Genomic DNA, 57,671 nt, shown 5'->3' with positions numbered 1-57,671 from the left:
CGCCGCCCACCACAACCACCCGCGGCCTGGCCTGGCCGGTGAAGGAGGCGCAGCCGCCGAGCGAGGCGAGCGCGATGCCGCCGCCGGCCGTTTGCAGGAACTGGCGGCGCTTCATGGCTGGCTCCCTGCGCTGACCAAAACCAGAGGCGTACCCCTGGGGACAGACCCAACGGGTCTGTCCCCGGCATCTGCCGTTGGTTTGATGGATGGGACCGGTTGTCCGGCGAAGAAGGCCGCCAGCTGCGCCAGCTGCTCGTCCGTGTACCCCTTGGCGATCTGCGTCATGATGGTCGCGCTGCGGGTGCCGGCCTTGTAGGCCAGCAGCGACGCGAGCAGCGTCTCCTTCGGCTGCCCCGCCAGCGGCGGCAGCGCGTTGCCCAGCGTGGCGCCGTTGGTGCCGTGGCACGCCGCGCAATTGGCCGCGAGCCGCGCGCCCGGCGGCGGGGTCTCGGCGGCGCCAACCTGCGCGGCGCACGCCAGCGCCAGCAACGAAATCAACAATCTTGCTTGCATATCGCCTCCCTCAAGGACGGACGCCCGGCGTTTCCAGCGGCATGCCGTGGGCGCGCAGGGCGAGATAAGCTTCCAGGTCCACCAGTTCCTGCGCGCCGAAAGCCGGCACCTCCGCGCGCACGCCGCTCATGCAGTTGCGCAGGCGCCGCTGCAGCGATCCCATGGCCTGCCATTCCAGGCGGTAGATCGGATAGGCGTTCGCATGCCCCTGGGGGATGGTGGCGCCGGCCAGCTTGCGGCCCCAGTTGTCGTCGTGGCACTGGGCGCAGGACAAATTCAGCTGGCCTATTCGCCGCGTGTACAGCTGGCGGCCCCGCTCGGCGGCCGCCCTGGTGCCGGGGTCGCGGGGCGGCGCCATGGGCATGCCGCGCGACTGCATGGCCACGTGGCTTTCGAGGCTGAGCAGGTCGTCGCTCTCGGGTTTGAGCGCGGGCGCCTGCTGCGCGCCCTGGCGGCACATGTCGATGCGCTGGCCCAGCGTGATGGCCTTGCCGGCGGCGCGGTCGAAGGCGGGATAGCGCGCCGCCACGCCGCGCATGCTGGTCCTGGCGTCGCCGTGGCAGCTGGCGCAGGAGCGGTCGGCCTTGCCGGCCTTGGCGTTCCACAGGGCCTCGCCGCCCTGTATCCACAGCATGGCGGGGTTTTGCGTGTCGTCGCGCTGCATGGCCTGGGTGGAGGGGCTCATGAAGTCCGCGCCGGATTTGCGGGGTGATGGTTCCGCGCCGTGGACGGCGCCGGCAAGGACGCCTATCAGCGCGGCGGCCGAGAGGCGCCTCATGGCGCGTCCACCGCGATCGGCATCTTCTCCGTCTGCGCGAAGCCGCTGTCGCCCTGCCAGCTGAATTCCAGCGTGCCGCTCTCCGTGGCCACGGTGTGGAACGCGATGTAGGGGTTGGCGGAAACCGCCGGATGCAATTCGGCGCTGAACACCACCTCGCCGTTGTAGCGGCAGGTGAACCGCGTGAGGATGTCGCGCGGCAGCAGCTTGCCGTCCGCGCCGGGGCGGTAGCCGGTTTCCATCGGATGCCCGATCAGCGCGCGGATCTCGATCACCTCGCCCTTGCGCGCCGTGGCCGGCATGTGTATCAGCGCCCGCGCCATCACATGGCCTCCCCTTCGATGCAGGCCGCCAGCGCGACGATCACGTCCGCCGTCTGCTGCCAGTGGCTGCCGTCGCTCAGGCGCGCGATGGCGACCAGCTTCTGCGACGTGGCGAGCCGGATGCGGGTGGACACTTCCGCCTTGCCGCTGCGCGCCGTCAGCGTGAAGCGCGCGATGTCGGTTTCCGGGTTGCGCTCGTTGAAGATGGCGATGGCCGTCACGTGGTCGGCGGCGGTCATCGGGCTCTCGACGCGGATGGTGACGGGGACGGCGTTGCCGTTGTCGATCAGTTTGGCGATGTCGAAGGTGACTTTGCCGGTTTTCGGCGAGTCGCCGCCGGTGAAGGCGGCGATGGCGGCGCGCAGCTCCTCCGGCGTGGCGGAGGCGGGGCGGACCAGCGCCAGCAACGGCAGCGCCGCCGCCGCGCGCAGCAGGCCACGCCGCTTGGCCGCGCCGCCGCCGCCATCAGCGCCATCCACGCCGCGCCTGCGGGCCGCTCGCGGGGCCGGACTATCATCCACACTGGTTTTCATGGCGCCGCTCCCGGTTGTGCGCGCAGGGTTTGCAGATAGGCGACCACGTCCTCGATCTGCTGCGCGGTGAGGATGGTCTTGCCTTTAAAGTTGGCGCCCACTTTTTCCAGGCCGTCGGTCTTGTAGTAGGACGGCATGATGGTGGCGGGGTTCATGCTGCCGGCGTCCACCAGGCGCTGGCGCAACTGCGCGGCGGTGGAGCGGTCACCCGCCCCGGCCAAGTCCGGCGCCAGGTCGCCCTGGAAGCGCTCCTCCGGAATCGGGCCGGTGTGGCACAGCAGGCACAGGCCCACCTGCCGGTTCGCGACGATGGCGCGTCCCCGCGCCGCGTCGCCCGCCGCCGCGCCGGGCAGCGGCACCGACATCGCCCCGCCATCGGCCGCCCGGACCTGCGCCGCCTGCGCTACCAACGTCATTCCCGCGCTGGCGGGAATCCAAGTCAGCCAGACCAGCCACTTGCGCATGACGGTCTCCCGCTCTACGCCTTCTTCAGGCTCTGATCCTTCAACGGCAAGTTCCGTATGCGCTTGCCGGTGGCGGCGAAGATCGCGTTCAGCACCGCCGGCGCGGCCACCGCGATGGTCGGCTCGCCCACCCCGCCCCAGAAGCCGCCGGACGCCACGACGATGGTCTCCACCTTCGGCATCTCGTCCATCTTCAGCGGCACATAGGTGTCGAAGTTGGTCTGCTCGACGCGGCCGTCCTTGAGCGTGCACTCGCCGTGCAGCGCGGCGGACAGGCCATAAACAAACGACCCCTCCACCTGCGCCTCGATCTGCTGCGGATTCACCGCATGTCCCGGGTCCGTGGCCGCGACAATGCGGTGGATCTTCAGCTTGCCCGTCTTGCTGACGGAAACCTCCGCGCAAGCCGCCACATAGCTGCCGAAGCCCATGGTCTGCGCCAGCCCGCGGAACACGCCCTTGGGCGCCGGCTTGCCCCATCCCGCCTTCGCGGCCACCGCGTTCAGCACGGCCAGGTGCTTGGGATGATTGACCATCAGCTTGCGGCGCAGGGCCAGCGGGTCCTGCTTGGTGGCGTGCGCCACCTCGTCCAGGAAGCACTCCAGGTAGATCGTGTTCTGGTTCAGGTTCACGCCGCGCCAGAAGCCCGCCGGCACCGGCGGATTGCGCATGGCGTGGTCGATCAGCAGGTTGGGGAAGCTGTAGCCTATCGACGCCTCCGGTCCCGGCGCGTTCAGGCCCTGGAACACGGCCGGGTCCTTGCCGTCCTTGAGCGTCTGCCCCAGCGACGCCAGGATGGACTGCCCCGAGATGCGCATGTGCAGGCCGGTGATTTCGCCCTTCTCGTCCAGCCCCGCCGTCAGCTTGCACTGCGTGACGGGATGGTAGCGGCCATGCTGCATGTCCTCCTCCCGGGTCCACAGCAGCTTGACCGGGACGCCCGGCATCTCCTTGGCGATGGCCACCGCCTGGCGCACCCAATCGTGCGTGGCGCCGCGCCGGCCGAAGCCGCCGCCCAGGTGCATCTTGTACACCTCGCACTTGGCCGGCGGCAGGCCGGCCGCCTCGGACGCGGCGGCCAGCGCCGCCTCGCCGTTCTGCGTCGGCGTCCAGACTTCACAGCGCTCCGGCGTCCACTTCACGGTGGCGTTGCAGACCTCCATGGTCGCGTGGTTCTGGTAGGGATAGGAATACACCGCCTCCACCTTGCGCCTGGACGAGGCGATGGCCGCCCTGGCGTCGCCGTTGCTGTTGCCCACCACGCCCTCGGGCGCGTCCAGCCCCTCCTTCAGCATGGCCGCGATGTCCGCGCTGGAGAGCTTGGCGTTCGGGCCCTCGTCCCACACGATGGGCAACGCGTCGAGCGCGGTGCGCGCGCGCCACCAGGTGTCCGCCACCACGGCCACGGCGCTGTCGCCCACCTGCACCACCTTTTTCACGCCCGGCTTGCCGGCGATGGCGGCGGCGTCGAAGCTCTTCACCTTGCCGCCGAAGACCGGGCAATCCTTGATCGCCGCGTTCAGCATGCCGGGCATCTTGATGTCCATGCCGTACACCTGCGCGCCGGTGGTCTTGTCCACCGTGTCCAGGCGCGCCAGGCGCTTGCCGGCCAGCTTCCAGTCCTTCGGGTCCTTCAGCGCCACCTCGGCGGGCGGCGTCAGCTTGCCGGCGGCGGCGGCCACCTTGCCATAGGTGACCGTGCGGCCGGACGGCGTGTGCGTGATCACGCTGTTCGCGGCGCGGCACTCGGCGGCGGGCACCTTCCATTCATCGGCGGCGGCCTGCACCAGCATCATGCGCGCGGTGGCGCCGCCCTTGCGCACGTATTCGTTGGACTCGCGTATGCCCCGGCTGCCGCCGGTGGAGAAGCTGCCCCACACGCGCTTGCGCGCCAGGTTCTGGCCGGGCGACGGGTACTCGGTCTTCACTTTGGCCCAATCCGCATCCAGCTCCTCGGCCACCAGCTGCGCCAGGCCGGTCAGCGTGCCCTGCCCCATCTCGGAGCGGGCGATGCGAATCACGACGGTGTCGTCCGGCTTCACCACCACCCAGGCGTTGACCTCGGGCGGGATGCCGTCCTGCGCCAGCGCCTCGAAGGGAATCGCGAACGGCACCACCAGGCCGCCCAACGCCAGCGTGGAACCCTTGAGGAAGGAGCGGCGCGAGGCCGAGGTCTCTACGCGGCTCATGCCTTGCTCCCGGTCTGCGGGTTCACGTGCTGGATGGCCAGGCCGGCCGATTTCGGATCGCCGCCCTTGGCCACCACCTTGATGGCGGCGCGCACGCGGTTGTAGGTGCCGCATCGGCAGATGTTGGTCATGGCCGCGTCGATGTCGGCATCGGTGGCCTTCGGCTTCCGCTTGAGCAGCGCGGCGGCCGCCATGATCATGCCGGACTGGCAAAAGCCGCACTGCGGCACGTCCAGCGCCGCCCAGGCCTTCTGCACCGGGTGCGAGCCGTCCTTGGACAGGCCCTCGATGGTGGTGATCTTCTGCTTGGCGGTGAGCGCCGAGATGGGCATCACGCAGCTGCGCGTGGCCTCGCCGTCGATGTGCACCGTGCAGGCGCCGCATTGCGCGACGCCGCAGCCGTACTTGGTGCCCGTCAGTCCCAGCTGCTCGCGCAGCACCCATAGCAGCGGCGTGTCGCCCTCCGCCTCGAATTCCAAAACCGAACCATTGACGTGAAGCTGAGCCATGCTGTCTCCTGAGAGTGGGATTTACCGGGGTCAAGCGCGGATCATGTTACACCTCTTGTGGTCATTCTGAAACTTTTGACTTGTATCAAAGTTTTTCTTGATCCCCCTCAATACACTGCCCTCATTCGACAACGACAAGCAAAGAGGAAGTGTATGAAGCATCCAATCGCCGCCGCCATCCTGGCCACCGCCGGTCTGTTCTCCACCATCGCGTACGCGCAGTCCACGCCCTGGCTGCTGCGGGTGCGCGCGGTGCACATCGACCCGGCCGACAAGTCCGATCCGGTGGGCGGCGCTGGCGCGGCGGACCGCATCGCCGTCAGCGACAAGGTCATCCCCGAGGTGGACGTCTCCTACTTCCTCACGCCGTCCCTGGCGGCCGAACTGGTGCTGACCTATCCGCAGCGGCACACGGTCTATCTGGATGGCAAATCGATCGGCACCTTCCGCCACCTGCCGCCCACGCTGCTGGCGCAATACCATTTCGCGCCCGGCGCGGCGTTCAGCCCTTACCTGGGCGCGGGCGTGAACTGGACCACGTTCTCCAGCAACCGCCTGCTGAACGGCGGCGCCAGCCTGGAGCATGACAGCCTCGGCCTGGCGCTGCAGGCGGGCGCGGACTACAAGCTGGACGGGAACTGGTCGCTGAACTTCGACGTGAAGAAACTGCGGCTCCGCAGCGACGTGCTGATCGGCGGCGCAAAGGCCAGCCGCGCCAGGGTCGATCCGGTGCTGATCGCGCTGGGCGCGGGCTACCGCTTCTGAATCAACTGAACATGCCGCCGCGCAGCTCGCCCTGCAGCTCGCGGGCGAACTGGCGGCGCTGGGCCTCCATCGCGTAGCAGCCGATTTCCAGCTTCACGCCCCTGGCCTCCAGGCCGATCAATTCCCCGCCCCGCCGCGGCACCGCCACGCGGGTGAAGTAGGGATCGAGCTCGGTCTGGACCACCTTGCCGGCGCAAACCCGCTCCACCAGCAGGCAGCCGCGCGTCAGCACCACGTGTTCGTAGTCGGTGGCGTGGCGCGCGTAGTAGAGGAAGGCGAAGGTGACGGCCGCCATCTCGACGGCGGTGAAGAACAGCACCTGCCACACGCCCTGCAGCAGGAACACGGCGGCGACCGTGAAGGACAGCGCGCACAGCAGCGCGTACGCCACCGCCGTCTGGCGTGGCGACAGTGAACAGTTACGCCGTAATATCCACTCGCGTTTATCGATATCGCGCTGCACGCCGTGTCCTCCCTTCAAACCATTTTACAGCCGCCCCGGCCCGCCGCGTTGCTACACCGCGACAATGCGCATATCCCCAATAGCCGGCGCGACCAAATGCGCCGACCATGTTGGGTTTTGCGGAACAATGGCCACCAATAAAACACCATCGATGGGGAAAACATGGCACTTGCGAATATAAGAATAGGCGCCCGGCTGGGACTGGGCTTCGGAATCGTGCTGACGCTGCTGACGGCGATGATGTTGCTGGGCCTGGGCTCCATGGCGCGCATCGGCAACCGCGCGCAGGACGTCATCGGGGACAAGAACGTCAAGATCGCGGCGGCCAACACCATGGTGGACAACGTGAGCGCCATCTCGCTGGCGCTCACCACCATGGTGGTGGTGCCAAGCACGCCGCAGGTGAACGCGGAACTGGCGAAGATCGCCGAGGCCCGCAAGCGCTATGGCGCGGCCAAGGAGCTGTTGACGAAGAAGCTCTCCGACGACAGGGAAAAACAGCTGCTGGCGGCGGTGGACGCGGCGCTGAAGGCCGGCGCGGCCAAGAACGACGCGCTGGTCAAGCTGCGCCAGGACGGCGAGGTGCAGGACGCGACCGAGTACCTGCTGAAGGAAAGCGGCCCGGCGCTGGCGGCGGTGCTGAAGGCGCTGGAGGACTTCGTCGCCTACGAGAACAAGCTGGCCACGGACGCGGGCCGCGACGTGGACGAGGTGTACGACCACGCGCTGTGGATGCAGCTGACCCTGGGCACCATCGCCATGGGCATGGGCATCGGCGTGGCGTGGTTCATCACGCGCTCCATCACCACCCCGCTGAACCGCGCGGTGGCGGTGGCCGAGACGGTGGCCTCCGGCGACCTCACTTCCCATATCGACACCGGCGGCACGGATGAAACGGCCCGCCTGCTGCAGGCGCTGAAACGGATGAACGACAGCCTGCTCGACGTGGTCGGCCAGGTGCGCACGGGTTCGGACGCGATCACCACCTCGTCCGGCGAGATCGCCGCCGGCAACATGGACCTGTCCTCGCGCACCGAGCAGCAGGCCGGCTCGCTGGAGGAGACCGTGTCGTCGATGGAGGAACTCACGGCCACCGTCAAGCAAAACGCGGACAACGCGCGCCAGGCCAACACGCTGGCCGTGTCGGCGTCCGAGGTGGCGGGCAAGGGCGGCGCGCTGGTGGCGCGGGTGGTGGACACCATGGGCGCCATCAACCATTCGTCCGGCAGGATATCGGACATCATCGGCGTCATCGACGGCATCGCCTTCCAGACCAATATCCTGGCGCTGAACGCGGCGGTGGAGGCGGCGCGCGCCGGCGAGCAGGGCCGCGGCTTCGCCGTGGTGGCCTCCGAGGTGCGCAACCTGGCGCAGCGCTCGGCCTCGGCCGCCAAGGAGATCAAGACGCTGATCGACGCCTCCGTGGCCAATGTGGACGCGGGCTCCAAGCTGGTGAACGACGCCGGACAGACCATGGGCGACATCGTGGACAGCATCCGCCGCGTGACCGACATCATGGGCGAGATCACTTCGGCCAGCCAGGAACAGACGGAGGGCATCGGGCGGATCAACACGGCTATCTCGCAGATGGACGCGGTGACGCAGCAGAACGCGACGCTGGTGGAACAGGCGGCGGCCGCGTCGCAGAGCATGCAGGAGCAGGCGGCGAACCTGGAGAAGGTGGTGGGCTTCTTCAAGACGGGCGGGTGGACGCCGGCGCAAGCGCCCGCGCCGGCGCGGCGCCCCGTGGCCGCAGCCAGGCCGGCGCGCACGGTGGTGGCGGTGGCGCCCAGGACGCAGGCCGTCGAGGAGGAGTGGGAAGAGTTTTAACCCTGCCGAACCACGGTTTTACGACGTCACACGGGCGCGGGAAGGCGCGGCAGGGCCAGGGTGAACACCGCGCCGCCGTCCGGCGCGCCGGCCACCGTCAGCGTCCCCTGGTGCGCCTCGGCCAGCTGGCGCGAGATGTACAGGCCCAGGCCCAGGCCCTGCGGCATGTGCTTGTCCACGCCGCGCTCGAAGGGCTCGAAGATGCGCTCGGCCAGTTCGGCGCTCACGCCGTCGCCATGGTCGCGCACCGTGATCCGCGCCTCGCGCTGGTCCGCCTCCATCGCCACCGCCACCGGCTTGCCGGCCCCGTAGCGCAGCGCGTTGGTCAGCAGGTTGACGATCACCTGCTCGATGCGGAACTCGTCCCACCAGCCGCCGGCCGCCCCCGCCACCTCCAGCGATATCCGGCAGCCCGCGTCGTCCGCCTGCCGCGACAGGTCGCCCACCACGCGCCGCAGCAGCTCGCCCAGCTCCGTCCACCCCAGCCGTATCGACAGCTTGCCGCTGCGGATGCGCGAGACGTCGAGCATGTCGTCGATCAGCCTGATCATGCTCTGGATCTGGCGGTCGTCGCGCGCCACCATTTTCTTCCACACCTCGGGCGGGAACACGCCCTGCTGGCCGCGCTCGATCTGCATCTTGCGCATCTGCGTTTCCAGGAACAGCGTGTTGAGCGGCGTGCGCAGCTCGTGCGCCACCATGGACATGAACTCGTCCCGCATGCGCAGCGCGCGGCGCAAATCCTCCTGCGCCTCGTTCAGCGCGCGCAGCGTGGCCTCCTGCTCCCGGCGCGCCTGTTCCAGCGCCTCCACCTGGCGCTGCGTCTCCTGCCGCTGCCGGTGCAGCGCCACGAACACGTTGACCTTGCTCTTGACCATGTCCGTGTCCAGCGGCTTGTAGAGGAAGTCCACCGCGCCCGCCTCGTAGCCCTTGAAGGCGTAATTGAGCTCCTTGCCCGCCGCGCTGACGAAGACGATGGGGATGTGCCGCGTCTTCTCCGTGCCGCGCATCAGCTCCGCCAGCTCGAATCCGTCCATGCCGGGCATCTGCACGTCCAGGATGGCCAGTGCGAAGTCGTGCTCGAGCAGCAGCGCCAGCGCCTCCTCGCCGGAGGCGGCCTGGTACACCACCCGCTCGTCGTCGCGGATGACGGCGTTCAGCGCCCGCAGGTTTTCCGGCAGGTCGTCCACGATCAGCAGCTTGCTACGGTCCGGCATCAGCGCGTCTCCAGCATCGTCAATAAACCGCGTATCTCGCGCAGCGGCAGGATCAGGTCCGGCGCGCGCAGCTTGATGGCCTCCCTCGGCATCACCGGCACCTGCGCCTCGTGCGGGTCCTGCACCACCGTCAGCCCGCCGGCCGCGCCGATCGCCGCCAGGCCGGCCGCGCCGTCGTGGTTGGCGCCCGTGAGCAGGATGCCGACCAGCGCGTCGCCGTACACGTCGGCGGCCGACTGCATCGCGTAGTCGATGGCGGGCCGGGTGAAGATGTGCAGCGGCTCGCAGCTCAGCGAGAACGTCGCGTCGGCCTCCAGCGACAGGTGGTAGTCGGCCGGCGCGAAGTACACGCTGCCCGGCGCCACCTCGTCCTTGTCCATGGCCTCGCGCACCGGCGCGTCCAGGCGCGCGGCGAACAGCTCGGCCAGCTGGCTGGGCCGCCCGCGCAGCATGTGCACCACCACCACCACGGGCACCGGCACGTCCCGGGGCAGGCCGGGCAGGATTTCCAGCAGCGCCGACACGCCGCCGGCCGAGGCGCCGATCACCACCGCCTCGAAGGTGCGTCCATCCAGCACATCGCCCAGGGAGGTGAGCACGCTCATGACAGTTTCCTGAACAGGCGCTCGCGCTTGACCACCGGCTCGAAGCGCGGACCGTAGGCGGAGAAGTCGATGCTCTCCTTGCTGCCCAGGCCCAGGAAGCCGCGGTGGCACAGGGACTCGTGGAACAGGCCGAAGGCGCGCTCCTGCAGCTTCTTCTTAAAGTAGATCATCACGTTGCGGCAGCTGATCAGCTGCGTCTCGGCGAACACGCTGTCGGTGGCCAGGCTGTGGTCCGCGAACGTGACGTTCTCGCTCAGCGAGCGGTCGAACAGCGCCGCGTTGTAGGCGGCCGTGTAGTAGTCCGAGAACGCGCGCTTGCCGCCGGCGGCCTGGTAATTGGCCGTGTACTCGCGCATGCTCTCCAGCGGGTACACGCCCTTCTTCGCCTTTTCCAGCGATGCCGGGTTGATGTCGGTGGCGTAGATGATGCTGCGCTCCAGCAGCCCCTCCTCCTTCAGCAGGATGGCCAGCGAATACACCTCCTCGCCGGTGCTGCAGCCCGCCACCCAGATCTTCAGCGACGGGTAGGTGGACAGCACCGGCATCACGTGCTCGCGCAGCGCGGCGTAGTAGCCCGGGTCGCGGAACATCTCGGTGACGGGGATGGTGAGGTATTGCAGCAGTTGCGAGAACGCGGCCGGCTCGTGCAGCACCCGCGATTGCAGCGTCGAGATGGTGTCGCAGCCCATTTCGCGCATGGCGTGCAGTACGCGGCGCTTCTGCGAGGCGCCGGTGTAGTCGCGGAAGTCGTAGCTGTATTTGAGGTAGATGGCCTCCACCAGCATGGACAGTTCGATGTCGGCGCTGCTATGGAGGGTGCGCGGTTTGCCGGGGGCTTGCATATCGCGTCGTCCTCACATGCGCTCGGCGTTCGGCATCCACACCCGCAGCAGCGAGTACAGGCGCGACAGGTCGATGGGCTTGGCCAGGTAGTCGTTGGCGCCGGCCGCAAGGCACTGTTCCTGGTCGTCCCTCATGGCCTTGGCGGTGATGGTGATGATGGGCAGGCGGTTGTGGCGGCCGTCGGCGCGGATGCGGCGCGTCGCCTCCAGGCCGTCCATCACCGGCATCATCACGTCCATCAGCACCAGGTCCACCTCCGGCACGGCGTTCAGCTTGTCGATGGCCTCCACGCCGTTGCGGGCGATCTCCACGATGGCGCCCTTCTGCTCCAGCGCGCTGGTGAGGGCGAAGATGTTGCGCACGTCGTCGTCCACCAGCAGGATGCGGCGGCTCTCGAACACGCGGTCGCGGCTGCGCACCGTCTTCAGCATGCTCTGGCGCTCGCTGGACAGCTGCGACTCCACCTTGTGCAGGAACAGCGTGACCTCGTCCAGCAGGCGCTCGGGCGAACGGGCGCCCTTGATGATGATGGAGCGCGAGTACTTGTGCAGGTCCGCCTCCTCGGCGCGGGTGAGGTTGCGGCCGGTGTAGACGATCACCGGCGGGAAGGAGGCGATTTCCTCGCTGGACATGCGCTTGAGCAGCTCGCCGCCCTCCATGTCCGGCAGCTTGAGGTCGATGATCATGCAGTCGAAGATGGTGGCGCGCAGCAGCGCCAGGGCCTCCTCGCCCGATTCCACGGCGGTGATCTCGATGTCCTCGTCAGAGATCAGCCGCACCACGCTCTCGCGCTGGCGGGCGTCGTCCTCCACCAGCAGCAGGCGCTTGATCTTCTGGGTGAACTTGTCCTCCAGCTTGCGGAACACCTGCTCCAGCTGCTCGCGCGTGGCCGGCTTGAGCGCGAAGCCGATCGCCCCCATGTGCAGCGCCGCCTCGCCGGAGTCGGACGCGGACACCACGTGCACCGGGATGTGGCGGGTATTTGGATTGTCCTTCAGCAGCTGCAGCACGGACAGGCCGGAGCGGTCCGGCAGGCGGATGTCGAGCAGGATGGCGTCCGGACGGTATTGCTCGGCCAGCTGCAGGCCCTCGTCGGCCGCGAAGGCCACCAGGCAGCGGTAGCCCATCTCGCGCGCCAGGTCGTACAGGATGCGGGCGAAGGCAGGTTCGTCCTCGACCACCAGTACCAGGCGGTCCGGCGGCGGCGCGGCGTCGCGGTCGTCGTCGAAGGCGCGCGGGAAGGCGGATGCGTCGGGCGGGCCGTCGGTGGCGCCCGTGGCGCCTGTGGCGCCGGTCGCGCCGGTGACGACTCCACCGGCGTTCGCGGCGGGCATGGAGGACCGGGCCCCGTGGCTGGCCGCGTGGCTGCCCGCGTGACTGGCCGCGTGGCCGTCCCCCGCCGAACCCGCGCCGGCGCGCTGGCCGGTGGCATGCCCTCCCACGGCGCCCGCCTCCACGCCATGGGCCGGCGTGGCCCACTGCACCGGCAGCGTCAAGGTGAAGGTGCTGCCCTTGCCCAGCTCACTGCGCAGGCCAATGGCGCCGCCCAGCAGCCGCGCCAGGTCGCGCGAGATCGACAGGCCCAAGCCCGTGCCGCCATAACGGCGGCTGGTGGTGCCGTCGGCCTGCTGGAAGGCGCCGAAGATGGTCTCGTGCTGGTCGCCCCGCACGCCGATGCCGGTGTCGCTCACATCGAAACGCAGTTCGCCCGCGCCGCCGCTGGACACCGCCAGCGCGACCTGGCCGGCGTCCGTGAACTTGATGGCGTTCGACAGCAGGTTTTTCAGGACCTGCTCCAGGCGCTGGCGGTCGGTGTAGATGGTGTCCGGCAGGTCCGGCGCCAGCTCCAGCCGGAAATCGAGATGCTTGTGCCTGGCCATGGGCTCGAAGGTGTGCGCCAGGCTGGTCATCACGGACTGCAGGTTCAGCTCCTCGGGCGACAGTTCCAGCTTGCCCGCCTCCACCTTGGAGATGTCCAGGATGTCGTTGATCAGGTTGAGCAGGTCGTTGCCGGCCGAGTAGATGGTCTGCGCGAAGCGCACCTGCTCCTCGTTCAGGTTGCCCTGCGCGTTCTCGGACAGCAGCTTGGCCAGGATCAGCGAGCTGTTGAGCGGAGTGCGCAGCTCGTGCGACATATTGGCCAGGAACTGCGACTTGTACTGACTGGCCCGTTCCAGGTCCACCGCGCGCTCCTCCAGCTGCTGCTGCACCTCGCCCAGTTCCGCGTTGCGCTGGTCCAGCACCACCGCCTGTTCCGACAGCTGCTCGTTGGTCTGCTCCAGTTCCGCCTTCTGGTTCTCCAGGCTGGCCTGCGACTCCTCCAGCACGCGCGACTGCTCCTCCAGCTCCTCGTTGGCGGTGCGCAGTTCCTCCTGCTGCACCTGCAATTCCTCGTTCAACTGCTGCGTCTCGGCCAGCACCTCGGCGATGCGCTGGCGCGCCAGCGTGGCCTCGATGGCGGTGCCGATATTGCTGGCCACCAGCGCCAGGAATTCGTACTCGCGCTGGCCGAGCGGGCGCAGGAAGCCCAGCTCCACCACGCCGTTCACCACGCCGTCGCTCTCCACTGGCAGCAGCGTCACGTGGCGCGGCTTGGCCGCGCCGATGCCGGAGCTGACCTTCACGTAGTCCTCCGGCACCTCCTCCAGGCGCAGCAGGCGGCGCTGCTCGGCGGCCTGCCACACCAGGCCCTCGCCGGCGCGCACCACCTCGTCGCGCTGCTGGTCCAGGCTGCTGTAGCCGTAGGAGGCGGCGCGGCGCAGGGTGCCGTCCGGCTCGCGCACGTACAGCGCGCCGACCACCGCGTCCACATAACGCGACATGAAGCGCAGCAGCACGTCCGACAGCTGCGGCAAGGCCATCTGGCCCATGCCCTGCTCGGCCAGCTGCGTCTGGCCGGCGCGCAGCCAAGCCTGGGCCTGCAGGCGCTCGGCGTGTTCGGTCTGTTCGCGCAGCGCCGCGTCGTAGGTGTCGGACAGGCGCCGCATGTCGCGCCGTCCCGAATACGCCAGCGCCCCGCCCACCAGCAGGCTGATGAGCAGGAAACCGGCCACCGACCAAGTGGTGATCGAGCGCGCCTCGGCGCTGCGCTGCGCCAGCAAGGCGTGCTCGGTGGCGAGGAAGGCCTGGAACAGCGCGCGCACCTCGTCGAACTCCAGCTTGCCGCGGCCGCTCTTGACCAGGGACATGTAGTCGCCGCCGTTTCGGCGCAGGTCGATCACGCTCTGCGCATAGCGGTCCCACTGCTCCTGCTGGGCGGCGATGTTGCGCAGGCGCTCGAGCTGGCCCGCGTTGTCGGCCACCATCTCCCGCAGCAGGGCCAGGCTGGTCTGTATCCGCGGCTTGGCCAGCTGGTAGGACGCCAGGTAGGTCTCGTCGCCGGTCAGCGCGAAACCGCGCATGCCCGATTCCATGTCCACCGTCAGCTTGGACACCTGGTTGGCCTGGCCGATGACGCGCTCGGTGTGCTCCACCCAGTTCAGCATGTTGAGCAAATACAGCAGGATGGCGATGAACACGACCACGTTGATCACGCCGGCCGCCAGCGGCAGCGTCACATTGCGGTTGAGGATGCGGCGGAAATCGAGGTCGTCCTGCTTGTTGAGGCCGTTCATGTGATAGGCGGGGCAAGATGGCTAAGAGAATGCAAGTTTAGCCCAAATGCAAGCGCGTAAAGATGAGCTGCGGGCAATCGTGCGCCGCGCGTGCCGCGGGCCATGGGCGCCGCTATAATGGGCCGAATATCCACGGACCCGACCCGCCATGCGCCGACTCCTGCTCGCCACGCTTCCCCTGCTGCTGACCGCCTGCGTCAACGACAGCGCCACCTATTATGTGGACGGCACCAACCAGCACACCCTGTCGCTGCGGCGCCAGCAGGACTACTTCTGGAACGACAACAGCCGCATCACGCTGGTGGCGACGCGGCTGCCGGAATGCCAGCGCCAGATACCGCTGGGCGAAATGCTGCGGGACGAGGTCGACATCGAAGTGTTCTCCGGCGGCGAATTCCAGTGGAGCCTGCGCTCCGGCGACCAGGTGTGGCAAGTGCAGACGCAAAGCTGCGCGCTGGTGGGCGAGAGCGGCCCGGTGGCCGGCGCCAAGGTCGGCACCTTCAAGGTGAACGCCGACAACAAGCTGTTATTCGAAGAGGCGCCCAAGGCGCCCGGCGCCGGCCCTGCCGCCGCGGGCGCCGAGCCCGCGCCGCCGGTGGAGCCCGCCCCCGCCCCGACCGCCCCTCCCGCCAACTAAAAGTTTCCCCATTCACATCGGTGTCAGGCGCGACATTCGGACATTTCCTATCGGAAATGTCCGAATGTCGCGCCTGACACCGATGTTGTTTTGACAACTTCGGGTTAGTGGCGGGGTTGGGTTTGGGCGGAGGCCGTCACCGTGGCGGGGGCGCGCTGGGCGCGGGTGTCCGTGTACGTGGGGTAGTTGGTTTCGTTCACGTCGAGCGCGCCGGATGCGCGCGCGGCGATCACTTCGGCTTTGACTTGCTCGCGCGTCAGCGTCGATTTGGCCAGCTGGGGCGGCAGGTAGTTCGCTTCGCTGAAGTCGAGCTCGCCGGCGGCGCGGGCGCGCAGGACTTCGGCTTTCACCTGTTCCCGCGTCACGCCCGATTTTTGCTGGCCGCTGTATTGCGGGTAGTTGAGGTCGGCCGGCTGGGCAAGCGCGGCGCCGGCGGCGAGGACCAGCGAAACAGTGGCGATGAGGTGTTTGGCGTTCATGATGTGGCTCCTGTCAGATGTTGGGATGCGAGGTTTTGATGGATTCATCTTATGATTTAATTTGGCGATAGAAAAGCGCAATATTCCGTTCAAACTCATCGGATAATCGGATTGCATCCGCCTGTGTCTCTTCGCGGCACAGGCATGGGGAACATTGTGCTATTGTTGAATCCGGCAATAAATCACTGAATCACCACATATTTATTCGTCTAGGACGAACAATGGACCAGTTCCGCACCATGCAGATCTTCAAGGCCGTGGCCGAGGCGAAAAGCTTCACCCTGGCCGCCGAGCAGCTGGACTTGCCGCGCTCCACCGTCACCAACGCGGTGCAGGCCATCGAGCAGCAACTGGGCGTGCGCCTGCTGCAACGCACCACGCGCAAGGTCAGCCTGACGGTGGAGGGCATGGTCTACCTGGACCGCTGCGCGGCGCTGCTGAACGACCTGGAGGACCTGAACGGCCTGTTCCACGGCAGCGGCCGGCCGCCGGGCGGGACGGTGCGGGTGGACTTGCCGGAGCGCCTGGCGCACCGCGTGGTGATCCCGGCGCTGCCCGATTTCCTGCGCCGCTATCCGGACATCGACGTGCGGCTGGGCGCGAACGACCGCTTCGCCGACCTGGTGGGCGAAGGCATCGATTGCGCGGTGCGCGTGGGGGCGCTGCGCGACTCGTCGCTGATCGCGCGCCGCATGGGCGACATGGAGCAGGCGAACCTGGCTTCGCGCGCCTACCTGGAGCGGCACGGCCGGCCCCGGACGCTGGAGGATCTGCAGCGCCACGTGGCCGTCAGTTACTTTTCCAGCCAGGCCGGGCGCGACCTGCCGTGGGAGTACCTGGACGAGGACGGCGCGCCGCGCACGCTGGCCATGCCCAGCCGCGTCTCGGTCACCAGCACCGAGGCCTACCTGGCCTCCTGCCGCGCGGGGCTGGGCCTGATCCAGGCGCCGCGCGCCGGCCTGGAGGAGCTACTGGCCAGCGGCGAGCTGGAAGAGGTGCTGCCGCGGTGGCGGCCGGCGCCGCTGCCGGTGTCCATCATCTACTCGCACAACCGCCACCTGTCGCCGCGGGTGCGCGTCTTCGTCGATTGGCTGGCCGAGGTGATGCGGCTGGCGTGAATGTGACACAATGCACCCTCCAAGTTCCCCGCATCACCAAACATGAAAATCCTCCTCAGCCTGGCGCTGGCGGCGAGCGCCGCGACGGCCTCGGCGGCCCCCCACCAGATCGACGGCGCGAACGTGCTCAAGCACATCACCGCGCTGGCCTCCGATGAATTCGAGGGCCGCGCGCCCGGCACCCGCGGCGAGACCCTCACCATCGCCTACCTGCAGGACGAGTTCAGGAAGCTGGGCCTGCTGCCCGGCAATCCGGACGGCACCTTCCTGCAAACCGTGCCGCTGCTGCATCTGCAATCGGTGCCGGCCGTGGGCTACACGGTGGCGGGCAAGGCCACGCCGCTGGCCTTCCCGGACGACGTGGTGGCCTGGTCCATGCGCGCCGACAAAAGAGTGGCGGTCGCCAATTCCGAGCTGGTGTTCGTCGGCTACGGCGTGGCCGCGCCCGAATTCAAATGGGACGACTACAAGGGCGTGGACCTGCGCGGCAAGACGCTGGTGATGCTGATCAACGACCCGCCGCTGCCGGACCCGAAGCGGCGCGGCCAGCTGGACGCGGCCGCGTTCGGCGGCGCGGCCATGACGTGGTACGGCCGCTGGGCCTACAAGTTCGACATCGCCGCCAGGCTGGGCGCGGCCGGCGCGCTGATCGTGCACGAGACCAAGCCGGCCGGCTATCCCTGGGACGTGGTGCGCAACAGCTGGGCGCGCAGCAACTACGGCGTCAAGCACAAGGGCGACACGCCGGGCTATCCGGCCGTCAACGGCTGGCTGCGGCTGGAGAGCGCGAAGGCGCTGTTCAAGGCGGGCGGACACGACTTCGACGCGCTGAAGAAGGCGGCCCTGTCGCGCGACTTCAAACCGGTGCCGCTGGGCGCGCTGGCCAACATCACGGTCGCCAACGGCTGGAACGAGACGGCCTCGCACAACGTGGTGGCGAAAATCGAGGGCTCCGATCCCGGGCTCAAGGACGAGTACGTGGTCTACACCGCGCACTGGGACCATTTCGGCATCGACGAATCGCTGCCGGGTCCGCGCGGCCGCCAGATCTTCCACGGCGCGGTGGACAACGCCTCGGGCGTCGCGGCGCTGCTGGAGATCGCCAGGGCCTACAAGGCGCTGCCCAAGGCGCCGCGGCGCAGCGTGCTGTTCCTGCTGACGACGGCCGAGGAGCGCGGCCTGCTGGGCGCGCAGTACTACGTCCGCCATCCGCTGTATCCGCTGGCCAAGACCGTGCTCAACATCAACGTGGACGGCCTGAACCTGTGGGGCAGGACGCGCGACGTGGAGCTGGCCGGCCACGGCAAGTCGACGGCGGACGCGCTGGTGGAGGCGGCGGCGAAGCGGCAGGGCCGCGTCGCGCGGCCGGAGGGCAATCCCGAGGCCGGCGCGTTCTACCGCAGCGACCAGTTCGAGTTCGCGCGGGCCGGCGTGCCGGTGGTGTACATGCTGGCCGGGCGCGACTACATCGGCAAGCCGCAGGGCTATGGCGCGGGCAGGCAGGACCAGTACACGGCGCAGCACTACCACACGGTCAACGACGTGGTGCAGCCGGGCTGGGACATGGCCGGGGCGGCGCAGGACATCGCGCTGCTGTACCAGGCGGGCTACCAGGCGGCGCAGGACGCCGCCGCGCCGCGCTGGCTGCCGGGGGCGGAGTTCAAGGGCGTGCGCGAGGCGCCGCCCGCGAAATAAAACGACGCCTCACAGATTGGCGTTGAGGCCGCGCAGCAGCGCGCCGGCGTGGGGGCCGGGCACGGTCAGCATGGCCAGCTTGCCGGCCAGGCGCTGCAACTGGTTGCGGTTGCGCTGCTGGTAGGCGTCCGCCGTGGCGGCGATTTCCTGCGCCATGGCTTGCGCCGCCGCCTCGATGCGGGGCTGGTCCTCCGGCGTCAGGTCGATCACGCTGACCAGGTAGGTCGTGCCCCATTGGAGCCGCGTGGCGCTGCCCGCCGACGCCTGCCAGGCCTTCTCGTACCAGCCCAGCGTGCCGGGAATGTCGCCGCGGCGGCGCGCGGCGGCGGCCAGGCTCAGCATGAAGTAATACGGCGCGTGCGACGCACCCAGCTCGGCCAGCAGCAGCGCGTCGGCCTCGTCCGCCAGCCCGGCCTCGTTCAGCGCGCTGGCGGCGGTGTTGACCAGCGCGTGGCGCGCGGACGGTTCCTGCACCTCGGCCAGCGCCACCGCCACGGTTTCCCGCACCAGCTCGGCGATGCCGGCGGCCGGCGCGCCGATGCGCGTCAACCGCATGCGCAGGCGCACGGCGATCAGGCGGTCGGCCAGCGGCAGCCAGGTGTCGGTGGCGAAACGGCGCGCGGCCTGGTCCAGCGCCTGCACCAGCTCGGTCTGCCGGGCGCCCGACCATTTCACCAGGTTGAAGCCGTTGTTGACCAGGATGTCCATGTTGGCGCGCGCCAGCTTGGCGTCGCCGAACACCGCCAGCAGGCGGTCGGCGGCGGCGGCGATGGCGGCGGCGGCCTGCGCCGCGCTGGCGGCGGCGTTGCCGCCGGCCGCGCCGGTGTCGATGCGGCCGGCGGCGGCCACCTGCGCGTGCAGGTGCAGCCGCGCGCAGGCGTCGCCCGCCGGGCAGGCTTGCGCCAGCCGCGCCAGCACGGCCGGCAGCTCGGCGGCGGGCAGCAATTTACCCTCGTCGGTGTCCCAGGAATACAGGCTCAGCAGCGACCACTCGGCCGGCTCCAACGGGCGGGCGCCGGCCTGCCCCGCCTGCAGCGCGGCCTGCAGCGATTCGGCGGCGGTATGGGTTGCGGCCAGCGCCAGGTCCAACGCTTCTATGAACAATTCACCGTCCAGCTCGCTCGGCAAGCGGGTCAGCTCGCGGCCGTCCGGCGCGTACAGCACCAGCGTCGGATAGGCGCGCAGCTTGTATTGCGCGGCCAGCGCCTGCGCGCCCTCGGCGTCGCCGTCCAGCCAGAACGGCAGCAGGCTGCGCATGCGCTGCGCGAACACGGGCTGGCCGAAAATGTCCGCCTTGACGCGGTTGCACGGCGGGCACCAGCCGGCGCCCCAGTACAGGAACAAGGGCCGCCCGGACGAAGCGGCCAGCTTGAAGGCGGCGCCCAGATCGCCGCTTTGCCATTCGATCGTCGCGCCCATGATGCTTAACTCCCCCTGGCCAGCGCCAGGAATTCGGTTCGCAGCGCCAGGTTGGGCTGCAGTTCGCCCAGCATGGCCGAGGTGATGGTTTCCTCGCCCGGCGTGCGGATGCCGCGGCTTTCCATGCACAGGTGGCGGCACTTGACGACCACGCCGACCGCCTTCGGATCGAGCGCGTCCATCAGCGCGTTGGCGACCTGCTGCGTCAGCCGCTCCTGCACCTGCAGGCGCTTGGCGAAGCAATCGACCAGGCGGGTCAGTTTCGACAGGCCGACGATTTTGCCGTTGGGCACGTAGCCCACCGTGGCCGTGCCGAAGAACGGCGCCAGGTGGTGCTCGCAATGGCTGTAGACGGGAATGCCCTTCACAACGATCAGCTCGTTGTACTGCTCGGCGCCGTCCTCGAACACTTTCAGCAACTCGACCGGGTCCTGCTCGTAGCCCGAGGTCCAGTGCTTCCAGGCCTTGGACACGCGGTGCGGCGTCTCCAGCAGGCCCGGACGATTGGGATCCTCGCCCAGGCTGCTCAGCAGGCGGCGCCAGTCGTGTTCGGAAAATGCCTCTTCTTTGCTCATAATCTTCGTGCCATAAAAAATGCGATTGCCGTCAGTATATAGAAAACGGCGGCGCGGCACCGGACACCACACCATATCAGGGCTATTTGCCCGGGGGCCTGTGGGCGTTCACCAACTCGGCCGCGATCGACACCGACACCGGCCGCTCCGGCCACTCGTCGTCCGGCCCGAACCAGCGCGCCTCGGCGATCTCGGCCTGGTCGACGCGGATCTCGCCGTCCAGGTAGTCGGCCGTGAAGGCCAGCATCAGCGAATGGGGGAAGGGCCAGGACTGGCTGCCGAAATAGCGGATGTTGTGCACGCGCAAGCCCACCTCCTCGTGCACCTCGCGGTGGATGGCCTCCTCCACCGACTCGCCCGCCTCCAGGAAACCGGCCAGCGCCGTGTGGCGCTTGTAGGGCGACTGGGTGTGCATGGCCAGCAGCACGGCGTCGCCCTTGCGTATCAACACCATCATGGCCGGGGAAATACGCGGATAGGCGGTGTGGCCGCAGGCCGCGCATTTGAAACTGCGGTCGCCCTTTCCCAATTCCATGGGCGTGGCGCAGGCGCCGCAATAACGGTGGGTCCGCGCCCATTCGGCCAATTGGCAGGCGCGGCCGGCCAATCCCACGAATTCATCGTCCAGCACGCCGAACAGCGCGCGCAGGCCGTGCCAGCCGTAATCCGGGTGGGGCACGGCCTCGCTGTCGGTCCACGCCACCTGGCAATAGCGGCCGTTCCACTCGCCCAACGGATGGACGCGATGTTGCTCAAACGCAACCATTGCCTCCTTTTCGGGCAGCGCCAGATCCGACAGACGTAATAATACGCGGCCGCCATGGAATAAGAAGGTGAGCGGATCGACATCGTCGCGGGGAGTTAATAGCGGATTAAAAGCGGCTGGAGTTTTAAGCATTTTTATATCTTCGTTAAAAAGTAAAACGACAATTTTTAAAACAAATTCTAAACATTATTGCAATGAGTGACGCAAATTCGCCGCTAAGTCTTTGTTTTGCTACCAAGATTTAAGGGGTTTTTACCGCCCTGCTCTCAACTTCCAGGAAATTGCATGTAAGATATATTGCTGCCAGGAGATTCTAAAAATGCCCTCTATACTACCAAGCCTTTCGACCACTCAAATCGCCTCGCTCTCGACGGCGCAAATTGCTTCGCTGACAACAGCGGAGATCGCGTCCATCACCAGCGAACAGTTGAGGGCATTCACGGCCTCGCAGATCGCCGCGCTCGGCACCCAGCATATCCGCGCGCTGAGCACGGCGATGGTGCCCGTCATGACCACCAACCAGGTGGCGGGCCTGACCACGCGCCAGGTGCAGGCGCTCAACAGCGGGCAAATCCCGTCGCTGACGACGGCGCAGATCGACCTGGGCCTGGGCTCGGCGCAGATCGCCGCGCTGACCACCGCGCAATTGGGCTACCTGAGCACCAGCCAGCTGGCCTCGCTGCAGACCAACGACCTGGCCGCGCTGACCACGCTGCAGGTGTCCACGCTGAGCACGGCGCTGCTGACCAGCCTGGGCGCCGCCCAGCTGGCCGCGCTGACCACCCAGCAGGCCGCCGCGCTGAGCTCGCGCCAACTGAACGCCATGGGCAGCGAGCAGCTCAACGCGCTGGAAACGGCCGACGTGGCCGCGCTGCGCACCGCGCAGATCGCCCAGCTCGCCACCGCCCAGCTGAGCCGGCTGTCGACCGCCCAGATCGCCGCGCTGACCACCGCGCAAACCCAGGCCCTGACCAGCGCCCAGATGGCCGCGCTGGGCAGCGACCAGATCGCCGCGCTGGACACCGCCCATTTCGTGGCGCTGAAAACCAACCAGATCGCCGCCATCGCGACCGCCCAGGTGGCCCTGCTGGGCACCGCCCAGATCGCCGCGCTGACGGCCGCCCAGGCCGCCAACATGACGAGCAACCAGGTGGCCGCGCTGAACTCGGCGCAGCTGGCCGCGCTGGACACGGCCGACCTGGCCGCGATGAAGACCAGCCAGGTGGCCGCCATCGGCACCGCCGCCCTGGCCACGCTGGACGCCGCCCACGTGGCCGCGCTGACCACCTTGCACATCGCCAACCTGGCCACGCGCCAGCTGGCCGCGCTGAGCACCACCCAGATCGCCAACCTGAGCAGCGCGCAAGTGATGGCGCTGACCTCGCGCCAGATCTCGCTGCTGAGCAGCAGCCAGCTGGACGGCCTGGAAACGGCCGACTTCGCCGCGCTGAAATCGAACCAGGTGGCCGCGCTGGGCACCGCCCAGGTCGCCACGTTGGGCACCGCCCAGCTGGCCGCGCTGAAGAGCGCCCAGGCCGTGGGCCTGGGCACCGCGCAGATCGCCGCGCTCACCTCGGCCCAGCTGGCCGCGCTGTCGGCCGCCACGCAGGCCACGCTGAAGACGCACCAGATCGCCGCGCTGGCGACCGCCAACATCGCCTCGCTGGGCACCACCCAGCTGGCCCTGCTGACCACGCTGCAAGTGGGCGCGCTGACCACCGCCCAGCTGGGCGCGCTGGACAGCACCCAGATCGCCGCGCTGAGCACGCTGCAAGCCTACAGCCTGTCCACGCGCCAGCTCGCCTCGCTCTCCACCGCCCAGATCGCCGCGCTGGAGACCGAGGACCTGGCCGCGCTGAAATCGACCCAGGTCGGCGCCCTCGGCACGGCCCAGCTGCTGGCGCTGTCCACCACGCAGATCGCCGCGCTGAAATCCAGCCAGACCATCGCGCTGAGCAGCGCGCAGATCGCCGCGCTGGGCAGCGCCCAGCTGAACGCGCTGTCCACCGGCACCGTCGGCGGACTGAAGACCCAGCAAATCGGCAACCTCACCAGCGCCGCCATCGCCGCCATGAGCACCGACCAGCTCGCGCTGCTGAGCACGCTGCAAATGACCGCGCTGAACTCGGCGCAGCTGAACGCCCTCACCAGCGACCAGCTGGTGTCGCTCAGCACGCTGCAACTGGCCGCGCTGAAAACCAACCAGATCAACGCCCTGCTCACCGAGCAGGTCAACGCGCTGGAAACGCTGGACTTCGCCTCGCTGCGCACCGCGCAGATCGCCGCGCTGTCCACCACCCAGATCGCCAACCTGAGCACCGACCAGATCGTCGCGTTGACCACCGCCCAGACCGGCGCGCTGACCACGCTGCAACTGGGCGCGTTCAGCATCCAGCAGCTGGCCGCGATGGAAAGCGTGGACTTCGCCGCGCTGAAGAGCCATCAAATCAACGCGCTGGGCAGCAACGTCATCGCCACGCTGAGCTCCAGCCAGTTGACGGCGCTGTCGTCCGGCCAGCTGAACCAGCTGGCCACGCTGCAGATCGCCGCGCTCACCACGGACCAGATCGTGGCGCTGACGACGCAGCAGATCATCGGCTTGAACACGCGCCAGGTTTCCTCGCTGACCACCAGCCAGCTGGTCGTGCTGGAGACGGACGACTTCGCCGTGCTGCGCACCCACCAGTTGAACGCGCTGGCCAGCGAGCAGGTGGCCGTGCTGACCACCGACCAGATCGTCGCGCTGACCACCTCCCAGGCCTCGCAACTGGCCACGCGCCACATCGCCGCCCTGGGCAGCGACCAGGCGCGCGCGCTGGAGACGGCCGACCTGGCCGCGCTGCGCACCCACCACGTCACCGCCTTCACCACCGCCAACCTGGCCGCCCTGAACACCGACCAGCTGCAGGCGTTCACCACCCAGCAGGTCGGCGCCCTGCTGACCGACCAGCTGCGCGCGCTCACCACCGACCAGGTCGCCGCGCTGACCACGCTGCAGATCGGCGGCCTGCGCAGCCACCAGATCGCCGCCCTGCTGACCGGCCAGGTGGCCGCGCTGGAAACCGACGACTTCGCCGCGCTGCGCTCCAACCAGCTGGCCGCGCTGACCAACGAGCAGATCGCCGCCGTCACCACCGACCAGATCGTGGCGCTGACCACGTCCCAGGCCTCGCTGCTGGGCACGCGCCACGTGGCCGCCCTGACCAGCACCCAGGTGCTGGCGCTGGAAACGGCCGACCTGGCCGCCATGCGCACCCAGCACTTCGCGGCGCTGGCCAGCGACAACGTGGCCGCCCTGAACACCGACCAGCTGCAGGCGCTGAGCACGCTGCAACTGGGCGCCTTGAACAGCGCCCAGGTGCGCGCGCTGACCACCGACCAGATCGTCGCGCTGGGCACGCTGCAAGCGAGCAACCTGCGCAGCCAGCAGATCGCCGCGCTGACGAGCGCGCAGCTGGCCGCGCTCGAGACGGGCGACTTCGCCAGCCTCAAAACCCAGCAGATCACCGCGCTCACCACCGAGCAGGTGTCGCAGCTGAGCACCGACCACATCGCCGCGCTGACCAGCGCCCAGGCGATGGCGCTGACCACCCGCCAGCTGGTGGCGCTGACCACCGACCAGGTGCTGGCGCTGGAGACGGCCGACGTGGCCGCGCTGAAAACCAACCAGATCGCCGCGCTGACCACCGCGCAGCTGGCCGCCGTCAACACCGACCAGCTGCAGGCGCTGACCTCGGTGCAGTTCGCCGCCCTGAACAGCGACCATCTGGCCGCGCTGGGCTCGGACCAGGTGGTCGCCATCACGTCGCGCCAGCTGAACGGCCTGACGCTGGCGCAAATCCCCTACCTGGGCACGGCGCAGCTGGCGGCGATGGACACCGCCCAGTTCGCCACGCTGCAGACCCGCCACATCACCGCGCTGACCACGCTGCAGATCGCCAACCTGGACACGGCCCACCTGGTGGCGCTGACCACCACCCAGATCGCCGCGCTGACCTCGCGCCAGATCGCCGCGCTGGGCACCGCGCAGCTGCAGGCGCTGGAAACGGACGACCTGGGCGCGCTGAAGACCAACCAGATCACCGCGCTGGGCACCGACCAGCTCGCCGCGCTGACCACCGACCAGTGGCAGACCCTGAAAACGGCGCAGCTGGCCGCGCTCACCAGCGACCAGGTGTCCAACCTGAGCACCGACCACATCGTGGCGCTGACCACGCTGCAAGTGGCCGGCCTGGGCACGCGCCAGATCCGCGCGCTGACCGACGCGCAACTGGCCGCGCTGGAAACGGACGACTTCGTCACGCTGAGCACGCGCCAGGTGGCGGCCTTCACGGTCGACCAGCTGGGCCAACTGAGCACCGACCACATCATCGCGCTGACCACGCTGCAAGCCAGCGCGCTGACCGCCAGCCAGCTGGGCAACCTCTCTGCCGGCCAACTGGCCGCACTGCAGACCGACGACCTGGCGGCCCTGAAAGTGGCCACCCTGGCCGCGCTGGACGCCGGCCAGTTCGCGCAATTGAGCACCGACCAGATCATGGCGCTGACGACGGCCCAGGCCGCCGGCCTGGCCACCCTGCAGATCGCCGCGCTCACCACCGACCAGATCGCCGCGCTGGAAACGGCCGACCTGGCCGCGCTGAAGAACACCCAGCTGGTGGTACTGGACGGCAACCAACTGGCCGCCATCACCACCGACCAGCTGGGCACGATGAAAACCAGCCAGCTGGCCGCGCTGACCACGGCCCAGTTGCCGAGCCTGACCACCGACCAGATCGTCGCGCTGGGCAGCGACCAGCTCAACAGCCTGACCGTGGCGCAGATGGCCACGCTCAGCACCGACCAGCTGGCCGCGATGGAAACGGCCGATCTGGCCGCGCTGAAGACGCGCCAGATCTCCGCACTGACGGTGGACCAGATGGCCAGCCTGAACAGCGACCAGCTGGGCGCGCTCACCAGCGTACAGTTCGCCGCGCTGTCCAGCCTCCAGCTGGGCGCGCTGACCACCACGCAGATCCAGGCGCTGCAGACGGACGACCTGGCGGGCCTGCGCGCCGGCCAGATCGCCTGGCTGAACGACGACCAGGTGGCCGCCTTCACCACCGACCAGATCGCCAGCCTGACCAGCGCGCAGATCCCGGCGCTGTCCACCGACCACATGGCCGCGCTCACCACCGACCAGATCGTCGCGCTGACGTCCGACCAGTTCTCGGTGCTGGGCGCGTTCCAGCTGAACGCGCTGAGCGCCAACCAGCTGGCCGCCATCGAAACCGCCGACTTCGCCGAGTTGCGCACCAGCCAGATCGCCGGCCTGTCGCTGGACCAGATCCCGCTGCTGAGCACGGACCACGTGATCGCGCTGACCACGGCGCAGGCCGCCGCGCTGACCACCGCGCAAGTGCAGGCCCTGACCGACGAGCAGCTCGAGGCCATGGAACTGGACGACCTGCTGGTGCTGCGCACCGGCGCCAGCTCCTCGCTGAGCGTGTCCCAGATCACCGCGCTGAGCACCAACCAGCTGCAAAACCTGGGCGCGCTGCAACTGTCCTACTTCAATAGCGACCAGATCCTGGCGCTGACCACCGACCACGTGGTGGCGCTCACGACGGCCCAGGCCGCCGCGCTGACCACCGCGCAGATGGGCTCCCTGGACGCCAACCAGCTGATCGCGCTGGAAACCGACGACATCGCCGTGATGGGCACGCAGCAGATCGCCGCCATCGCCACCGACCGCATCGGCTACCTGACCACCGACCAGGTCATCGCGCTGAGCAGCAACCAGGTCGCCGCGCTGACCACGACGCAGATTTCGCAGATGGACGTGTCGCAGCTGAACGCGATCGAGACCGCCGACTTCCGCGCGCTGAAAGCCACCCAGATCGCCGTGCTGCCGGGCGCCGTCATCACCGCGCTGAGCTCGGACCTGATCGCCGCGCTGTCCACCAGCCAGTTGTCCGGCCTGAACAGCGAGCAACTGCAGGCGCTGGGCGACGACCAGTTGGTGGCGCTGTCCACCAGCCAGGTCGCCAGCCTGGGCACGGCGCAGATCGGCTACCTGCTGGGCAACCAGCTGGCCGCCATCGAAACCGCCGACATCGCCGCTCTGGGCACCGCGCAGCTGGCCGCCATCGGCACCGACGCCATCGGCTGGCTGACCACCGACCAGATGGCCGCGCTGACCAGCAACCACGTGGCCGCCCTCGCCACGGCGCAGATCGCCGCGCTGGACGACGCGCAGGTGGAGGCCATCGGCAGCGCCGACTTCCGCGCGCTCAAGAGCAGCCAGCTGGCCGCGCTGAGCGCCACCCGCGTCGGCGCGCTGGGCACCGCCCTGGTCGCCGCGCTGACCACCAGCCAGCTGCCGGGCCTGAACAGCGACCAGATCGCCGCGCTGGGCGACGACCAGCTGGTGGCGCTGACCACGCAGCAGATCGCCGCGCTGAGCACGCTGCAGACCTCCTACCTGCTGGGCAGCCAGCTGAACGCGCTGGCCACCGAGGACGTGGCCGCGCTGACCACGGCCCAGGTGTCGACGCTGGCCACCGAGCGCGTGGCCACCCTGGCCACCACCCAGATCGCCGCCCTCACCAGCAACCAGGTGATGGCGCTGAGCTCCGACCAGCTGGGCGCCTTCGACAACGACCAGCTGAACGCGCTGGACACGGCCGACTTCCGCGCGCTGAAGAGCGCGCAGATCGGCGGCCTGAACGCCGCCGTGTTCGCCGGCCTCAGCACCACCCTGATCGCCGCGCTCGGCAGCGCGCAGCTGCCAGGGCTGAACAGCGACCAGATCGCGGCGCTGACCGACGACCAGTTGACCTCGCTGACCACCCACCAGATGACCGTGCTGACCACGGCGCAACTGGCGGCGCTGAGCGCCGCCCAGCTGGGCGTGCTGGAAACGGCCGACCTGAACGCGCTGCGCTCGAACCAGATCACCGCGCTGGGCAGTGAGCAGCTGGCCGGCCTGACCACGGCGCAGGTGGGCGCGCTGTCGACCTCGGCCATCTCGGCCCTGACCGTCGATCAGCTGTCCACCGGCCTGACGCTCGACCATATCGCCGCGCTGACCACGGCGCAAGTGCGCGCGCTGGGCACCGCCCAGCTGAGCAGCCTGGCCACGGCCCAGGTGGCGGCGCTGGAAACGGCCGACGTGGCCGCGCTGGCCACCCAGCAGGTCGCGGCCCTGGCCAACGACCAGCTGGCCGCGCTGGGCACCGACCAGTTCGCCGCGCTGTCGACCGCCGGCGTGGCCGCGCTCAGCCTGGACCAGATCAATTCCGGCCTGAGCTCCGACCACATCGCCGCGCTGACCACCACCCAGGCCGCGGCGCTGACCTCGAACCAGCTCAACAACCTGAGCGCCAGCCAGCAGGCGGCGCTGGAAACGGCGGACGTGGCGGCCTTGACCACGCGCCAGATCTCGCAACTGAGCAGCGGCGCCTACATCGCGTTCACGACCGAACAGGCCGCCGCGATGGGCACCGACCAGTTCCGCGCCATCGGCACGGCCGGCATCGCCGCGCTGGACACGGCCCGCATCGCCGCCGTGACCACCACGCAACTGGCCGCGCTGACCACCGCGCAGACCCGCGCCATCACGCTCGACACCCTGGCCGCGCTCAGCACCGACCAGTTGGTGGCGCTGAGCACGCAATCGGTGGCCTACCTGACCACGGCCCAGATCCAGGGCCTGGCGCTGAGCCAGGTGCCGGCGCTGGCCACCGTGCAGGTGGCGGCGCTGACCAACAGCCAGATCAACGCGATGACGGCCGACCAGATGCTGGCCCTGGGCACCACCCAGATCGCCTCGCTGACGACGGCCCAGATCGGCTACCTGAGCACGGCGCAACTGCCGGCGCTGAGCAACGCCCAGCTGCAGGCGCTGACCGTGGACCAGGTCGCCGCCATCAAGCTGAGCCAGATCACCTCGATCAGCGTCGACCAGTTGGCCGTGCTGCTGACCGAACAACTGGTGGCGCTGACCACCGCGCAGATCCAGGCGCTGAGCAACACGCAGATCGACGCGCTGTCGGCCACGCAGGCCGCGACCTTGCTCGACACGCAGGTCGCCGCGCTGAAGAACTCGCAGATCGCCGCGCTGACGGTGGACCACATCCCGTCCTTCACCACCGACCAGCTGGGCGCGCTGTCGACCAGCCAGTTGAACGCCTTCAGCGCCACGCAGATCGGCTACCTGACGGCGGACCAGATCGCGAACCTCACCAACACCCAGGTCGGCAACCTGAAGACCAGCCTGGTGGTGGCGCTGAGCGCCACCCAGATCGCCGCGCTGACGGAAACCCAGATGCCGGTGCTGAGCACGGCCGGCCTGGCGGCGCTGAGCACCACGCAGATGGCCGCGCTGGAAACGGCCGACCTGGCCGCGCTGAGCGTGGCCCAGGTGGCCGCCTTCAGCGCGTCGCAGGCGGCGGCGCTGTCGGTCGACCAGACCATGGCGCTGGATCCGGGCTCGCTGTACTACGCGACGCCGCTGGTGCTGGACTTGAACGGCGACGGCGTCTCGACGCTGTCGATGCGCGACGGCGTCGCCTTCGACATCGACGCGCGCGGCGCGGCGGTGCACACCGGCTGGGTGGCGCCGACCGACGGCCTGCTGGCCCTGGACCGCAACGGCGACGGCCGCATCAACGACGGCGGCGAGCTGTTCGGCGGTGCGACGGAACTGGGCGGCGGCGCCAAGGCGGCGGACGGCTACGCCGCGCTGGCCCAACTCGACAGCAACGGCGACGGCCGCATCAACGCCGCCGACGAGGCCTTCGGCCAGCTGCGCGTGTGGGTGGACGGCAATAGCGACGGCGTCAGCCAGGACGGCGAGCTGAACACGCTGGACGCGCTGGGCATCGCCTCGATCGCCACCGGCGCCAGCGCCAGCGACGCGGTACAGAACGGCAACAGGATCGGCCTGTCCTCGACCTGGACCGACACCGCCGGCGGCACGCACGCCAGCGCCGACGTCTGGTTCGCGGTGCACGGCAAGGCGCCCACGCTGCAGCAGCGAGTTGGCGGACTGAGCCAGGCACTGGCCAGCTACGCCGGCGACGGCGCGGCCACGGCCGGCGGCGCCGCGCTGCCGGACGCGCCGGGCCGGACGGCCCTGCCGCAACAGGCGCAAGCGCTGGCCACCGAGCTGAACCGCTACAACGCCAACGCGCCGCTGGGCGGTTCCGACGGCGCGGCCGACCCGGCCGACCGCTGGCGCAACGCGGGCCAGCGCCAGCAGGGCTGGCTGGCGATGCCGGACAAGTGACACCGACGGCGGACGGCGCGGGGCCGACGGTCCCGCCGCCGTGCGCCGTCGTCCGCGCCGCCGTTGTTTGCCCGTCGCGCTCCCCTATGAGCGCAGCATTTGTTGCCCCCGCTTTCGCGACAAGAAGGTATGATAACGCCTGCCCTTATGGCCGACTGAACCGTCTTTCCGACGGGCAGAACCGCTTGCCCATCGGATCGACCATACCGAATGAAAAGCCATGACCGTTCAAGCAAAACTTCCGTCAGCCCCTTCCGCGCCGGCAGCGGCCGCGCCTGATGCGGCGGCCGCGCTGGCCTGGGCCGCGCGCGGCGACATGCCGATCACCGACCTGTTCAACGCCGCCGCGCAGTTGCAGGGCGCCGGCAACGCCAAGGGGGCGGTCGCGCTGTACCGTCTTTGGTTGGAACAAAGTCCGAGCCCGCTGGCCTACGCGGCCCGGTTCAACCTGGCGGTCACCCTGTCCGCCGTGGGCGACGACGCGGGCGCCGAGGAGATGTACCGCGCCGCCAGCGCGCAGCACCCCGGCTTCGTCGAGGCGCGCCTGAACCTGGGCACCCTGCTGGAGCGGCTGGGCCGCCCGGACGAGGCCCTGGCCACCTGGCGCGACATCCTGACGCCGGCCGTGCTGCCGGCGCCGGACAGCAACAAGCCGCTGTACCTGCAAACCCTGAACAACCTGGGCCGCCTGCTCGAGATCCGCAAGCAGTACCCCGCCGCCGAGGACTACCTGGCGCGCAGCCTGATGATCGATCCCGAGCAGCCGAACGTGATGACGCACTGGGTGCACCTGCGCCAGAAGCAGTGCAAATGGCCGGTGTACGCGGGCCTGCCCCACATCCCGCTGGCCAAGATGATGGAGGGCACGTCCGCGCTGGCGATGCTGAGCGCGTCCGACGATCCGGCCCAGCAGCTGGCCGCCGCGCGCCGCTTCGTCGAGGAAAAGGTCGAGGCCAACGTGGCGCCGCTGACCGGCGAATTCGGCTACGGCCACGAGCGCATCCGCATCGGCTACCTGTCGTCGGACTTCTGCTCGCACGCCGTGTCCATCCTCACCGCCGAGCTGTACGAGCTGCACGACCGCGCCAGGTTCGAGGTGTACGCCTTCAGCTGGAGCCGCGAGGACGGCTCGCCCATCCGCGCCCGCGTGGTCAAGGCGATGGACCACTACATCCGCATCGACGGCATGACCGACGAGCAGGCCGCGCACACCATCCGCAGCCTGGAGATCGACATCCTGGTCGACCTGCACGGCCTGACCCTGGGCGCGCGCCCCAACATCCTGGCCTGCCGCTCGGCGCCCGTGCAGCTGACCTACCTGGGCTTCCCCGGCAGCACCGCCCTGCCCGGCGTGGACTACGTGCTGGCCGACGAGTTCCTGATTCCGCCGGAGCTGGCCGCGCACTTCACGGAAAAGCCGCTGCACCTGCCGGAGACCTTCCAGATCAACGACCGCCGGCGCGCCATCGGCACCTGCCCCACGCGCGACAGCGTGAAGCTGCCGCCGGACGCCTTCGTGTTCTGCTCCTTCAACAACAACTTCAAGTTCACGCCCGAGGTGTTCGGCGTGTGGATGAACATCCTGCGCCGCGTGCCGAACAGCGTGCTGTGGCTGGTGGCGGACTACGACGAGGTGCGCGACAACCTGTGGCGCTACGCCGAGGAGGCGGGCGTGGCGCGCGAGCGGCTGATCTTCGCCGGACGCGCCGTGCCGCACGAATACCTGGCGCGCTACCAGCTGGCCGACCTGTTCCTGGACACCTATCCGTTCAACGCCGGCACCACCGCCAGCGACGCGCTGTGGGCCGGCCTGCCGCTGCTGACCTGCGCCGGCCACACCTTCTCGGCGCGCATGGCGGGCAGCCTGCTGCGCGCGGTGAACCTGCCGGAACTGGTGACCTTCAATTTCCAGGACTACGAGGACAAGGCGGTGGAGCTGGCCAACGCGCCGGAACGCATCGCCGCGATGAAACAGCAACTGGTGGACAACCGCTACACCTGCGCGCTGTTCGACAGCCCGCGCTTCGTGCGCAACATGGAGGCGCTGCTGGAAACCGTCGTCAAACCCGCGCGGCCGCAGCTGCGCGCCCCCACCCCGTCGCCCCAGGGCCAGCCCATGCAGATAGAGCAGATCCCCGTCGTCACCGTCTCCTACAACGCGCCCGACCTGATCGACGCGCTGCTGCGCACCTTCCGCGAGCATTACCCGAACCCGGTGTACGTGATCGACGGCTCGCACCCGGCGCAGGCCGAGCAGGTGGGCCAGGTGGTGGCCAAGTACGACAACGTGCAGTTCATCCCCTTCGGCTACAACATCCACCACGGTCCCGGCATGAACTGGGCCATCAACAACCTGGGCCTGACCGGCCCCGTGCTGTTCCTGGACTCCGACGTCGAGATCCTGCGCCGCGGTTTCCTGGAGTCGCTGTACGAGGCGCTGGGGCCGCGCCAGTACGGCGTGGGCGGGGTGCAGCAGGTCAACGAGCTGGGCCAGCCGCTGGACGTGGGCGGCTACCGCTACCTGCATCCGGCCTGCATGCTGTGCAACATCGACGTGATGCGCCAGTGGCCGCGCCCCATCAAGCACGGCGCGCCCATGCTGCCGACCATGATCGCGCTGCAGAACGCCGGCTCCGGCGACCTGCTGGGCCACGTGGAATGGGTGAAGAATGATTTCGGATCGAGCTCGCAGCGCGTGTTCATCAAGCACGACTGGCAGGGCACCGTGATCCGCACCGGCGGCTACCACTACCACGCGCCGGCGGCCACCCACGTCAACGAGCAGCTGCTGGCGCTGATGCCGGCCGGCGCCGTGAAGGTGGTGGAGGTGGGCTGCGGCGACGGTTCCTTCGCCAAGGCCTACAAGGAGCGCAACCCGATCTGCGACTACATCGGCGTCGAGCGCGACCTGGCGCTGGCCAACCAGGCCCGCCCCCATTGCGACTTCGTCTACCAGCAGGACATCGCCGCGCCGGACGCCCAGCGCGACGCGCACACGGCCGGCGCCGACCTGTGGGTGATGGACGGCGTGCTGGAAAAGCTGGAAGACCCGCTGGCCCTGCTGCAACGCATCCGCGCCGCCAGCCCGCCGGGCGCGATGGTGGTGGCCTCGGTGCGCAACTTCCAGCACTGGAGCACGCAAGTGCGCATCAACTCGGGCGACATGCGCTACCAGACCGGCACCACCTTGGCGCCGGGCGACCGCCACCTGTTCACCCGCGGCACCATGCTGCAGATGTTCCAGCAGGCCGGCTTCGCCATCCACGGCGGCGCCTCCATCATCCTGGACGAGCCGGAACGCGAACGCTACCTGCCGGCGCTGCGCCTGATGGCGCAGGCCACCGGCATCGACCCCGAGGTCGCGGTGGAGGACGCGCTGCCGCGCCAATACCTGATCGCCGCCCGGTCGGCGTGAGCGCGGAGGCTGTGTAACTGATGAGAATACTGATCATCGGCGGTTCGAACTCGCTGCTCAAGGACGGCTACGTGAGCCACCTGCAGCAGTCGCTGCAAGGCCACACCGAGGTCCACGTCGACCAGGCCTCTGTGGGCGCGACCACCAGCCTGGCCGCCATCGGCCGCCTGTTCGACACCTACCGCGCCGGCCAGTACGATTTCATCCTGTACGAGTACTCGATCAACGACGCCGGCCACTTCGCGCCGCGCCCGCGGGGCGACCAGTCCTGGCAACTTTGCCTGTACCTGCTGATCAAGGCCGCCGCGCAGCTCTATCCCAACGCGGTGCTGGTGCCGCTGGTGTTCGCGATGGAGCGCCATTTCTCGCCGGCCCAGCCCAGCCCCTTCTACGACATGCAGATCGCCGCCTTCCGCGCGCTGGGGCTGCACGCGATCGACATCCGCCAGTGGCTGGCGGCGCTCTTCCTGGGCAACAAGCCGGCCTGGCTGTACCGCGACGAGGCCCACTACGCCGCGCCGCACGCCACCGCGCTGGTGGGCGCCGCCATCGCCGCGCGCCTGCTGGAACTGGCGCGGGGGAACGGCGGCGCGCCGGCCGAGACGCTGGCCGTCACCGCGCAACGGCTGCTGGCGTCGTCGCCGCACGCCGGCATGGAACTGGTGTACGTGCCGGCCGCCAACCTGGCGCAATTCGCCAAGGGACCGGCCGAACCGGCCCGCGTGGGCAACCGCCTGATGCAGCTGGACTGCCTGCGCATGCATCCGGGCGCCAGCCTGGCGCTGAGCAGCGAGATGTTCCCGCTGGCGCTGTTCCTGAAGTCGGACCGCCAGCACGACCGCCTGCGGCTGACGCTGTCCGGCGCCGGCATCGCGGCCACGGTGGAGGTGGGCACGCGCCACGCCGACACCGCCACGCTGCCCTTCATCTATTCCTGCGTGCCGCTGCCGCTGCTGTTCAGCCACGCGCTGGTGCGCGACTTCGGCCCCACCGCCTTCGAGGTGGCGGTGCCGGCGCCGGCCGCCCCGGCCGGCCCGGTGGCCAGCTTCGACTGCTTCAGCCAGGCGCCCGCGCCCGTGCCGGAACCGCGGCTGGACCTGGTCGGCCTGCTGTTCGTGGTCGGAAAAAAAGACACGGCGGACGCCGCCACCCGATAAAACTCACTGGAAAACCATGTCCTTCCCACTCGTCAGCATCGTGATCCCGTCGTACAAGCCCGGCCACTTCGAGCAGTGCGTGAAGTCGGCCATCGGCCAATCGTACCCCCACCTGGAGATCCTGGTCAGCGACAACTGCCCGACCGAGGCCATCAAGGAAATCTGCGCCAAGTACCCGCAGGTGATCTACCAGCGCAATCCGCACATGAACGACAAGAACGTCATGTCGGCCTTCTACTCCGGCAAGGGCCACTTCATCAAGCCGCTGTACGACGACGACATCCTGCACCCGTTCTGCGTGGAGCGCATGGTGGCCAGCATGAGCATGGACCCGGCCATCCAGCTGGTGTTCTCGGCCAGCCAGGTGATCGACGCCGACAACCTGCGCATCGAGACGCGCCGCCCCTACACCGTCAGCGGCAGCCTGCCCGGCCTGCAGGTGCAGCGCTCGATGGCGCTGGGCATGCGCAACTTCATCGGCGAGTTCACCTCCATCATGTTCCGCCGCGACAAGCTGTGGGACATCGGCTGGAAGGACCTGTTCTGCATGGGCGGCCACGACTTCACCTTCGGCCTGGCCGACGTGATCGCCTATTGCAACCTGGTGAAGGACGGCGCCGCCTTCTACGTGGACGAGGAACTGACCTACTTCCGCCGCGACCAGCGCCTGATGTCGAACTCCAACCCGGCCTCCAACCCGAACTTCGGCAACTGCTTCTCCGACTACATCGACCTGCTGGTGGTGACGCACAAGGAGGGCATGATCACCGACGACGAACTGCGCGGCATGGAGGAGCAGGTGGTGGCCGTGACGGCGCGCCTGACCGGGGTGTTCACCCAGATGGCGCCGGCGCAAGCCCGTTTCCAGGATTACGCCCGGACCCTGAAATCCAACTAAGGACGCGACCATGCTCGACGCCTGCAAACTGATCGACCTGCCCAAATACAGCGACCCGCGCGGCAACCTGTCCGTGATCGAGGGCGGGGTGCAGGTGCCGTTCGACATCAAGCGCGTCTACTACCTGTACGACGTGCCGGGCGGCTCCTCGCGCGCCGGCCACGGCCACATCGAGCTGCAGCAGCTGTTCATCGCCATGTCCGGCAGCTTCGACGTGATCGTCGACGACGGCTACGGCCGCAAGAAGATTTCGCTGAACCGCTCCTACTACGGCCTGTACGTGCCGGGCATGACCTGGCGCGAGGTGGAGAACTTCTCGTCCGGCGCCGTGTGCCTGGTGCTGGCCTCGACCATGTACGACCCCAACGACTACTACCACGACTACGACGAATTCGTGGCCGCGGCCCACAAGATACACGACCAGGACCAGTCATGACCGTCCCCTTCCTCGACCTCAAAGCCATCAACCTGAGCCAAGCCGACGAGCTGCAGGCCGCGTTCAAGCGCGTGCTGGAGTCGGGCTGGTACATCCTGGGCGGCGCCACCGCCGCCTTCGAAACGGAATTCGCCGCCTACAGCGGCAGCAAGCACGGCATCGGCGTGGCCAACGGCCTGGACGCCATCTTCCTGATCCTGAAGGGCTACGGCATCGGCCCCGGCGACGAGGTCATCGTGCCGTCCAACACCTTCGTCGCCACCTGGCTGGCGGTGAGCCACTGCGGCGCCACGCCGGTGCCGGTGGAGCCGGTGGAAGCGACCTACAATATCGACCCGGCGCTGATCGAGGCGGCCATCACGCCGCGCACCAGGGCCATCATCCCGGTGCACCTGTACGGCCAGCCGGCCGACATGGACGCCATCAACGCCATAGCCGGGCGCCACGGTCTGAAGGTGATCGAGGACTCGGCGCAGGCGCACGGCTCCACCTGCCGCGGCAAGGTGGCCGGCAGCCTGGGCGACGCGGCCGCGTTCAGCTTCTACCCCGGCAAGAACCTGGGCGCGCTGGGCGACGGCGGCGCCGTCACCACCAGCGACGACCAGCTGGCGGACGTGATCCGCACCTACCGCAACTACGGCTCCAAGGTGAAGTACCACAACGAGGTGGCGGGCTACAATTCGCGCCTGGACGAGCTGCAAGCGGCGCTGCTGAGCGTGAAGCTGAAGACGCTGGACCAGGGCAACGCCCAACGCCGCGCCATCGCCGCCGTGTACGACCAGCGGCTGGCCGGCATTCCGGGCCTGGTGTTGCCGGTGGTGCCCGAGTGGGCCGATCCGGTGTGGCACCTGTACGTGATCCGCCATCCGCAACGCGACGCGCTGGCGAAGAAGCTGGCCGACCAGGGCATAGGCACCATCGTGCACTATCCCATTCCGCCGCACCTGCAGCCGGCCTACGCGCACATGGGCTACAAGGAGGGCGACTTCCCGATCTCGGAGGCGATCCACCGCGAGGTGCTGAGTTTGCCGATATCCCCGGTGATGACGCTGGAACAGGCGGAGGAAGTGGCGCGCGCGGTGCGCGCCGCCCTATAGCATAACCGGCGGCGCAAAACCGGGGACAGACCCTCCGCGCCACACGTCGTCGCAGAGGCCCAGGACCCGGACCGCGGGTCTGTCCCCTTAGCCGCTACTCCCTGCGGATCTTCTTCTGCCGCGCGCTGTGCAGCACGCCCTCGGCCAGCACCACCTTGGCCGGCACCTTGAACGACGCCAGCTGCGCCAGGCAGGCCTGCCGCACGCGCTTCTTCACGCTTTCCACCGGCTCCGGCGCGTCCAGCACGATCTTGGCCACGACGATCTGCCCCAGCAGGTTGTGCTTCTCGCCGAACACCGCCACGTCCTGCACGTTGTCCAGCTCCAGGATCACGCTCTCCACCTCGGCCGGATACACCTTCTGCCCGCCGACGTTGATCAGGTCCGTCACCCGCCCCAGGATGCGGAAGTAGTCGCCGTCCACCTCCACCTGGTCCTGCGTGTTGAACCAGCCCTCGGCGTCGAACTCCGACGGCGCGTTCAGGTAGCCCACCATCGCGTACTCGGACTTGATCCACAGCACGCCGTTGACGATCTTGGTCTGGAAGCCCTCGCCGCCCACGCGCACCCACAGCGAGCCGTCGTCGCGCGACTGCGAGCGCAGCACGCCCACCTCGGACAGGCCGTAGGTCTGCAGCAGGTTCACGCCCGGGAAGGCCGCGCGCACGCGGTCCAGCGTGGACTGCGGCATCACCTCGGTGCCGTAGGTGATGCGCTTGAGCGAGGACAGGTCATACTGCGTGTGCAGGCCGGACGCCATCAGCAGCGTGAGGAAGGACGGCGTGGCCGGCAGCAGCTCCACCTTGTAGCGCGCGATGGCGCCGCAGATGTCGGCCACCGAGCGGTCCGCCACGGTCACCACCGTGCCCAGGCTGGCCGTGATGGCCAGGATGGTGTTGATGCCGCCGAAGTGGTCGATCATCAGGAAGGGGATCGCCACCACGGGCGCGCGCTGCTTGCGGAACTTCTCGGCCACCTGGTTGAAATCGTGCAGGATGCCTTTCGGCTTGCCGGTGGAGCCGGACGAGAACAGCACCAGCCCCGGCGTGCCGCGCGGGCGGAACTCGTTGAGCAGCGCGTTGTCCGTGGCCAGGCCCCGGTGGGTCAGCGTGAAGTCGCGGCCCGCCGCGTCGAATTCCATGTACCAGTCGCAGCCAGACACGCCCAGCGCGACCGATTCCTCGATCACGGACTGGCGCGTCAGCGGGATGACGATGGCGCCCTCCTGGGCCAGCGCCAGCATGGTGCAGAACACCTCGGGCGAATAGTCGCCGAGCACCACCACTGTCTCGCCGCGCGCCACGTTGGCGGCCTTGACGCGCTCGCGGAAGGACGCCACCGTCGCCACCACGGCGCCGTAGCTGACCTCGCGGCCCTCGTGGATGAAGGCGATGCGCTCGGGGGCGCTGCCGAACCGCTCGATCAGCCAGTCCATATGCGCCTCAGCCCTTGGCCTTGAGCAGGTCTTCCAGCACCAGCTTGATCAGCTGGTAGGAGGTGATGTTGCCCGCGTCCTCGTCCGGAATCGAGACCTTGAATTCCTCCTCCAGCGCCAGCACCAGGTTCATATGGCGCAGCGAATCCCAGCTCTCGATGGTGTCCATGCTGGCGTCCGGGCCGATGCTGGCCGGGTCCACGTTCAGCAGGGTGCCCATTACTTGTTTCAGTGCGTCTTCATTCAACATAAGTCATCTCTATCCAGGGATTGGCGGGAGCGGCGAAACCGGCCGCGGCGATACCGTATCGTCGCACACCTTCGGCGGTTTCGGCCAGTAAGGGCAGGCCCAGGCGGTCGTAAAAGTCCGCCACCTGGGCGTTTTTCGCGCTGGGGATGTATTCCGCGCGCAGTTCGGTGCAGCCGCGCGCGACGGCGTCGTCGAGAATGCGGGACCAGATGCCCGTCTCGACGCCGCGCCCGATCACGCGGCAGCTCATGAAGAAGTTGTCGACGTGGGCCACCTCGCCCTCGTAGCGCAAGGTGGCCACGCCGGTCAGGCCGGCGCTGCCGAACTTGTCGCCGACCACCAGCGAATAGACGGCGTGGCCATGGTCGCCGCCATGGTCGTCCATCATCCGCTCGATCTCGGCCACGCTGTAGCGCCGCGTGGTGAGGTTGAACTGGTTGGATTTCTGCGACAGTTCGCTGATGCGGGCGGCGCTGGCGCGGGCGTTGCGGCTCAGCTGCACGGTCAGTTGCAGCGAGGCCAGGTAGTCCTCCTGCGTGCCGAATTGCGCCTTCAGCTCCTCGGCGCTGGCGCGCTGGCGGTACTGTTCCGTCTTGCCCTTGCTGTCGGCGGAGATGCCGCCGGCCAGGAACAGTTCCTTCAGCTGCGCCACCACGCGCGGATACTCGGACAACGTGGCGGGCACCTGCACCGTCTTCACCATCGGCAGTTGCTGGCGCACGGCCTCGCATTCGAAGGACGAGTCGTCCAGGAACACGATGCTGTCCAGGCCCACGTTCAGTTCCCGCGCCAGCGCGCGCAGGTTGGAGGCCTTGTCTTCCCAGTTCACCTTGCGCGCCACGATGTGCCGTTCGCGCAGCACCATGTCCGGATGGTCGCGCAGCACTTCCTCGACGTCGGCCGGGTTGTTCTTGGTGCACAGGCAGAGCAGGATGCCGCTGCGCTCCAGCGCGGCGATTTCCTGCTGCACGCGCCAATAGATGTTGCCGGGGTAGTCGTGGGGACCGAGCTTGATGCCGTTCAGCAGATCCTCGCCGATCACGCCGCCCCACAGCGTGTTGTCGCAATCCAGCGCCAGCACCTTGTGGAAGTGGGCGCCGAAGCCGCGCGCGCTGGCGGCGATGCGGCGCGCCAACTCGTTCATGTAGGCGCCGGTGTAGGGGGCCTTGTTACGGTAGTAGAAGCGCGTGTCGAAGGCGGCGGCCTGGCCGACCGCGCGCAGGACCTCATCGCTGTCGATGACGCGGATGTTGGCGTGCTGGCCGGCCTCGTCGCGCAAGGCCGCGTTGAAGCGCTCCAGGACGGCCGCCACGCTGTCGCGGCCATCGGGCGAGGCGGGGGGCGTCATGCGGTGGAAGGTCGCCAGCCAGACGCTGTCCATGCCCTTGGCGTTCTCGAAGGCCAGGCGGTAGCGCGAGCGGATCTCGAATTCCTTGGCGGCGATGGCGTCCGGCGCCATGCCGTCCAGCTGCGACTCGAAGGCGGGCAGCAGGGTGTCGAAGAAGGGCAGCATCACCATGTGCCGCACGCCCTGCGCCGTGAAGCGCTCGACGTCGCCGATGGGGTCGTCGTAATTGCCCGGCACGATGTCGACGCGGGCCCCGGCCAGCAGGCCATGCTTGCGCAGGTAGGTGCCCAGCAGGTCTATCGTCGCCGACGAGGACAGGCCGATGGTCAGGCGGCGGGCGGGCGCGCCCGGACCTTCGCCTTTCTCCAGCGTGGCGATGGCCTGCAGCAGCTGCGTCATGGTGCTGTCGGCCTTGGCCAGCACGGCCAGCGCGGCTTCACGTTCGGCCAGCGCCGGGCTCGACGCCGCGGCGCCGGCGGTGGCGGCCACGCCTGGCGGCACGCCGCCTTTGTCGTTCAATGCCTCGCTCATCGGATCGCCATCCCGCCGTTGACGGCGACGGTGTCGCCGGTGACGAAGCCGGCGTCGTCGGACACCAGGTAGGCCACGGCGGCGGCCACGTCGGCCGGCTTGGCCAGGCGGCGCAGCGGGGTCTGGCGCGCGATCATCAGCTGCGCCTTTTCCGAGATGTCGCCGATCAGCGTGGTCTCGCACATGCCCGGCGACACGCAGTTCACCGTGATGCCCTGCGGCCCCAGCTCGGCGGCCATATAGTTCGAGAACACCGCCAGCGCGCCCTTGGCCATGGCGTAGCCGGTCCAGCTGACGGAAGGCTGCCCGTCCAGCACCTGCGAGGTGATGTTGACAATGCGGCCGAACTTGCGGGCGCTCATTTCCGGCACCACCGCGCCGGTCATCAGGAACGCGCCCTTGACCTGCACGTCGATCTGCTGCTGCACGTCGCTCCATTCGGTCGCGCCGAAGGGCTTGGGATTGATGTGCGGCGAGGCGTTGTTCACCAGCACGCTCACTTCGCCGAAGGCGCGCACCGCCGCCTGGTACAGCGCCTGCGCGCCCGCCTCGGTGGCGATGTCCGCCTGCACGGCGACGGCGCGGCCGCCCTCGCCCGCGTTGATTTCCTCGACGATCCGCTTGGCGCGGTCGGCCTGGCCGCGGTAGTTCACCACCACGTTGTAGCCGTCCCTCGCCAGGCGCAGGCAGATAGCCTTGCCGATGCCGCCGGCGCCGCCGGTGACGATGGCCGCGCGCGGACGCGCCTCCTGCGCCGCCGGCGCTTCCGGCGCCGCCGTGGTCAAGACCTTGACCTTGCCGGTGCCGGTGAGGATCAGCTGCTTGTGCTGGTTGACGATGCGCGTGTCCAGTTCCAGCAAGCGCTCGCGGTCGTGCTTCTTGAGCACCGTGCAGCTGACGGTCAGCACGTCGCCCAGGCGCACCGGCAGCAGGAATTCGATGTTCTGCGACACCCACAGCGCGCCCGTGCCGGGCAGCTTGGTGCCGATCACGGTGGAGATGAAGGAGGCGCCCAGCATGCCGTGCACCACGATGTCCTTGAAGGCCGTGGTCTCTGCGTAGGCGCGGTCCACGTGCAGCGGGTTGTCGTCGCCCGTCATCTCGACGAACTTGCGCACGTCGGCTTCGGTGATGGTCTTTTCCAGCGAGTGGGTCTCGCCCACCTGGATCGCGTCGTAATCCTTGAACATGTCAGCCGCCTTTCTTCGCGGGCATGGCCCAGCGCCACACGGAGGCGCCGAAGTTGAAGCCGGCGCCCACCGCCGCCAGCACCACCGTGTCGCCATTCTTCAGCAAGCCCTTCTCCACCGCCTCGCTCATCGCGATGGCCAGCGAGGCCGAGCCGGTGTTGCCGACCCGCGCCACGTTGGTGTAGGTCTTGGACAGGTCGAAGCCCATCTTGCGCACGATGTATTCGATCATGCGCAGGTTCGCCTGGTGGAACAGCAGGAAATCGACGGAGGCCAGCTCCACCGCGCTCTTCTCGCAGGCCTTGCGCACCACGCGCGGCAAGTGGGTGATGGCCTGCTTCCAGGTGGCGATGCCGTTCATCTCCATCAGGTCGATGGCGGGATCGTATTCGCGCTTTTGCAGCGGGTGGCTGGAGCCGCCGCCGCGCATGCGCACCGATTCGTAGTTCGAGCTGTCGGTGTGGAAGGCGGAGGACTTGATGCCGTCGGCCGGGTCGTCGGCGCGGCTCAGCACCGCCGCGCCCGCGCCGTCGCTCAGGTAGATGGCGGTGTTGACGTCGCCGCGGTCGATATAGCGCGACAGGAACTCGACGCCGATCACCAGCGCGTGGCGCACGCTCGGGTCGACCCGCATGCGGTCGCTGGCCACCGTGAGGCCGGTGACGAAGCCGGTGCAATTGGCCTGCAGGTCGAAGATCTGCGCGTTGGCCGCCTTCAAGTCATGCTGCACCTTGGCCGACAGCGGCGGGAAGATGTAGTCGCCGGAGAAGGTGCAGGCGATGATCAGGTCCACCTCGGAAGCCTGCACGCCCGCCATGTCCAGCGCGCGCTGGGCCGCCAGCACGGCGTAGCCGGACGCGCTTTCGTCCGGACCGGCGATGTAGCGCTGCTCGATGCCGGTCTTCTCGACGATCCACTCGGGCGTCACCTCCAGGTTGCGGCACAGGGTGGCGTTGTCCTCGGCCTGCGTGGGCAGGTGGTGGCCGACGCCTGAAATGGTGATGGCGGGTAAAACGAAATTGCTCACGATGCGGCAAGCCCCATGAATGTTAGTAATGCGCCGTTGAGCGTTCGTACGGCGACGCCGTCGGCGGTGTCGCCGTGGCCCGGGTAGATGGTGCGGCCGGCGATCAAATCCGGCCACAGCGCCGTGATGCTTTCCTTGAGCAGCTCGTGGTCCTCGCCCGGCAGGTGGGACAAGCCTACGCCTTTGGCATACAGCGTGTCGCCCGTGAACCAGGCGTCGCCGATCTCCAGCACGCAGGAGCCGGGCGTGTGGCCCGGCGCGGACACGTAGCGCAGCGTGTGGCCCGCGATGTCGGCGGTGAAGCCCGATTCCACCCAGGTCACCTGCGGCAACGTCACTTTGGCGGGAATCTTGATGGCCATCAGCATGAAATTCGACGCTTTCAGGATGCGCGTGTCCGCCTTGTGGATAAAGACTTCACATCCGTACTTGTTCTGGAAATGCGAGGCGCTGCCGGCGTGGTCGAAATGGCCATGGGTGCAGTACACCGCGTGCGGCCGCAGGCCATGCTCGGACAGTTCGGCGTCGATGGTGGCGCCATCCAGTCCGGCGTCGATCAGGATGCCGCCGCCCGGCACGTCGGCCTCGCAGAAATAGGCGTTGGACGGGAACACGCCGCTGGTGACGCGCCAGACATTGCCGCCGCCCCAGTTGCCGACTACGGTGGCCATGTCAGTTCACTCCGCCCAGGTAGATGGTCTGCGCGGTGATGTAGGAGCTGCGCTCGGAGGCCAGGAAGTCCAGCACGTTGAGGATGTCGTCCGCTTCCGCGAAGCGCGGGATGGGCAGGCCGGCGATCACCTGCGCGATCTTGTCCTGCGGGAGCTGGGACAGCATGTCGGTCTTGATGGCGCTGACGGCCAGCGAATTGCAGGTGATGTTCAGCGGCGCCAGTTCCTTGGCCATCACATTGGCCAGCGTGGTGAGGCCGGCCTTGCTGGCGGCGTACACCGAATCGCCGATCGGCTCCAGGCTGACGGCCATGGAGCTGATGTTGATGATGCGGCCCCATTTCCCCTTGCGCATCATCTTCGACGCCTCGCGCGAGACCATGAAGGCGCCCATCAGGTTGGTGTTCAGCATGGCCTGCGCGGCGGCGGGCGGCATGATCATCGAATACTGCGACGTCAGCACGGCCGCGTTGTTGACCACGATGTGCACCGCGTCCGTCACCTTCTTCAGCGCGGCGAAGCCTTGCTGCACGGAGGCGGGATCGCCCACGTCGACCTGGAAGTGGTGGTAGTCCGGATGGTCTATCGTCGACTCGCCGCGCGCGAAGCCGGCCACGCGGCCGCCGTGCTTCAGGATATGCTCGGCGATCAGCAGGCCCACGCCGCGCCGGCTGCCGGTGACCAGCGCCAGCTTGCCGGCGTAGGCGCCACCGCCCGCGCCGGCGTCGATGCCTGCGCTCATTCCGACAGCAGTTGCTGGATGTAGGCGGTCAGCGCGTTGACGTCGGTGAACGGCGACACCGGCTGGCTCATGGCGCGGTCGTCGGTGAGGCTGATTTCGCGGCCGGAGGCGTCCGAAACGGCGGCTTCCACGTCGACGATGACGGACACCAGCGACAGCGAGTCCAGCACCGCATCCGCACCGAACAGGCGCGTGTCCAGGCCGACCACCAGCTGCTCGTCGGGGCCGCGCTCGTCGTTGATGTTGTTCAGGGCTTGCAGGATGATGCCGTGGATGGCGTCTTGGGTCAGCATGGTGGTTCCTTGTTGGTTGGTTCTTCTTACGCGGCGCGCGGGCGCGCGGCGTTGATCAATACGTTCATGCGGGGCAGCGAGGTCTTGCGGTAGTCCTCCACCAGCAGGGCGAGGTAGACGGCGTCCTGGAACTCGCCGTCCTGGCACAGGTGGTTGCGCAGGCGCCCCTCTTCCTTCATGCCCAGGTATTTCTGCCACTTGACCATCAGCGTGTTGTTGGCGGCGATGATGCCGCACACGCGCACCAGGCCCAAGTCCTCGAAGGCCAGCTTGTACAGCAGCTTCATGGCCTCGACGGCGGCCGGCACGCCCTTGGCGCCCTCCTCGTCGCCGATCAGGAAGCGTCCGGGTTCGCCGTGGCGGTTGGCCAGGTCGATGCCGGTCAGCGACAGCATGCCGATCGGCCTGCCGTTTTTCAACTCGATGATGAAGTTGTATTCGGAGGCCGGACGGCCGGCGATCCAGGCCGCCTGCTGCTCGACGCTGGCGGCGCCGGCGTTGAGGAAGCGGGCACGCTGGGCCCGGCGCCAGGACAGCGTGATCTCGGCGTCCGCCACTCGCAGCGGACGCAGGTTGACGAATTCGCCTTCCAGGGTAGTCATAGCACCTCGTTCAATCGATACACAAGCCGATGCGCAAACGCGCGTCAGAACACCACGAAGGCGGCCGCCTCCGGCACCGGCACGCCGGCCGCGGACGGCTTGTAGGCCGAGCCGATGAAGGACTGCTCCAGCGTGAAGCCGGCCTCCAGCAGGTGGGCCAGCACCTCGTCGCCATTGCGGTACAGGTAGATGTGGTCGGCGTGGGCCGCGTTCAGCGCGGCCGTGATGAAGGCCTTGGCGCCGGGCGCCATGTTGCGGCGCAGGCCGCGCAGGAAGGCCACCGGATCGTCCAGGTGCTCCAGCACCTCCACGCAGACCAGCCAGTCGGCCTTGGGCTCGAGCGGCTCGGCGGTCACGTCGCGCAGCTCGGTGCGGTAGCGGTCGGCCACGCCCAGCGCGCCCAGCTGCGTCTCGGTGAAGCGCTGCGACGAGGGGCTGATGTCCAGGCCGACGCCGGTGATGCCGGGCAGCTTGCGCAGCAGCAGGCCGGAATACAGGCCGGTGCCGATGCCCACCTCCATGAAGGAGCGGGCGCCGGCCACGCGCATGGCCTGCACGAAGGCGCTGTCGAAGAACTGCAGCTGGCGGTAGTGGTGCGGCCACAGGAAGTGCGACAGCAACAGGCCGGGCAGGTACTCCTGCATCATGTGTTCTTCGTTGAAGTACACCTCGCTGGAGGCCTGCTCGTGGGTCTTGGCCTTGTAGGCGCGGTCGCGCTCGAAGGCGGCCTGCAGGCGCATCGACTGCATGGCGAACGAGGCGTAGCCCTTGCAGGCGGCGGCCACCGCTTCCTCCGTCGGGAACAGCGCGTTGAGCACGGGCTCGAACTCGTCGGCCCAGGGCGCGCCGAACAGGGCGGCGCCGCGGTCGACGATGTCGGCGGCGAAACGGTGCTTGGCGCGCAGCGTGTCGGCCATGCGGGTCAGGCCGGGATAGCGGCTGCGGTCCAGCTGGAACGGTTGGAACGGTTGGTTATCTGCCATTGAGTTGAACGATAGTCGAAAGACCCGGCCGCTGGCACGGGGGAAGGCTAGACTCTAACATAGGCGGCAGGCCTTTTGGTACTGGGAAAAGGGACCGTAAACCGGGCCAGCTCGGCGGCAACTCGCGGTAACTTGGGGTAGGAAACGCCCTGCCTGCACGGTACAATCGGCTCAACCTGACAGCCTCGGAAAGCCCAGCCATGACGACACACCGCGCCGCGCCCGCCACCGGAGCCGCACCGGCCACCGCGGCCACCCTGGACGACTGGCGCCGCGCCGCCGCCAAGTCGGCCCCCGGGCAGGACGCGGCGGGGCTGGACACGGTGACGCCGGACGGCATCCGCCTGCAGGCGCTGTACACCGCCGCCGATACGGCCGAGTTGCCTTTTACCGACACCCTGCCCGGTTTCGCCCCGTACGTACGGGGTCCGCAGGCCAGCATGTACGCCGCGCGGCCCTGGACGATACGGCAGTACGCGGGCTTTTCCACCGCCGAGGAGTCGAACGCCTTCTACCGCCGCACGCTGGCCGGCGGCGGCCAGGGCGTGTCGGTCGCCTTCGACCTCGCCACCCACCGCGGCTACGATTCCGACCACCCGCGCGTGACCGGCGACGTCGGCAAGGCCGGCGTGGCGGTCGATTCCGTGGAGGACATGAAGATCCTGTTCGACGGCATCGCGCTCGACAAGGTGTCCGTCTCGATGACCATGAACGGCGCCGTGCTGCCCGTGCTGGCCGGCTACATTGTGGCGGCGGAGGAACAGGGTGTGCCTTTGGCGCAACTGTCCGGGACCATCCAGAACGACATCCTCAAGGAGTTCATGGTCCGCAACACCTATATCTACCCGCCCGAGCCGTCGATGCGCGTGGTGGCCGACATCATCGCCTACACCGCGCGGCACATGCCGAAATTCAATTCGGTGTCGATCTCCGGCTACCACATGCAGGAGGCCGGCGCGACGCCGGCGCTGGAGCTGGCCTTCACGCTGGCCGACGGCATGGAGTATGTGCGCACCGCCATCGCCAGCGGCATGGACGTCGACGATTTCGCCGGGCGGCTGTCGTTCTTCTTCGGCGTGGGCATGAATTTCTACCAGGAAGTGGCCAAGCTGCGCGCCGCGCGCCTGCTGTGGTGCCGCGTGATGCAGGACTTCGGCGCCAAGTCGCCCAAGTCGCTGATGCTGCGCACCCACTGCCAGACCTCGGGCTGGTCGCTGACGGTGCAAGACCCGTACAACAACGTGGTGCGCACCACCATCGAGGCGATGGCGGCGGTGTTCGGCGGCACGCAGTCGCTGCACACCAACTCGCTGGACGAGGCCATCGCCCTGCCCAGCGAATCGGCCGCGCGCATCGCCCGCAACACGCAGCTGATCCTGCAGGAGGAGACCCAGATCGGCAAGGTGATCGATCCCTGGGCCGGCTCCTACATGATGGAGAAGCTGACGCAGGACATGGCCGACGCGGCCTGGGCCATCATCGCCGAGGTGGAGGCGATGGGAGGCATGACCAAGGCGGTGGGCAGCGGCTGGGCCAAGCTGAAGATCGAGGCCGCCGCCGCCGCCAAGCAGGCACGCATTGACAGCGGGCAGGATGTGATTGTGGGCGTCAACAAATACAAGAGCAAGGAAGGCGCAAACAACGAGGACGCGGTGGAGGCGCGCGCCATCGACAACACGGCGGTGCGGGCGTCGCAGGTGGCGCGGCTGGCGCGCATACGGGCCGGGCGCGACCAGGACGCGGTGGGCGCGGCGCTGATGGCGCTGACCGATTGCGCCTGCGACGGCAAGGGCAACCTGCTGGAACTGGCGGTGCGCGCCACGCGGCTGCGCGCCACCGTGGGCGAGGTGTCGGACGCGCTGGAGCTGGCCTGGGGCCGGCACCGCGCCAGCAACCAGAACGTGTCCGGCGTGTACGGCGCCGGGCTGGCGGGCGACCAGGGCTGGGAAGGCCTGCAGGAGCGCGTGCGGGCCTTCGCCGCCGAGCATGGGCGCCGTCCCCGCATCATGGTGGCCAAGCTGGGGCAGGACGGGCACGACCGCGGCGCCAAGGTGGTGGCCTCGGCCTTCGCCGACCTGGGCTTCGATGTCGACCTGGGGCCGCTGTTCCAGACGCCCGAGGAGGCGGCGCGGCAGGCCATCGAGAACGACGTGCACGCGGTGGGCGTATCGACCCTGGCGGCCGGCCACAAGACGCTGGTGCCGGCGCTGATCGACGCCTTGCGCGCCGAGGGGGCGGACGACATCGTGGTGTTCGTGGGCGGCGTGGTGCCGGCGCAGGACCACGGCTTCCTGTACCAGGCGGGCGTGCAAGGCATCTTCGGGCCCGGCACGCCGATCCCGCAGTCCGCGTCCGACGTGCTGGACCGGATCGCGGCGGTGGCTGGCGGTGCCGGGATGCCATGAGCCACGAGGGACCAGCGCCGCGTCCACCGGGGACAGACCCGCGTTCCCAGCCCCATGCCACTGCGACGGCGTTTGGCGCGGAGGGGGAGGGAGCCCCAGTGGGGCTACCTCCGATCCCGAAGGGACTGTCCCCTGGTTTAACGCCCGAGGACGCGGCGCTGGCGGCGGGCGTGCTGGCGCGCCAGCGCCGCGCGCTGGCCAAGACCATCACCCTGATCGAATCCGCCCTGCCCGCCCACCGCGCCCGCGCTCAGGCGCTGCTGGACGCGCTGGCGCCCCACGCCGGCGGCGCATTGCGCATCGGCATCAGCGGCGTGCCAGGGGTCGGCAAATCCACTTTCATCGAGGCGTTCGGCATGCACCTGGTCCGGCAGGGGCTGACGGTGGCGGTGCTGGCGGTCGATCCCTCGTCCGCCGTCACGGGCGGCTCGCTGCTGGGCGACAAGACCCGCATGGAAACCCTGTCCCAGCAGGCCGCCGCCTTCATCCGCCCCTCCCCCGCGCGCGGCGCCCTGGGCGGCGTCGGCCACCAGACGCGCGAGGCGCTGCTGGCCTGCGAGGCGGCCGGCTACGACGTGGTGATCGTGGAAACCGTGGGCGTGGGCCAGAGCGAAAGCGCGGTCGCCGGCATGACGGACGTGTTCGTGCTGCTGCAACTGCCGAACGCGGGCGACGAATTGCAAGGCATCAAGAAAGGCATACTGGAGCTGGCCGAGCTGGTGGTCTACAACAAGGCCGACCTCGACCAGCGCGCCGCCGACGTGGCCTGCGGGCAAATGCGCGCGGCCTTGCACATGCTGCGCCACGCGTCGCCGCACTGGGAGGTGGCGGTCCTGCAATGCAGCGCCGCCAGCGGCGACGGCATCGCCGAGGTGTGGGAAACGATACAGCGTCACCGTCGCGCCATGCGGGATGCAAGCGAGTTCGAGGCGCGGCGGCAAAGGCAGGCGCTGGAATGGATGGGGCGGCTGGTGGAGCATGGCTTGCGGGAACGCTTCCACGCGCACGCCGAGGTGGCGCTGGCGTTGCCGGAGCTACAAGCGCGAGTCGCGGCCGGAACACTGAGCCCCGCCGCCGCCGCCAGCCTGCTGCTGGACGTCTACCACCGCTGACGGCATGCGCGCCGCCCCCCGTTTTACTGTCGGCGCCGCTTTGGGGTCAGACCCCAACGTCCCGCTGACGCCGCTTCGGGACGGAAAGTAATCGGGTCAGGCGGGGGTGGTTCCGCCGCCCAGCGCGGCGATGACGTCCGGCGGGGCTTGCACCAGCTCGATCAGCACGCCGGCGCCGGCGATGGGGAACTCTTCGCTGGCCTTGGGGTGCAGGAAGGTGATGTCGTGCCCCGACGCGCCCTTGCGGATGCCGCCCGGCGCCATCCGCACGCCCTGCGCCTGCAGCCACGCGACCGCCACCGGCAGGTCGTCCACCCACAGGCCGACATGGTTCAGCGCGGGCTGGTCCACGCGCGGGCTGCGCGCGGGATCGATGGGTTGCATCAGGTCCACCTCCACCTGGTGCGGGCCCTCGCCCAGCACGGCGATGTCCTCCTCCACGTTCTCCCGCTCGCTGCGGAACTCGCCCGCCAGGCGCAGGCCCAGCATGTCCACCCACAGGCGCCGCAGCGGATCGCGCGAGGCGCCGCCGATGGCGATTTGCTGGATGCCCAGTATCCGGAAGGGTCGCTGCGTCAAGAGGGACTCGCTTTCTCTGCAATCAGGCCGAAATGGCATGCCGCGATCATAACCCAAAGCGGCACTGTGCGAAATTGCCCACGCTTGGCGGCAGAGGGGGATTTTCCCTTGTGCTTGTCCTTTGGATTGCGGCGGAAAAAGCTCATAATGGCAACGACATTCCCTCCACCATTCACGGCTATATTCTATGAGTCAACAGTTGAAGCGTTTCCTGGATCAATACGGCGACACCAACGGCGTGTTCTACCTGGGCCATGCCGCCATCATGGCGGTCTTGAATGGCAAGAAGATCCTGTTCGATCCCATCGTCGAGTCGCAACCCTACGACGACGCCTGGGTGTTCTTCCCGCCCCAGGTCGACCACGACAGCCTGTACGACGTGGACGCGGTGCTGGTCTCCCACATCCACCAGGACCACTACGACCTCAAGTTCCTGAAGGGCCTGCGGCCGGAGGTGAAGATCATCATTGTCGGCCAGCGTCCCTCGTTCGAGGCCGACATCGCCGGCAAGCTTGGGCGCGAGATCACCGTGATTCCGCCCGAGACCGTGACCGAAGTGATGGACGGCGTCTTCATGTACGGCGTCAACCACGAGTCGAACGGCATCGACTCGTCGGTGATCGCGTACACGAAAGAGCTGTGCGTGTACCACGGCAACGACAACTACCTGAAGCCGGAATCGATGGCGAAATTCCCGCGCGTCAATCCGCGCATCGACGTCGCCTGCATCCCCTACGCCTACATCCACTGGTACCCGTTCCTGATGGAATACCCGGACGAGCGCCTGCACGAGAAGGACGCCGAGAGCGACCGCCTGGTCAACCACTACATGGACGACTTCCTGGCCATGGTCGACGTGCTCAAGCCGCGGGTCGCGATCCCCTTCGGCGCCAACCTGCTGATCGACGACGGCAACGCCCGCTCGACCATCAACATGTCGGTGCGCACGCCGATCGAGCTGGCCAATTACGCCCACGCGAAGCGGCCCGACCTCGGCAACGTGGTGCTGCCGATGCTGGCCGGCGACTTCTGCGGCAAGCCCGACGGCCCGGACGGCCCGCTCAAGGTGGATATCAGCCACGCCTACGACGCCGCGTCCTACCGCGACGCGGCCCATGAATTCCTCAGCGCGCGTCCGCAAAAGACGGTGCAGGGCGACTTCCGCGCGGTGGACCTGGACGCCTTCGTGGCCCTGCTGAACAAGCGTTTGGAACAGGTGGACGAAACGCACGACAACGTGCTGCAGTTCCAGCTGGAATACCAGGGCGCGCCGCTGCGCTTCGAGATCGACCTGCTGAGCAAGCGCGCCCGCCAGGTGGAGGAGTTCAACACGGCGCGGCCGCGCCACCGCTTCGCGCTGGACCAGGTGGCCTCGGCGGATTGGCTGAGCGGCAAGAGCTTCCTGGAAATCATCGGCACGCGCCGCTTCACCCTGCTGCGCGAACCCGACCTCTACCTGCCGGAAGTGCTGAGGATCGTCAACACCGTCATCTAAACACCAGCTTCCCCCGTAGGGCGGACTCTTAGTCCGCCGGATGCGTGCGGGCCTGCATGCGTGCGGCGGACTAAGAGTCCGCCCTACGCGGGAGGTCACTCATCAAGGCTCGCGGATCGATTCATCCATGGCCTTGGTGAGCGGCCACAGCAGGTAGGACATCACCGAGCGCTTGCCGACCACGATCTCGGCCGTCACCGTCATGCCGGGCAGCAAGCGCTTGCCCGCGTCCATCTGGCGCAACTCGCCCTTGCCGATGTCGACCCGTCCCAGGTAATAGGCGTCCGTGCCCATGCCCGGCGCCACCTGCTCGCGCTTGAAGGCGTCCTGGCTGACCACGCGCAGTTTTCCGTCCAGCAAGCCGTGCTTCTGGTAGGGGAAGGCGTCCACCTTCACGTGCACCGGGTCGCCCTGCTTGATGTAGCCGATGTCGGCCGAGTCGATCTGCGCCTCGACCTCCATGCTGCCGCCCAGCGGCACCAGGGTGAACAACGTTTCCGCCTCGCGCACGATGGAGCCCTGCGACAGCTTGGCCACTTCCAGCACCACCGCGTCGGCCGGCGCCGTCAGCTGGATCAGCTTGTAGCGCTTGTCGGCCTTGGCCAGCTGCTCGCCCATGCTGTCGCGCTCGCGGGAAGCCGCCAGCAGGTCTTCCATGGTCTTCTGGCGCCAGCTCTTGTTGAAGGCGGAGCGCTCGGCCTCGGCGGCGGCCAGCTCGCGCTGCAGCTCGATGTCCTTGTTGCGGCCCATCACCATCGAACGCTCGACCTCCAGGCGGCGGTCGCGCGCCTCCAGCAGGTGCATCTTGGCGCCGAAGTTCTCCGCCATCAGGCGCTCCTGCATCGATTCGATCTCGGCCAGCGATTTCACGCGCTGCGCCAGCACCGCCTGGTCGCGCTTGCTCGTTTCCATGCTGGCCTTGAGGCGCTCGATGTTCTCGTCCATGCGGCGCTTCTGCGCCTCGTAGTTGGCCTGGCGCTCGCTCGACAGCTGGGCTTGCAGCAGCTGGTCGGCGTCGCTGGCGGCGCGCGCCGGCACCGGCTTGCCGGACAGCTCGGCCCGCAGGCTCTCGGTCTGCGTGTCGAGGCTGCGCACGCGGTTGCGCAGCTGCGCCTCGTCGGCCTGGGTGAAGGTCGGGTCCAGCGTGGCCAGCACCTGCCCCTTCTTGACGACCTGCCCGGCGCGCACCTCGATGCGCTGCACGATGGACGTTTCCAGCGGTTGCACCACGATGTTGGGCAGCGGATTGACCAGCTTGCCGTGCGCCGTCACCACCTGCTCGACCTGCGAGAAGTTGGCCCACAGGATGAAGGCGACGAAGGCGCCGATCAGCACGTGCAGCGTGAGGCGCACGTAGCGCGGCAGCGGATTGCGCTCGATGGCGTCCGCGTCGGGCAGGAAATCGATCTCGGTCTGGTCCTTGCCGGGGCGCTTGCTTACAGATGGCTTGTTTGCTGGTTCCATAGATGCTGGTAGGTGTCGCTTCGGGTAAGCAGTTCTTCGTGGCGGCCGGCGTCGACCAGGCGGCCGCGCTGCATGACCAGGATGGCGTCGGCGTTGACCAGGGTCGACAGGCGGTGCGAGATCATGATCACCGTGCGGCCGACCGCGATGCGCGACAGGTTGTTGATAAAGATGGCTTCGCTTTCCGGGTCCAGCGCCGAGGCGGCCTCGTCGAGGATCAGGATACGCGGCTTGGCCAGCAGCGAGCGCGCGATCGACAGCCGCTGCTTCTGGCCGCCGGACAGGTTGGAGGCGTTTTCCTCCAGCAAGGTGTCATAGCCCATCGGCAGGCGCTCGATGAACTCGTCGGCGCCGGCGGCCGCCGTGGCCTCGGCGATCTCCTCGAAGGTGGCGTCCGGCTTGGTGACGATCAGGTTCTCGCGCACGGTGCCGCGGAACAGGAAGTTTTCCTGCAGCACGACGCCGATCTGGCGCCGCAGGTGCGACAGCTCGATCTCGCGCGCGTCGATGCCGTCGAAGCGGATGATGCCCTCCTGCACGCCGTACAGGCCCTGCACCACCTTGGTCAGCGTGGTCTTGCCGGAGCCGCTGCGGCCGACGATGCCGACCACGGTGCCGGGGGTGATGGTGAAGTTGGTGCGGTCCAGCGCGGACACGGTGCTGCCCGGGTAGCGGAAGGTCACGTCCTCGAACTTGATTTCGCCGTTCAGCACGGGACGCAGGCCGCCGGCACCGGCGCGGCCCTCGGGGGCGCGGTTCATCACCTCGCCCAGCATCTTCACCGACAGCGCGGTCTCCTGGTATTCGTTGACCAGGCCGACCACCGAGATCAGCGGCTGGGTGACGCGGCTCGACAGCATCTGGAAGGCGATCAGCGCGCCGACCGACAGCGCGTTGTCGAACACCTCCTGCGCGCCCAGCACGATGATGGTGACCGGCATCAGCTTGCCCAGGAAGTCGGTGATGGCGTTGCCGGTGATGGAGATCTGGCCGACGCGGAAGTGCATGGTGATGGCCTCGGCCGAGCGCTGGTCCCAGATGCGGCGCTGGCTCGGCTCGATCGCCAGCGCCTTCACCGTGCGCATGCCGTGGATGGTTTCCACCAGCATGGCCTGGCGCTGGCCCTCGGCCGCGTACAGCGCGTTCAGGCGGCGCTGGTAGGCCGGCACCATGGCCATGACGATGGCGCCGATCAGCGCCGTGAACAGCAGCACCACCAGCGCCAGCTTGAACGAGTAGGCGAACAGGATGGGCAGGAACACCAGCAGCGCGATCAGGTCCAGGCCGGTGAAGAACAGGCGGCCGGTGAGGAAGTTGCGGATCTTCTCCAGCTGCTGCATGTGGCGCGTGACGACGCCGGCGCTGGTGGTCTCGAAGAAGTCGATCGGCAGCGACAGCAGGTGGCTGAAGGTGCGGCGCGTGAGCCGCATGTCGATCTTGTTGGAGGCGGCCAGGATCAGCACCTGGCGCAGGTAGCCGAAGGCGGCGTCGAAGATCAGCGCGATGACGATGCCGGCGGCCAGCACCCACAAGGTGGTCACGCTCTGGTGCGTCAGCACCTTGTCGATCACCAGCTGGAAGAACACGGGCGAGGCCAGCGTCAGGAAGTGCATGGCCAGCGCGGCGATGAAGATGTCGCGGAAGGCCGCCTTCTGCTTCAGGATTTCCGGAATGAACCAGCGCAGGCCGAACGGCTGGTTGGGGTCGCTCAGCTTGTGCTCGCGCTTGAGGAACAGCACCTCGCCGCTCCAGCGCTGCTCGAACGCGGCGCGCTCGACCAGCACCACCTGGGCGTTGTCGGCCACCGGGTTGAGCACCGCCAGCTTGCCGCCGTGCGCGTCGTCCTGGGCGCCGACCACGATGATCATGTTGCCATCGTTCAAGCGCGCCATCAGCGGGAACACGCCGCCCTGCTGCTGCAGCGCCTCCCAGCCGAGTTTGGTCGCCTTGGCTTTCAAGCCGATATCGGACGCGATGCGCAGCAGCACGCCGTTGCCGGGCTCTTCCGCGCCCAGCGCATAGTCGTCGATCAGTCGTTCGGGGTTTATCTGCAAGCCGTGGTGCTGCGCGATCGCGGTCAGGCATTGGATCGCGGTGTGGGGAAATTTATCTCGCATTCAAAGATTCTACCGTACGCTCGCGCCCGGAGGCGCTTTTTTAAAGCCAAGAAAAAAGCGGCAAGACAGGATGTCTTGCCGCTTTTGCTTTGCCGGGGCGGGCGCTATGCGCGCCCGCTGTGCGGATTACTTCGTGGGCGAGGCCAGGAAGCCGTTGCTGCTGGACGACGACAGCGCGTTCAAGCGATGTTTCTGCTCGGTCGCCGCCAGCGCCTCGGCGTTGCCCAGAGGCTTGCCGTTGCTGTCGAACTGGCTCAGGGCGCCCGCCATGCCGGCCACGTTGGCCGCCACGTTGCCGCCGTTCAGGGCCGCGCCGGCGTCCAGTTTAGGCGCGTTGCCGCCGCCCGCCGCACCGCTGGTGAAGCTGGACATCGCCGACACCAGGCTGCTGACGCTGCCGCGCAGGTCGGCTGGCTGGCCGACCGAGAACCACACGTCGGCCGCTTTGTGGGTCGCGCCGTCGGCGGTGCCGTAAGTCGATTGCAGGCCAACGATGTTGCCGTTGTTGCTGCCGCTGCCGTCCACCACGTCCAGGTTCAGCTGGGTGATCTGCAGGTCGGCCATCGACTTCAGCTCGCCGGTCTGGCTGACGCCGTCGGCGTTGCCGTCGACCCAGACGCTGAGCTTGCCGAAGCTGCTGTCCGCGCCGTTGATCACGCCGTCGCCGTTGCTGTCCAGCTCGGCCATCGCCGCGTAGCCGGTGGCCGCTTTCGCGCCGTTGGCCAGCGTGGTGCCGGAACCGAACAGCTCGGAGCCGTCGTTGATGGCGCCGTCGCCGTTGCGGTCCAGGGCCAGCAGGCCGTCGCCGCCGGTGGTCCAGCCGGTCTGCACCGGGCTGCCGTCCGCCGCCAGGTCGAACACCACGCCGTTTTCACGGCTGAGGGTGTTGATCTGGCCGTCGCCGTTCAGATCCAGCACGATCGGGGTCAGGCTCACCAGCGCGCCGATCTGGTCGGTCGTCAGCGCGTCCTGCTGCGCGGTGGTCAGCGCGTGGATCTGCACCGTGGTCAGCGCGTGGATCTGGTCGGTCGTCAGCGCGGCGATCGCGTTGGTCGAGAAGCCGGCGATGGCCGCCGTTTTCAGGGCCACGATGTCGGCCGTCTGCAGGGCCACGGCCTGGTCGGTCGTCAGCGCGTTGGTCTGCGAGCTGCTCAGCGCGGCCACCTGCATCGTGGTCAGCGCCACGATCTGGTCGGTCGTCAGCGAAGCGATCTGCGCCGTTTTCAGGCTGGCGATGTGCGAGGTTTTCAGCGTCGCGAAGTCGCCGGTTTCCATCGCCACCAGTTGCGCCGTCGACAGGCTGGTGATCTGCGTGGTCGACAGGGCCGCCAGTTGCTGCGTGCTCAGCGCGATCACCTGGTCGGTGGTCAGGCCGTTGGCCAGCGCGTTGGTGCTCAGCGCCACGATCTGCGCGGTTTTCAGCGCGCCGATCTGGTCGGTCGTCAGCGCGGCCATCTGGCCGGTCGACAGGCCCGCGATCGCCGAGGTCTTCAGCGAGGCGATGTCCGCCGTTTCCATCGCGGCCAGGCTGGCCGTCGCCAGGGTCGACACCTGGGTGCTGCTCAGGGTGGCGGCCTGGGTCGTGGTCAGGGCGATCAGCTGGTCGGACGTCAGCGCGGTGGCTTGCGCGGTCGACAGGCCGGCGATGGCCGAGGTCTTCAGTGCCGCGACGTCGTCCGTTTGCAGCGCCACGATGGCGTTGGTGGACAGGCCTGCAACCTGGGCGCTGCTCAAGGCGGCGGCTTGGTTGGTGGTCAGCGCGACGATCTGGTCGGTGGTCAGCGCGGTCATCGACGCGGTGGTGATCGCGGCGACTTG

General features: G+C 68.4%; 45 protein-coding genes (1 of these 45 running past the window's edge). 14 read left to right on the top strand and 31 right to left on the bottom strand.

What is annotated here, in order from left to right; all coding sequences use genetic code 11:
• The 8 genes in view from BM436_RS29670 to BM436_RS29635 are tightly spaced (at most 14 nt apart) and all read right to left on the bottom strand, a layout consistent with a single transcriptional unit that may run on beyond the window.
• Nucleotides 1–115, bottom strand: partial view of an NAD(P)/FAD-dependent oxidoreductase gene (locus BM436_RS29670; protein WP_093559602.1) — the start only. It extends 1,160 nt beyond the left edge of the window; the window shows 115 of its 1,275 coding nt (coding positions 1–115); its start codon is at nucleotides 113–115; the stop codon falls past the left edge of the window.
• Entirely contained in the window at nucleotides 112–513 is a 402-nt protein-coding gene (locus BM436_RS29665) for a c-type cytochrome (RefSeq protein ID WP_093559600.1), read from the bottom strand. The genes BM436_RS29670 and BM436_RS29665 overlap by 4 nt, the downstream gene beginning before the upstream one ends.
• Nucleotides 514–523: 10 nt before the next feature.
• On the bottom strand, nucleotides 524–1,291 hold the full coding sequence (soxA, locus tag BM436_RS29660; RefSeq protein WP_093559598.1) for a sulfur oxidation c-type cytochrome SoxA: 768 nt from the start codon (nucleotides 1,289–1,291) through the stop codon (nucleotides 524–526).
• Nucleotides 1,288–1,614 (bottom strand): thiosulfate oxidation carrier complex protein SoxZ, encoded by a 327-nt coding sequence (soxZ, locus tag BM436_RS29655; RefSeq protein ID WP_093559596.1) that lies wholly within the window; start codon nucleotides 1,612–1,614, stop codon nucleotides 1,288–1,290. Before soxZ ends, soxA begins: the two co-directional genes overlap by 4 nt.
• Complete coding sequence (locus BM436_RS29650; RefSeq protein ID WP_093559594.1) at nucleotides 1,614–2,147, bottom strand: SoxY-related AACIE arm protein; 534 nt, start codon at nucleotides 2,145–2,147, stop codon at nucleotides 1,614–1,616. Before BM436_RS29650 ends, soxZ begins: the two co-directional genes overlap by 1 nt.
• Nucleotides 2,144–2,611 carry a sulfur oxidation c-type cytochrome SoxX gene (soxX, locus tag BM436_RS29645; RefSeq protein WP_218164958.1) on the bottom strand — a complete coding sequence of 156 codons (468 nt, stop codon included), beginning with the start codon at nucleotides 2,609–2,611 and terminating at the stop codon, nucleotides 2,144–2,146. The genes BM436_RS29650 and soxX overlap by 4 nt, the downstream gene beginning before the upstream one ends.
• Before the next feature lie 14 nt (nucleotides 2,612–2,625).
• Complete coding sequence (locus BM436_RS29640) at nucleotides 2,626–4,800, bottom strand: xanthine dehydrogenase family protein molybdopterin-binding subunit (RefSeq protein WP_093559592.1); 2,175 nt, start codon at nucleotides 4,798–4,800, stop codon at nucleotides 2,626–2,628.
• Nucleotides 4,797–5,309 (bottom strand): (2Fe-2S)-binding protein, encoded by a 513-nt coding sequence (locus BM436_RS29635; RefSeq protein ID WP_093559590.1) that lies wholly within the window; start codon nucleotides 5,307–5,309, stop codon nucleotides 4,797–4,799. Before BM436_RS29635 ends, BM436_RS29640 begins: the two co-directional genes overlap by 4 nt.
• A gap of 153 nt (nucleotides 5,310–5,462) precedes the next feature.
• Between BM436_RS29635 and BM436_RS29630 the strand changes: the two genes are divergently transcribed.
• On the top strand, nucleotides 5,463–6,074 hold the full coding sequence (locus tag BM436_RS29630) for an OmpW/AlkL family protein (protein WP_093559588.1): 612 nt from the start codon (nucleotides 5,463–5,465) through the stop codon (nucleotides 6,072–6,074).
• Nucleotide 6,075: 1 nt separating this feature from the next.
• Here the strand turns inward: BM436_RS29630 and BM436_RS29625 are convergent, their stop codons facing one another.
• Entirely contained in the window at nucleotides 6,076–6,537 is a 462-nt protein-coding gene (locus BM436_RS29625; protein WP_177307608.1) for a DUF2244 domain-containing protein, read from the bottom strand.
• A gap of 162 nt (nucleotides 6,538–6,699) precedes the next feature.
• On the opposite strand from BM436_RS29625, the gene BM436_RS29620 reads away from it, so the two are divergent.
• The gene (locus BM436_RS29620; protein ID WP_093559584.1) at nucleotides 6,700–8,367 is read left to right on the top strand and encodes a methyl-accepting chemotaxis protein; all 1,668 of its coding nucleotides are present in this window, start codon (nucleotides 6,700–6,702) and stop codon (nucleotides 8,365–8,367) included.
• A 26-nt stretch (nucleotides 8,368–8,393) separates the two neighbouring features.
• On the opposite strand, the gene BM436_RS29615 is transcribed toward BM436_RS29620, so the two are convergent.
• From BM436_RS29615 to BM436_RS29600, 4 genes are read right to left on the bottom strand one after another with little or no spacing between them, the layout of a single operon-like run.
• On the bottom strand, nucleotides 8,394–9,584 hold the full coding sequence (locus BM436_RS29615; RefSeq protein WP_093559582.1) for a hybrid sensor histidine kinase/response regulator: 1,191 nt from the start codon (nucleotides 9,582–9,584) through the stop codon (nucleotides 8,394–8,396).
• Nucleotides 9,584–10,189, bottom strand: a complete 606-nt coding sequence (locus tag BM436_RS29610) for a chemotaxis protein CheB (protein WP_093559580.1) — start codon at nucleotides 10,187–10,189, stop codon at nucleotides 9,584–9,586. Before BM436_RS29610 ends, BM436_RS29615 begins: the two co-directional genes overlap by 1 nt.
• Nucleotides 10,186–11,031, bottom strand: a complete 846-nt coding sequence (locus BM436_RS29605) for a CheR family methyltransferase (RefSeq protein WP_093559578.1) — start codon at nucleotides 11,029–11,031, stop codon at nucleotides 10,186–10,188. Before BM436_RS29605 ends, BM436_RS29610 begins: the two co-directional genes overlap by 4 nt.
• Nucleotides 11,032–11,043: 12 nt before the next feature.
• Nucleotides 11,044–14,646, bottom strand: a complete 3,603-nt coding sequence (locus BM436_RS29600) for a response regulator (RefSeq protein ID WP_218164957.1) — start codon at nucleotides 14,644–14,646, stop codon at nucleotides 11,044–11,046.
• A 148-nt stretch (nucleotides 14,647–14,794) separates the two neighbouring features.
• Between BM436_RS29600 and BM436_RS29595 the strand changes: the two genes are divergently transcribed.
• Nucleotides 14,795–15,283 carry a hypothetical protein gene (locus tag BM436_RS29595; RefSeq protein ID WP_093559576.1) on the top strand — a complete coding sequence of 163 codons (489 nt, stop codon included), beginning with the start codon at nucleotides 14,795–14,797 and terminating at the stop codon, nucleotides 15,281–15,283.
• A gap of 104 nt (nucleotides 15,284–15,387) precedes the next feature.
• Here the strand turns inward: BM436_RS29595 and BM436_RS29590 are convergent, their stop codons facing one another.
• Nucleotides 15,388–15,762 carry a DUF4148 domain-containing protein gene (locus tag BM436_RS29590; protein ID WP_177307606.1) on the bottom strand — a complete coding sequence of 125 codons (375 nt, stop codon included), beginning with the start codon at nucleotides 15,760–15,762 and terminating at the stop codon, nucleotides 15,388–15,390.
• A 221-nt stretch (nucleotides 15,763–15,983) separates the two neighbouring features.
• On the opposite strand from BM436_RS29590, the gene BM436_RS29585 reads away from it, so the two are divergent.
• Both BM436_RS29585 and BM436_RS29580 read left to right on the top strand, forming a co-directional pair.
• The gene (locus BM436_RS29585) at nucleotides 15,984–16,880 is read left to right on the top strand and encodes a LysR family transcriptional regulator (protein WP_093559572.1); all 897 of its coding nucleotides are present in this window, start codon (nucleotides 15,984–15,986) and stop codon (nucleotides 16,878–16,880) included.
• A 42-nt stretch (nucleotides 16,881–16,922) separates the two neighbouring features.
• Nucleotides 16,923–18,575, top strand: a complete 1,653-nt coding sequence (locus BM436_RS29580) for a M20/M25/M40 family metallo-hydrolase (RefSeq protein WP_093559570.1) — start codon at nucleotides 16,923–16,925, stop codon at nucleotides 18,573–18,575.
• A 9-nt stretch (nucleotides 18,576–18,584) separates the two neighbouring features.
• Here the strand turns inward: BM436_RS29580 and BM436_RS29575 are convergent, their stop codons facing one another.
• The 3 genes from BM436_RS29575 to nudC form a co-directional block, all read right to left on the bottom strand.
• The gene (locus tag BM436_RS29575; protein WP_093559568.1) at nucleotides 18,585–19,994 is read right to left on the bottom strand and encodes a thioredoxin family protein; all 1,410 of its coding nucleotides are present in this window, start codon (nucleotides 19,992–19,994) and stop codon (nucleotides 18,585–18,587) included.
• 5 nt (nucleotides 19,995–19,999) lie between these two features.
• The gene (folE, locus tag BM436_RS29570) at nucleotides 20,000–20,569 is read right to left on the bottom strand and encodes a GTP cyclohydrolase I FolE (protein WP_093559566.1); all 570 of its coding nucleotides are present in this window, start codon (nucleotides 20,567–20,569) and stop codon (nucleotides 20,000–20,002) included.
• A gap of 82 nt (nucleotides 20,570–20,651) precedes the next feature.
• Entirely contained in the window at nucleotides 20,652–21,467 is an 816-nt protein-coding gene (nudC, locus tag BM436_RS29565) for an NAD(+) diphosphatase (protein WP_093559564.1), read from the bottom strand.
• 187 nt (nucleotides 21,468–21,654) lie between these two features.
• On the opposite strand from nudC, the gene BM436_RS29560 reads away from it, so the two are divergent.
• The 6 genes from BM436_RS29560 (at nucleotide 21,655) to BM436_RS29535 (ending at nucleotide 37,609) form a co-directional block, all read left to right on the top strand.
• Nucleotides 21,655–30,606: an SPM autocatalytic domain-containing protein gene (locus tag BM436_RS29560; protein ID WP_143133356.1), complete on the top strand. Its 8,952-nt coding sequence runs from the start codon at nucleotides 21,655–21,657 to the stop codon at nucleotides 30,604–30,606.
• A gap of 220 nt (nucleotides 30,607–30,826) precedes the next feature.
• Entirely contained in the window at nucleotides 30,827–34,021 is a 3,195-nt protein-coding gene (locus tag BM436_RS29555) for an O-linked N-acetylglucosamine transferase family protein (RefSeq protein ID WP_093559560.1), read from the top strand.
• Between the two features lie 20 nt (nucleotides 34,022–34,041).
• Nucleotides 34,042–35,178, top strand: coding sequence for an SGNH/GDSL hydrolase family protein (locus tag BM436_RS29550; protein ID WP_093559558.1), 1,137 nt, complete (start codon nucleotides 34,042–34,044; stop codon nucleotides 35,176–35,178).
• A 16-nt stretch (nucleotides 35,179–35,194) separates the two neighbouring features.
• Entirely contained in the window at nucleotides 35,195–36,076 is an 882-nt protein-coding gene (locus BM436_RS29545; protein WP_093559556.1) for a glycosyltransferase family 2 protein, read from the top strand.
• 10 nt (nucleotides 36,077–36,086) lie between these two features.
• Entirely contained in the window at nucleotides 36,087–36,512 is a 426-nt protein-coding gene (locus BM436_RS29540; RefSeq protein WP_093559554.1) for a sugar 3,4-ketoisomerase, read from the top strand.
• The gene (locus BM436_RS29535) at nucleotides 36,509–37,609 is read left to right on the top strand and encodes a DegT/DnrJ/EryC1/StrS family aminotransferase (protein WP_093559552.1); all 1,101 of its coding nucleotides are present in this window, start codon (nucleotides 36,509–36,511) and stop codon (nucleotides 37,607–37,609) included. The genes BM436_RS29540 and BM436_RS29535 overlap by 4 nt, the downstream gene beginning before the upstream one ends.
• Before the next feature lie 94 nt (nucleotides 37,610–37,703).
• Here the strand turns inward: BM436_RS29535 and BM436_RS29530 are convergent, their stop codons facing one another.
• The 10 genes from BM436_RS29530 to BM436_RS29485 are packed head-to-tail and all read right to left on the bottom strand — an operon-like array spanning nucleotide 37,704 to nucleotide 46,681.
• Nucleotides 37,704–39,044: a long-chain fatty acid--CoA ligase gene (locus tag BM436_RS29530; RefSeq protein ID WP_093559550.1), complete on the bottom strand. Its 1,341-nt coding sequence runs from the start codon at nucleotides 39,042–39,044 to the stop codon at nucleotides 37,704–37,706.
• A 7-nt stretch (nucleotides 39,045–39,051) separates the two neighbouring features.
• The gene (locus BM436_RS29525) at nucleotides 39,052–39,294 is read right to left on the bottom strand and encodes an acyl carrier protein (RefSeq protein WP_093559622.1); all 243 of its coding nucleotides are present in this window, start codon (nucleotides 39,292–39,294) and stop codon (nucleotides 39,052–39,054) included.
• Nucleotides 39,284–41,173 (bottom strand): HAD-IIIC family phosphatase, encoded by a 1,890-nt coding sequence (locus tag BM436_RS29520; RefSeq protein ID WP_093559548.1) that lies wholly within the window; start codon nucleotides 41,171–41,173, stop codon nucleotides 39,284–39,286. The genes BM436_RS29525 and BM436_RS29520 overlap by 11 nt, the downstream gene beginning before the upstream one ends.
• Nucleotides 41,170–42,363: an SDR family oxidoreductase gene (locus BM436_RS29515; RefSeq protein WP_093559546.1), complete on the bottom strand. Its 1,194-nt coding sequence runs from the start codon at nucleotides 42,361–42,363 to the stop codon at nucleotides 41,170–41,172. The genes BM436_RS29520 and BM436_RS29515 overlap by 4 nt, the downstream gene beginning before the upstream one ends.
• 1 nt (nucleotide 42,364) lies before the next feature.
• Complete coding sequence (locus BM436_RS29510) at nucleotides 42,365–43,390, bottom strand: 3-oxoacyl-ACP synthase III family protein (RefSeq protein WP_093559545.1); 1,026 nt, start codon at nucleotides 43,388–43,390, stop codon at nucleotides 42,365–42,367.
• Nucleotides 43,387–44,061, bottom strand: coding sequence for an MBL fold metallo-hydrolase (locus BM436_RS29505; RefSeq protein WP_093559543.1), 675 nt, complete (start codon nucleotides 44,059–44,061; stop codon nucleotides 43,387–43,389). Before BM436_RS29505 ends, BM436_RS29510 begins: the two co-directional genes overlap by 4 nt.
• Nucleotide 44,062: 1 nt before the next feature.
• Nucleotides 44,063–44,803 (bottom strand): SDR family NAD(P)-dependent oxidoreductase, encoded by a 741-nt coding sequence (locus BM436_RS29500; RefSeq protein ID WP_093559541.1) that lies wholly within the window; start codon nucleotides 44,801–44,803, stop codon nucleotides 44,063–44,065.
• The gene (locus BM436_RS29495; protein ID WP_093559539.1) at nucleotides 44,800–45,096 is read right to left on the bottom strand and encodes a hypothetical protein; all 297 of its coding nucleotides are present in this window, start codon (nucleotides 45,094–45,096) and stop codon (nucleotides 44,800–44,802) included. The genes BM436_RS29500 and BM436_RS29495 overlap by 4 nt, the downstream gene beginning before the upstream one ends.
• A gap of 26 nt (nucleotides 45,097–45,122) precedes the next feature.
• Complete coding sequence (locus tag BM436_RS29490) at nucleotides 45,123–45,698, bottom strand: GNAT family N-acetyltransferase (protein WP_093559537.1); 576 nt, start codon at nucleotides 45,696–45,698, stop codon at nucleotides 45,123–45,125.
• A 44-nt stretch (nucleotides 45,699–45,742) separates the two neighbouring features.
• Nucleotides 45,743–46,681 (bottom strand): class I SAM-dependent methyltransferase, encoded by a 939-nt coding sequence (locus tag BM436_RS29485; protein WP_093559535.1) that lies wholly within the window; start codon nucleotides 46,679–46,681, stop codon nucleotides 45,743–45,745.
• A 200-nt stretch (nucleotides 46,682–46,881) separates the two neighbouring features.
• Between BM436_RS29485 and scpA the strand changes: the two genes are divergently transcribed.
• Both scpA and meaB read left to right on the top strand, forming a co-directional pair.
• The gene (scpA, locus tag BM436_RS29480) at nucleotides 46,882–49,086 is read left to right on the top strand and encodes a methylmalonyl-CoA mutase (RefSeq protein WP_093559533.1); all 2,205 of its coding nucleotides are present in this window, start codon (nucleotides 46,882–46,884) and stop codon (nucleotides 49,084–49,086) included.
• Between the two features lie 98 nt (nucleotides 49,087–49,184).
• Nucleotides 49,185–50,198 (top strand): methylmalonyl Co-A mutase-associated GTPase MeaB, encoded by a 1,014-nt coding sequence (gene meaB / locus BM436_RS29475; RefSeq protein WP_371859690.1) that lies wholly within the window; start codon nucleotides 49,185–49,187, stop codon nucleotides 50,196–50,198.
• Between the two features lie 96 nt (nucleotides 50,199–50,294).
• Here the strand turns inward: meaB and BM436_RS29470 are convergent, their stop codons facing one another.
• Nucleotides 50,295–50,777 carry a VOC family protein gene (locus tag BM436_RS29470; RefSeq protein WP_371859689.1) on the bottom strand — a complete coding sequence of 161 codons (483 nt, stop codon included), beginning with the start codon at nucleotides 50,775–50,777 and terminating at the stop codon, nucleotides 50,295–50,297.
• Between the two features lie 187 nt (nucleotides 50,778–50,964).
• Between BM436_RS29470 and BM436_RS29465 the strand changes: the two genes are divergently transcribed.
• Nucleotides 50,965–52,272: an MBL fold metallo-hydrolase gene (locus BM436_RS29465; RefSeq protein WP_093559527.1), complete on the top strand. Its 1,308-nt coding sequence runs from the start codon at nucleotides 50,965–50,967 to the stop codon at nucleotides 52,270–52,272.
• Between the two features lie 102 nt (nucleotides 52,273–52,374).
• Here the strand turns inward: BM436_RS29465 and BM436_RS29460 are convergent, their stop codons facing one another.
• From BM436_RS29460 to BM436_RS37290, 3 genes are all read right to left on the bottom strand, one after another.
• The gene (locus tag BM436_RS29460; RefSeq protein ID WP_093559525.1) at nucleotides 52,375–53,736 is read right to left on the bottom strand and encodes an HlyD family type I secretion periplasmic adaptor subunit; all 1,362 of its coding nucleotides are present in this window, start codon (nucleotides 53,734–53,736) and stop codon (nucleotides 52,375–52,377) included.
• Nucleotides 53,709–55,853 (bottom strand): peptidase domain-containing ABC transporter, encoded by a 2,145-nt coding sequence (locus BM436_RS29455; protein ID WP_093559523.1) that lies wholly within the window; start codon nucleotides 55,851–55,853, stop codon nucleotides 53,709–53,711. Before BM436_RS29455 ends, BM436_RS29460 begins: the two co-directional genes overlap by 28 nt.
• A gap of 126 nt (nucleotides 55,854–55,979) precedes the next feature.
• Nucleotides 55,980–57,671 (bottom strand): SPM autocatalytic domain-containing protein (locus tag BM436_RS37290; RefSeq protein WP_503826275.1); only part of this gene is annotated, 1,692 nt, incomplete at its 5' end.

Origin of the sequence: Pseudoduganella namucuonensis (genome assembly GCF_900116645.1) — a bacterium.
Taxonomy (GTDB): Bacteria; Pseudomonadota; Gammaproteobacteria; order Burkholderiales; family Burkholderiaceae_D; genus Rugamonas; species Rugamonas namucuonensis.
This window is presented reverse-complemented; position numbering and strand designations above follow the sequence as displayed.

Bases quoted from the DNA above. Each gene is read 5' to 3' on its own strand.
- BM436_RS29665 (WP_093559600.1), bottom strand. From the start codon at position 513: ATGCAAGCAAGATTGTTGATTTCGTTGCTGGCGCTGGCGTGCGCCGCG.
- soxA (WP_093559598.1), bottom strand. From the start codon at position 1,291: ATGAGGCGCCTCTCGGCCGCCGCGCTGATAGGCGTCCTTGCCGGCGCC.
- soxZ (WP_093559596.1), bottom strand. From the start codon at position 1,614: ATGGCGCGGGCGCTGATACACATGCCGGCCACGGCGCGCAAGGGCGAG.
- BM436_RS29650 (WP_093559594.1), bottom strand. From the start codon at position 2,147: ATGAAAACCAGTGTGGATGATAGTCCGGCCCCGCGAGCGGCCCGCAGG.
- soxX (WP_218164958.1), bottom strand. From the start codon at position 2,611: ATGCGCAAGTGGCTGGTCTGGCTGACTTGGATTCCCGCCAGCGCGGGA.
- BM436_RS29640 (WP_093559592.1), bottom strand. From the start codon at position 4,800: ATGAGCCGCGTAGAGACCTCGGCCTCGCGCCGCTCCTTCCTCAAGGGT.
- BM436_RS29635 (WP_093559590.1), bottom strand. From the start codon at position 5,309: ATGGCTCAGCTTCACGTCAATGGTTCGGTTTTGGAATTCGAGGCGGAG.
- BM436_RS29630 (WP_093559588.1), top strand. From the start codon at position 5,463: ATGAAGCATCCAATCGCCGCCGCCATCCTGGCCACCGCCGGTCTGTTC.
- BM436_RS29620 (WP_093559584.1), top strand. From the start codon at position 6,700: ATGGCACTTGCGAATATAAGAATAGGCGCCCGGCTGGGACTGGGCTTC.
- BM436_RS29615 (WP_093559582.1), bottom strand. From the start codon at position 9,584: ATGCCGGACCGTAGCAAGCTGCTGATCGTGGACGACCTGCCGGAAAAC.
- BM436_RS29610 (WP_093559580.1), bottom strand. From the start codon at position 10,189: ATGAGCGTGCTCACCTCCCTGGGCGATGTGCTGGATGGACGCACCTTC.
- BM436_RS29605 (WP_093559578.1), bottom strand. From the start codon at position 11,031: ATGCAAGCCCCCGGCAAACCGCGCACCCTCCATAGCAGCGCCGACATC.
- BM436_RS29600 (WP_218164957.1), bottom strand. From the start codon at position 14,646: ATGAACGGCCTCAACAAGCAGGACGACCTCGATTTCCGCCGCATCCTC.
- BM436_RS29595 (WP_093559576.1), top strand. From the start codon at position 14,795: ATGCGCCGACTCCTGCTCGCCACGCTTCCCCTGCTGCTGACCGCCTGC.
- BM436_RS29590 (WP_177307606.1), bottom strand. From the start codon at position 15,762: ATGAACGCCAAACACCTCATCGCCACTGTTTCGCTGGTCCTCGCCGCC.
- BM436_RS29585 (WP_093559572.1), top strand. From the start codon at position 15,984: ATGGACCAGTTCCGCACCATGCAGATCTTCAAGGCCGTGGCCGAGGCG.
- BM436_RS29580 (WP_093559570.1), top strand. From the start codon at position 16,923: ATGAAAATCCTCCTCAGCCTGGCGCTGGCGGCGAGCGCCGCGACGGCC.
- BM436_RS29575 (WP_093559568.1), bottom strand. From the start codon at position 19,994: ATGGGCGCGACGATCGAATGGCAAAGCGGCGATCTGGGCGCCGCCTTC.
- folE (WP_093559566.1), bottom strand. From the start codon at position 20,569: ATGAGCAAAGAAGAGGCATTTTCCGAACACGACTGGCGCCGCCTGCTG.
- nudC (WP_093559564.1), bottom strand. From the start codon at position 21,467: ATGCTTAAAACTCCAGCCGCTTTTAATCCGCTATTAACTCCCCGCGAC.
- BM436_RS29560 (WP_143133356.1), top strand. From the start codon at position 21,655: ATGCCCTCTATACTACCAAGCCTTTCGACCACTCAAATCGCCTCGCTC.
- BM436_RS29555 (WP_093559560.1), top strand. From the start codon at position 30,827: ATGACCGTTCAAGCAAAACTTCCGTCAGCCCCTTCCGCGCCGGCAGCG.
- BM436_RS29550 (WP_093559558.1), top strand. From the start codon at position 34,042: ATGAGAATACTGATCATCGGCGGTTCGAACTCGCTGCTCAAGGACGGC.
- BM436_RS29545 (WP_093559556.1), top strand. From the start codon at position 35,195: ATGTCCTTCCCACTCGTCAGCATCGTGATCCCGTCGTACAAGCCCGGC.
- BM436_RS29540 (WP_093559554.1), top strand. From the start codon at position 36,087: ATGCTCGACGCCTGCAAACTGATCGACCTGCCCAAATACAGCGACCCG.
- BM436_RS29535 (WP_093559552.1), top strand. From the start codon at position 36,509: ATGACCGTCCCCTTCCTCGACCTCAAAGCCATCAACCTGAGCCAAGCC.
- BM436_RS29530 (WP_093559550.1), bottom strand. From the start codon at position 39,044: ATGGACTGGCTGATCGAGCGGTTCGGCAGCGCCCCCGAGCGCATCGCC.
- BM436_RS29525 (WP_093559622.1), bottom strand. From the start codon at position 39,294: ATGTTGAATGAAGACGCACTGAAACAAGTAATGGGCACCCTGCTGAAC.
- BM436_RS29520 (WP_093559548.1), bottom strand. From the start codon at position 41,173: ATGAGCGAGGCATTGAACGACAAAGGCGGCGTGCCGCCAGGCGTGGCC.
- BM436_RS29515 (WP_093559546.1), bottom strand. From the start codon at position 42,363: ATGTTCAAGGATTACGACGCGATCCAGGTGGGCGAGACCCACTCGCTG.
- BM436_RS29505 (WP_093559543.1), bottom strand. From the start codon at position 44,061: ATGGCCACCGTAGTCGGCAACTGGGGCGGCGGCAATGTCTGGCGCGTC.
- BM436_RS29500 (WP_093559541.1), bottom strand. From the start codon at position 44,803: ATGAGCGCAGGCATCGACGCCGGCGCGGGCGGTGGCGCCTACGCCGGC.
- BM436_RS29495 (WP_093559539.1), bottom strand. From the start codon at position 45,096: ATGCTGACCCAAGACGCCATCCACGGCATCATCCTGCAAGCCCTGAAC.
- BM436_RS29490 (WP_093559537.1), bottom strand. From the start codon at position 45,698: ATGACTACCCTGGAAGGCGAATTCGTCAACCTGCGTCCGCTGCGAGTG.
- BM436_RS29485 (WP_093559535.1), bottom strand. From the start codon at position 46,681: ATGGCAGATAACCAACCGTTCCAACCGTTCCAGCTGGACCGCAGCCGC.
- scpA (WP_093559533.1), top strand. From the start codon at position 46,882: ATGACGACACACCGCGCCGCGCCCGCCACCGGAGCCGCACCGGCCACC.
- BM436_RS29465 (WP_093559527.1), top strand. From the start codon at position 50,965: ATGAGTCAACAGTTGAAGCGTTTCCTGGATCAATACGGCGACACCAAC.
- BM436_RS29460 (WP_093559525.1), bottom strand. From the start codon at position 53,736: ATGGAACCAGCAAACAAGCCATCTGTAAGCAAGCGCCCCGGCAAGGAC.
- BM436_RS29455 (WP_093559523.1), bottom strand. From the start codon at position 55,853: ATGCGAGATAAATTTCCCCACACCGCGATCCAATGCCTGACCGCGATC.